The 57,671-nt window shown below is 62.7% G+C and carries 38 protein-coding genes (2 of these 38 only partly in view); 12 read left to right on the top strand and 26 right to left on the bottom strand.

The genetic code is table 11. The features are described from left to right. The 3 genes in view from AC07SI_RS19825 to AC07SI_RS19815 are tightly spaced (each overlapping or abutting the next) and all read left to right on the top strand, a layout consistent with a single transcriptional unit that may run on beyond the window. Nucleotides 1–977, top strand: partial view of an exonuclease SbcCD subunit D C-terminal domain-containing protein gene (locus tag AC07SI_RS19825; RefSeq protein WP_065907877.1) — the 3' portion only. The gene continues 265 nt to the left of window position 1, outside the view; only the last 977 of its 1,242 coding nucleotides appear in the window; its start codon lies beyond the left edge, outside the window; its stop codon occupies nucleotides 975–977. Then, nucleotides 974–4,612, top strand: coding sequence for an SbcC/MukB-like Walker B domain-containing protein (locus AC07SI_RS19820; RefSeq protein ID WP_495006344.1), 3,639 nt, complete (start codon nucleotides 974–976; stop codon nucleotides 4,610–4,612). The genes AC07SI_RS19825 and AC07SI_RS19820 overlap by 4 nt, the downstream gene beginning before the upstream one ends. After that, nucleotides 4,609–5,208, top strand: coding sequence for a glutathione S-transferase (locus AC07SI_RS19815; RefSeq protein WP_495006343.1), 600 nt, complete (start codon nucleotides 4,609–4,611; stop codon nucleotides 5,206–5,208). The genes AC07SI_RS19820 and AC07SI_RS19815 overlap by 4 nt, the downstream gene beginning before the upstream one ends. A gap of 595 nt (nucleotides 5,209–5,803) precedes the next feature. Here AC07SI_RS19815 and AC07SI_RS19810 read toward each other — a convergent pair. The 3 genes from AC07SI_RS19810 to AC07SI_RS19800 form a co-directional block, all read right to left on the bottom strand. After that, nucleotides 5,804–5,983 carry a hypothetical protein gene (locus tag AC07SI_RS19810; RefSeq protein ID WP_065907868.1) on the bottom strand — a complete coding sequence of 60 codons (180 nt, stop codon included), beginning with the start codon at nucleotides 5,981–5,983 and terminating at the stop codon, nucleotides 5,804–5,806. Between the two features lie 156 nt (nucleotides 5,984–6,139). Further along, complete coding sequence (locus AC07SI_RS19805; RefSeq protein ID WP_495006342.1) at nucleotides 6,140–7,315, bottom strand: lactonase family protein; 1,176 nt, start codon at nucleotides 7,313–7,315, stop codon at nucleotides 6,140–6,142. Further along, complete coding sequence (locus AC07SI_RS19800) at nucleotides 7,302–7,592, bottom strand: DUF5629 family protein (protein WP_495006341.1); 291 nt, start codon at nucleotides 7,590–7,592, stop codon at nucleotides 7,302–7,304. Before AC07SI_RS19800 ends, AC07SI_RS19805 begins: the two co-directional genes overlap by 14 nt. Nucleotides 7,593–7,731: 139 nt before the next feature. On the opposite strand from AC07SI_RS19800, the gene AC07SI_RS19795 reads away from it, so the two are divergent. Both AC07SI_RS19795 and AC07SI_RS19790 read left to right on the top strand, forming a co-directional pair. Beyond that, a complete protein-coding gene (locus AC07SI_RS19795) occupies nucleotides 7,732–12,555 on the top strand; it encodes a dermonecrotic toxin domain-containing protein (protein WP_495006340.1) in 4,824 nt (1,607 codons plus the stop codon). Nucleotides 12,556–12,595: 40 nt separating this feature from the next. Continuing rightward, the gene (locus AC07SI_RS19790; RefSeq protein WP_495006339.1) at nucleotides 12,596–17,245 is read left to right on the top strand and encodes a hypothetical protein; all 4,650 of its coding nucleotides are present in this window, start codon (nucleotides 12,596–12,598) and stop codon (nucleotides 17,243–17,245) included. 921 nt (nucleotides 17,246–18,166) lie between these two features. Here the strand turns inward: AC07SI_RS19790 and AC07SI_RS19785 are convergent. Then, entirely contained in the window at nucleotides 18,167–20,542 is a 2,376-nt protein-coding gene (locus AC07SI_RS19785; protein WP_065907861.1) for an efflux RND transporter permease subunit, read from the bottom strand. Between the two features lie 16 nt (nucleotides 20,543–20,558). Then, entirely contained in the window at nucleotides 20,559–21,587 is a 1,029-nt protein-coding gene (locus AC07SI_RS19780) for a WD40/YVTN/BNR-like repeat-containing protein (protein WP_177343960.1), read from the bottom strand. 391 nt (nucleotides 21,588–21,978) lie between these two features. On the opposite strand from AC07SI_RS19780, the gene AC07SI_RS19775 reads away from it, so the two are divergent. Further along, a complete protein-coding gene (locus tag AC07SI_RS19775) occupies nucleotides 21,979–23,094 on the top strand; it encodes a Gfo/Idh/MocA family protein (RefSeq protein WP_495006338.1) in 1,116 nt (371 codons plus the stop codon). Between the two features lie 472 nt (nucleotides 23,095–23,566). Here the strand turns inward: AC07SI_RS19775 and AC07SI_RS19770 are convergent, their stop codons facing one another. From AC07SI_RS19770 to AC07SI_RS19725, 10 genes are all read right to left on the bottom strand, one after another. Continuing rightward, a complete protein-coding gene (locus tag AC07SI_RS19770; protein WP_065907856.1) occupies nucleotides 23,567–25,273 on the bottom strand; it encodes an AMP-binding protein in 1,707 nt (568 codons plus the stop codon). A 31-nt stretch (nucleotides 25,274–25,304) separates the two neighbouring features. After that, a complete protein-coding gene (locus tag AC07SI_RS19765) occupies nucleotides 25,305–26,603 on the bottom strand; it encodes an acetyl-CoA C-acetyltransferase (protein WP_495006337.1) in 1,299 nt (432 codons plus the stop codon). After that, the gene (locus tag AC07SI_RS19760) at nucleotides 26,596–27,486 is read right to left on the bottom strand and encodes a MaoC/PaaZ C-terminal domain-containing protein (protein ID WP_495006336.1); all 891 of its coding nucleotides are present in this window, start codon (nucleotides 27,484–27,486) and stop codon (nucleotides 26,596–26,598) included. Before AC07SI_RS19760 ends, AC07SI_RS19765 begins: the two co-directional genes overlap by 8 nt. A 3-nt stretch (nucleotides 27,487–27,489) precedes the next feature. Continuing rightward, complete coding sequence (locus AC07SI_RS19755; RefSeq protein ID WP_495006335.1) at nucleotides 27,490–28,833, bottom strand: 3-oxoacyl-ACP reductase; 1,344 nt, start codon at nucleotides 28,831–28,833, stop codon at nucleotides 27,490–27,492. A gap of 157 nt (nucleotides 28,834–28,990) precedes the next feature. Further along, on the bottom strand, nucleotides 28,991–31,516 hold the full coding sequence (locus AC07SI_RS19750) for an acyl-CoA dehydrogenase (RefSeq protein WP_495006334.1): 2,526 nt from the start codon (nucleotides 31,514–31,516) through the stop codon (nucleotides 28,991–28,993). 281 nt (nucleotides 31,517–31,797) lie between these two features. After that, the gene (locus AC07SI_RS19745) at nucleotides 31,798–33,237 is read right to left on the bottom strand and encodes an outer membrane protein transport protein (protein ID WP_495006333.1); all 1,440 of its coding nucleotides are present in this window, start codon (nucleotides 33,235–33,237) and stop codon (nucleotides 31,798–31,800) included. Nucleotides 33,238–33,363: 126 nt separating this feature from the next. Then, nucleotides 33,364–33,891, bottom strand: coding sequence for an alkane oxidation protein activator PraB (gene praB, locus AC07SI_RS19740; RefSeq protein WP_495006332.1), 528 nt, complete (start codon nucleotides 33,889–33,891; stop codon nucleotides 33,364–33,366). A 122-nt stretch (nucleotides 33,892–34,013) separates the two neighbouring features. Beyond that, a complete protein-coding gene (gene praA / locus AC07SI_RS19735; protein ID WP_065907845.1) occupies nucleotides 34,014–34,508 on the bottom strand; it encodes an alkane oxidation protein activator PraA in 495 nt (164 codons plus the stop codon). Between the two features lie 117 nt (nucleotides 34,509–34,625). Continuing rightward, nucleotides 34,626–35,906: an alkane 1-monooxygenase gene (locus AC07SI_RS19730; RefSeq protein WP_495006331.1), complete on the bottom strand. Its 1,281-nt coding sequence runs from the start codon at nucleotides 35,904–35,906 to the stop codon at nucleotides 34,626–34,628. Between the two features lie 307 nt (nucleotides 35,907–36,213). Beyond that, nucleotides 36,214–37,212 carry an alpha/beta fold hydrolase gene (locus AC07SI_RS19725; protein WP_106803608.1) on the bottom strand — a complete coding sequence of 333 codons (999 nt, stop codon included), beginning with the start codon at nucleotides 37,210–37,212 and terminating at the stop codon, nucleotides 36,214–36,216. A 274-nt stretch (nucleotides 37,213–37,486) separates the two neighbouring features. Between AC07SI_RS19725 and AC07SI_RS19720 the strand changes: the two genes are divergently transcribed. The 3 genes from AC07SI_RS19720 to AC07SI_RS19710 are packed head-to-tail and all read left to right on the top strand — an operon-like array spanning nucleotide 37,487 to nucleotide 40,761. Continuing rightward, entirely contained in the window at nucleotides 37,487–39,025 is a 1,539-nt protein-coding gene (locus AC07SI_RS19720; RefSeq protein WP_495006330.1) for a flavin-containing monooxygenase, read from the top strand. Beyond that, nucleotides 39,022–39,912 (top strand): SDR family NAD(P)-dependent oxidoreductase, encoded by an 891-nt coding sequence (locus AC07SI_RS19715; protein ID WP_120448833.1) that lies wholly within the window; start codon nucleotides 39,022–39,024, stop codon nucleotides 39,910–39,912. Before AC07SI_RS19720 ends, AC07SI_RS19715 begins: the two co-directional genes overlap by 4 nt. A gap of 15 nt (nucleotides 39,913–39,927) precedes the next feature. After that, nucleotides 39,928–40,761, top strand: coding sequence for a metal-dependent hydrolase (locus AC07SI_RS19710; RefSeq protein WP_495006329.1), 834 nt, complete (start codon nucleotides 39,928–39,930; stop codon nucleotides 40,759–40,761). On the opposite strand, the gene AC07SI_RS19705 is transcribed toward AC07SI_RS19710, so the two are convergent. Continuing rightward, on the bottom strand, nucleotides 40,758–42,833 hold the full coding sequence (locus AC07SI_RS19705; protein ID WP_213553929.1) for an EAL domain-containing protein: 2,076 nt from the start codon (nucleotides 42,831–42,833) through the stop codon (nucleotides 40,758–40,760). The genes AC07SI_RS19710 and AC07SI_RS19705 overlap by 4 nt on opposite strands. A gap of 247 nt (nucleotides 42,834–43,080) precedes the next feature. Between AC07SI_RS19705 and AC07SI_RS19700 the strand changes: the two genes are divergently transcribed. The 3 genes from AC07SI_RS19700 to AC07SI_RS19690 all read left to right on the top strand — a co-directional run bounded on the left by AC07SI_RS19700 (nucleotide 43,081) and on the right by AC07SI_RS19690 (nucleotide 45,105). After that, nucleotides 43,081–44,400, top strand: coding sequence for a serine hydrolase domain-containing protein (locus AC07SI_RS19700; RefSeq protein WP_495006328.1), 1,320 nt, complete (start codon nucleotides 43,081–43,083; stop codon nucleotides 44,398–44,400). Nucleotides 44,401–44,495: 95 nt separating this feature from the next. Continuing rightward, a complete protein-coding gene (locus AC07SI_RS19695) occupies nucleotides 44,496–44,741 on the top strand; it encodes a hypothetical protein (RefSeq protein WP_106803602.1) in 246 nt (81 codons plus the stop codon). Between the two features lie 28 nt (nucleotides 44,742–44,769). Continuing rightward, complete coding sequence (locus tag AC07SI_RS19690; RefSeq protein ID WP_065907827.1) at nucleotides 44,770–45,105, top strand: DUF6388 family protein; 336 nt, start codon at nucleotides 44,770–44,772, stop codon at nucleotides 45,103–45,105. A 1-nt stretch (nucleotide 45,106) separates the two neighbouring features. On the opposite strand, the gene AC07SI_RS19685 is transcribed toward AC07SI_RS19690, so the two are convergent. The 10 genes in view from AC07SI_RS19685 to AC07SI_RS19640 are tightly spaced (at most 41 nt apart) and all read right to left on the bottom strand, a layout consistent with a single transcriptional unit that may run on beyond the window. Further along, nucleotides 45,107–45,949: a serine/threonine-protein kinase gene (locus AC07SI_RS19685; protein WP_495006327.1), complete on the bottom strand. Its 843-nt coding sequence runs from the start codon at nucleotides 45,947–45,949 to the stop codon at nucleotides 45,107–45,109. Further along, nucleotides 45,946–46,659, bottom strand: a complete 714-nt coding sequence (locus AC07SI_RS19680) for a PP2C family protein-serine/threonine phosphatase (protein ID WP_495006326.1) — start codon at nucleotides 46,657–46,659, stop codon at nucleotides 45,946–45,948. Before AC07SI_RS19680 ends, AC07SI_RS19685 begins: the two co-directional genes overlap by 4 nt. Continuing rightward, nucleotides 46,656–50,018, bottom strand: coding sequence for a type VI secretion system membrane subunit TssM (gene tssM / locus AC07SI_RS19675; protein WP_495006325.1), 3,363 nt, complete (start codon nucleotides 50,016–50,018; stop codon nucleotides 46,656–46,658). The genes AC07SI_RS19680 and tssM overlap by 4 nt, the downstream gene beginning before the upstream one ends. A 15-nt stretch (nucleotides 50,019–50,033) precedes the next feature. Further along, nucleotides 50,034–50,897, bottom strand: a complete 864-nt coding sequence (gene icmH, locus AC07SI_RS19670) for a type IVB secretion system protein IcmH/DotU (protein WP_065907813.1) — start codon at nucleotides 50,895–50,897, stop codon at nucleotides 50,034–50,036. A gap of 5 nt (nucleotides 50,898–50,902) precedes the next feature. Continuing rightward, nucleotides 50,903–52,231: a type VI secretion system baseplate subunit TssK gene (tssK, locus tag AC07SI_RS19665; RefSeq protein WP_495006324.1), complete on the bottom strand. Its 1,329-nt coding sequence runs from the start codon at nucleotides 52,229–52,231 to the stop codon at nucleotides 50,903–50,905. Between the two features lies 1 nt (nucleotide 52,232). Beyond that, nucleotides 52,233–52,712: a type VI secretion system lipoprotein TssJ gene (tssJ, locus tag AC07SI_RS19660; protein WP_065907870.1), complete on the bottom strand. Its 480-nt coding sequence runs from the start codon at nucleotides 52,710–52,712 to the stop codon at nucleotides 52,233–52,235. Between the two features lie 5 nt (nucleotides 52,713–52,717). Next, nucleotides 52,718–53,887: a type VI secretion system-associated FHA domain protein TagH gene (tagH, locus tag AC07SI_RS19655; RefSeq protein ID WP_495006323.1), complete on the bottom strand. Its 1,170-nt coding sequence runs from the start codon at nucleotides 53,885–53,887 to the stop codon at nucleotides 52,718–52,720. A 16-nt stretch (nucleotides 53,888–53,903) separates the two neighbouring features. After that, nucleotides 53,904–54,035 carry a type VI secretion protein gene (locus AC07SI_RS19650; RefSeq protein ID WP_495006322.1) on the bottom strand — a complete coding sequence of 44 codons (132 nt, stop codon included), beginning with the start codon at nucleotides 54,033–54,035 and terminating at the stop codon, nucleotides 53,904–53,906. 41 nt (nucleotides 54,036–54,076) lie between these two features. Then, a complete protein-coding gene (locus tag AC07SI_RS19645; protein WP_495006321.1) occupies nucleotides 54,077–55,609 on the bottom strand; it encodes a sigma-54-dependent Fis family transcriptional regulator in 1,533 nt (510 codons plus the stop codon). Then, nucleotides 55,606–57,671: the 3' portion of an AAA family ATPase gene (locus AC07SI_RS19640; protein ID WP_495006320.1), read on the bottom strand. The gene runs 367 nt beyond the window's last position; the window shows 2,066 of its 2,433 coding nt (coding positions 368–2,433); its start codon lies beyond the right edge, outside the window — the gene reads right to left on this strand; the stop codon is at nucleotides 55,606–55,608. Before AC07SI_RS19640 ends, AC07SI_RS19645 begins: the two co-directional genes overlap by 4 nt.

Raw genomic sequence — 57,671 nt, 5'->3', positions numbered from 1 at the left:
GCTCGCGCATCGAACTGCCCGCGCCGTTGATGCGGCGCCTGCGCACTCATGCCCTGGGCCGCGTGTTGTGGCTGGAGGATGGCGAGCTGGATGCCGAACGCCTGCTGATCCCGCTGCCCGGCGCCAACGGCAAGGTCGCCGCCTGGTGCCTGGCGCTGCCGTTTCTGCGCCCGGCGGAAGTCACCGGCGCCCACCTCGGTGACGATTACCTGCGGGGGATTGGCCAGGTGCATGAACGGTTGATCGCGGCGGCCAATGCCAAACGCAAAAAAGGCCAGCCGTTGATAGCCATCAGTCACGCGCACATGGCTGGCGGTTCGGTGTCGGAAGATTCCGAGCGCAGCCTGATCATCGGCAACGCCGAGGCGCTGCCGGCCAGCTTGTTTGATAACAGCGTGAACTATGTGGCCCTCGGCCATTTGCACAAGCCGCAACGGGTCAATGGCGAAGAGCGCATTCGTTATAGCGGATCGCCGATTCCGCTGTCTTTTTCCGAAATCGGCTACAAGCATCAGATTCTCGATGTGACCTTCCAGGGCCAGTGCCTGGTGAGTGTCGAGCCGCTCCTGATCCCGCGTTCGGTCAACCTGCAGCGCCTGGAGGCCGCGCCACTGGCGGACATCCTCAAACAGCTGGCGGACTTGCCCGACATCGACCTGCTCGCCGAAACGCAGCGCCATCCGTGGCTGGAAGTGCGCGTGCGCCTCGACGAACCGCAACCGGACCTGCGCCAGCAAATCGAAACCGCGCTGCAAGGCAAGGCTGTGCGCCTGGTGCGCATCGCCGCCGACTATGCAGGCAAGCGCGGCAGTGACGACACCGACGAAGAGCGCCTGGTCGAACTCGACCAGCTCACGCCCCAGGAGCTGTTCAGCCGCGCCTGGCAGGACAGTTACGGCAGCGAGGTGGATGAACAGACCTTGAAGGATTTCGCCGTGCTGCTCCAGGAAGTGCAACACGCGGGGGAACAGCCATGAAGATTCTTGCCATCCGCCTGAAAAACCTCGCCTCGCTGGCCGGCCCGTTCGAGATCGACTTTACCGCCGAGCCGCTGGCGAGTGCCGGGTTGTTCGCGATCACCGGGCCGACCGGTGCGGGTAAAAGTACCCTGCTCGATGCGCTGTGCCTGGCGCTGTTTGGCGCGGTGCCACGCCTGGGTGATACCGGCCAGGCCAAGATGCCGGACGCCGACACGGATATTTCCATCGGTGACCCGCGCACCCTGGTCCGACGGGGTACCGGCGGCGGCTATGCCGAGGTGGATTTCGTCGGTGTCAATGGCCGTCGTTATCGCGCGCGCTGGGAAGCCAATCGCGCCCGCGACAAGGCCAGCGGCAAGTTGCAGAACAGCCGCCAAAGCCTGATCGACCTCGACAGCGACCAACTGCTGGCCAGCCAGAAAACCGAATACAAAACCCAGCTGGAATTGGCCCTAGGCCTGAATTTCGAGCAGTTCACCCGCGCTGTGTTGCTGGCGCAAAGCGAATTCAGCGCGTTCCTCAAGGCCAATGACAACGAGCGCAGCGAACTGCTGGAAAAGCTCACCGACACCGCGCTCTACACTCAGCTTGGTCGCCGCGCGTTCGACAAGGCCAAGGAAGCCAAGGACGCGCACAAACACCTGCAGGACCAGGCCACCGGTGTGGTGCCCCTGGCCCCCGAGGCCCGCGCCGAACTCGACGAGCAATTCGACGCTGCCCTACAGCAGTTCAAGGCGCAACAGGCGCAACTCAAGCAGCTGGAACTGCAGCACACCTGGCTCAAGGAGCTGCGTGAGTGGCAAGACCGCCAGCTCAGCGCGACCGAGCAATTGCAGCGCGCGCAGGCCGAGTGGGACAGCCTGGGCCCGCAACGCCAGGACCTGAGCCGCCTGGACCAGCTGGCGCCGCAGCGCCATCACTTTGCGCGCCAGGCCGAACTCGACAATCTGCTCACGCCCTTGGCCGCGCAGATTCAGGCGCATCTGGCGCAACAGGCCGAACTGCAGACCCGCCAGAAGCAGGCACTCCAGCAGCAGGCGGCCGCCCACGCCGCGCTGGCCGAGGCCCTCAAGCACCAAGCCGACGCCGCCCCACTGCTGCTGCAAGCCTTCGCCGAACACAACACCCTCGCCCACTTGACCAAGGACCTGGCCAAGCGCACCGAAGACAAACTCCAGCAAGAAACCGCCTGCACCGAAGGCCAGGCGTTGCTCAAGGGCTTGCAGGACAAGCACACCCACGTTGCCGAGCGCCTGCAGCGGCTGGCCGCCGAGCTTGAGCGCAGCGCCGCCCTCGCGCCACTGAGCGATGCCTGGAGCGCCTACCGCGACCGTCTGCAACAGCTGATGCTGATTGGCAATCGCCTGAACAAAGGCCAGGCCGAACTGCCGCAACTGGAACAGCGGGCCACGCGCGCCGCGGAAAAATTCGCCGAGCAACGCGACGCCCTGGACCTGCTGTATCAGGAAGCGGGTGCCGAACCCCATGCCGTGGCCGAGCAGATCCAATTGCTGGCCAGCCTGCTGCAGGACAATCGCAAGCAACAGCGCGCCTTCGAAGACCTCACGCGGTTGTGGGACAGCCAGCAACAGCTGGACCAGCAGGCCAGCGCGCTGACGCAAAAACTCGCGGACGCCCAGCGACAACGCGAACAACTGAACCAGGCCGGCCTGCAAGCCAAGGCCGAGCTGACAGTCGCCGAGCAAACCCTGACGGTGACCAAGCAATTGCTGGAACGCCAGCGCCTGGCCCGCAGTGCCAGCGTCGAGGAGTTGCGCGAGCAGTTGCAGGACGACCAGCCGTGCCCGGTGTGCGGCAGCCATGAGCACCCGTATCACCAGCCCGAAGCCTTGCTGCAAAGCCTCGGTCGGCATGACGACAGCGAAGAGGCGGCGGCGCAGACAGCCGTCGACACGCTCAAGGAAAAACTCACCGAGCTGCGCGGCGAAGTCGGCGGCCTGATTGCCCAGCAAAAGGAATTCCTGCAACAACAGGAGCAGGTGGTCAGCCAACAGCAGGGCCTCAAGCCGAGCCTGGATGCGCATCCGCTGGCGGCCGCGCTGTTCAATCAGGACACGGCCAAGCGCAGCGACTGGCTGACCCAGCAACTCAGCCAACTGACCCAAAACATCGCCCAGGACGAACAGCGCCAAGGCGCCCTGCTCAACCTGCAACAAAACGCCGGGCGCCTGCAGCAACAACTGCAGGCAGCCCAGGATGCCAGCCAGCAGGCTCGCCAGTTGCTGGTGGACCAGCAGCGCGAGCTGTCCAGCGACCGCGAGCGCCTCGACGAAGAACTCAACGCCTTCGCCAGCCTGTTGCCCGCCGACACCCTCGAAGGCTTGCGCCGCGAACCGGCCGCGACGTTCATGCAGTTGGACCAGCAGGTCAGCCAACGCCTGGAGCAACTGGGCCATCAGCGCGATGAACTGGCCGAGCAGCAGGAGCGCCAGCAGGCCATCGAAAAAGAACAAACCCACCAGCAACATCGCCAGCAGCAGCTCGACGCCCTGCTCCAGCAGGTCGCGGAATTGGCCGCACAACGGCAGGCCGCCGAGGAAAAACTCAGCGCCCTGCTCGGCGAGCATTCCAGCGCCGAACACTGGCAGCAGCAACTCGACCAGGCGGTGGCGCAGTCACGCCAGAGCGAAACCGACGCCAACCAGCAACTGCAGGACACGCGCGACGCCTTGATCCAATTGGCCGCCGACCTCAAGGCCCAGCAGGAACGCCAGCAGGCGCTGCAAGCCGAGCAACAGGGTCTCGCCACGCGCCTGCAGGCCTGGCGCGCGCTGCACCCCGAACTGGACGACGAAGGCCTGGCCCGTTTGCTGGCCCTCGACGAGGCGCACATCAACGCGCTGCGCCAACAGTTGCAGCACAGCGAAAAAGCCGTCGAACAGGCCAAGGTCCTGCTGCAGGAACGCGAGCAACGCCTCGCCGAGCACCAGGCCCTGCACAACGGCAACCTGGAGGCCGAACACCTCGACAGCACCCTGGCCGCGCTCAACCAGCAACTGGCCGAGGGCGAGAAACATTGCGCCGAACTGCGTGCGCGCCAGTCCGAAGACCAGCGCCGCCAGGACGCCAACCATGCCCTCGGCGAGCAGATCGCCAGGGCTTATGACGAATGGCAACGCTGGGCCCGCCTGAATGCACTGATCGGCTCGGCCAACGGCGACACCTTCCGCAAGATCGCCCAGACCTACAACCTCGACCTGCTGGTGCACCACGCCAACGTGCAGTTGCGTCAACTGGTGCGTCGCTATCGCCTCAAGCGCGGCGGCAGCATGCTCGGCCTGTTGGTACTGGATACGGAAATGGGTGATGAACTGCGCTCGGTGCATTCACTGTCGGGCGGCGAGACTTTCCTGGTGTCGCTGGCCCTGGCGCTGGGCCTGGCATCGATGGCGTCGAGTACGTTGAAGATCGAGTCGCTGTTTATCGACGAGGGCTTCGGCAGCCTCGACCCCGAATCCCTGCAATTGGCGATGGACGCCCTCGATGGCCTGCAGGCCCAGGGCCGCAAAGTCGCGGTGATCTCCCACGTGCAGGAGATGCACGAACGTATCCCGGTGCAGATCCAGGTCAAGCGCCAGGGCAATGGCTTGAGCACCCTGGAGGTCAAGTGAGCGACGCGCTGCTGTATTCGTTCCGGCGCTGCCCGTATGCCATGCGGGCTCGGCTGGCGTTGCGCTATTGCGGCGTGCCGGTGCAGATCGTCGAGGTGAGCCTCAAGGCCAAGCCGGCCGCGATGCTGGCGCTATCGCCCAAGGGCACGGTGCCGGTGCTGTGCGTCGACGGTCGGGTGATCGAGGAAAGCCTGGAGATCATGCAATGGGCCTTGGCGCAAAATGATCCTGAGGATTGGTTGCTCGGGGGTGACCCGCGGGTACTGGAACTGATTGCCGAGAATGACCAGGTGTTCAAACATCACTTGAATCGATACAAGTATGCCGAACGCTACCCGCAGCAGCCGATGGAACAGTATCGGGCCGAAGGCGAGGTGTTTTTGCAGCAGCTGGAGGGGTTACTGGCGAAAAATGACTACTTGCTGGCCGGGCATTTAAGCCTGGCCGACGTGGCACTGTTACCGTTTGTGCGCCAGTTTGCCCATGTGGATCGCGAGTGGTTTGCCGGTACTCCTTATCACAGGCTGCAAACCTGGTTGCAACGCTTTCTGGAGTCGCCGCTGTTTGCAGCGGTAATGGCAAAACCTTCAGGCTGAGCGCAGATCAAAATGCGGGAGCGGGATTCTTGGGGTGAAAGGGCCTCTCATGGTGGGCAGGCCTCCCATGGTGAAAGGACCTCTTGGAGTGAGCTCGCCTCCCATGGTGAAAGGACCTCTTGGGGTGAGCTGGCCTCTGATGGTGAAAGGACCTCTTGGGGGGTGAGCTCGCCTCTCATGGTGAAAGGACCTCTTGTGGTGAGCTCGCTTCTTGTGGTGAGCGGGCTTGCCCCGCGTTGGGCTGCGCAGCAGCCCCAGGACCCGGCGCCTCGGTGTGTCAGGTCAAACCCGGGCGCTTGCAATGGGGCCGCTTCGCAGCCCAACGCGGGGCAAGCCCGCTCGCCACAATAGATCTGCCAACTCCATAATCACCTGCCAGCACTCCATCACCTGACAAGCACAACCATCACCTGCCAGCACCCAGTCACCTGACAAGCACAACCATCACTTGCCAACACACCATAACCTGCCATCCACACAATCAAATGTGGGAGCTGGCTGGCCTGCGATGCTGACGACTCGGTCCAACTGATTTACCGAGTTGAGTTCATCGCAGGACAGCCAGCTCCCACATTTGATCTGTGTTGCCTGGCAATCAGTGTTGGGTCTTGTGGTCCAGTGCGGCGTAGAAATTGGCGCTTTGTTGCAGGTATTTCTGGGTGTAGGCGCTGGTGCTGGATTTTTTACCGGCAACGTCCACGCTGGCGGCGGCAGGCAAGGCTACGGTGGCGGAAACAGCGGAGGCGGCGATGATGGAGAAGAGGTTCAAGTTCATGTCAGTAACCCTTGTGTTCGTTTGGTTGAGTGGCCGGGGAAGGCCTTGGGACCCAACTTACGCCCGAGGGCTGAACCTTAGAAATGCTTTGAAACAGTAGCCGCTATTAATAGAATTAATACAAGGAGTCAGGCCCCGCCGTGCGGGGCCTGTGGCTTATTGACGCACCAGGAACTTGAGGTCGCTGGGCGCATCGATCGCCAGTTTCTGCACGGTTTTACCCAGCAGGCCGGTCTTGGGGTCACGTTCGACCACCACGATTGCATTGCTTTTCTGGTTGGCCACCAGCAGGAACTTGCCACTTGGGTCCAGACTGAACTCGCGCGGGTGATCGCCTTCAACGGAGCGGCGCTGCAGCTCCTTGAGGTGCGCGGTCGCCGGGTCAATGCTGAACACCAGCAGTTGATTGGCCGTGCCGCGATTGCTCACATAGAGGAACTTGCCATCACTGGACGCATGCAGCGCGGCACCGGCCTTGTCGGACACCGGTTGCCCGGCGGCGTAATCGAGCAGTTGAGTCTGGGTGAGCTTGCCGTCGTGGTAGTCGAACACGGCGATCTGGGCGCTCATCTCGGTGGTCAGCCAGGCGTGCTTGCCATCGGCGCTGAACAGCAAGTGACGCGGACCGCTGCCTGGCGGTAATTGCACGAAGGCTGGATCGGCCGGGGTCAGCGGCAGTTCGTGGTTGGCCTTGGGGTCGTAGTGGTAGACAAAGACCTTGTCCGCCCCCAGATCCTGCACAAACACGTACTTGCCATCCGGCGACGACACCACCGAATGCACATGGTTGGACGCCTGGCGCTCAGGGTTCACGCGGCTGGCCGGGTGCCCGCTCAACTGCACCGGCGCGGACAGCTTGCCACTGGCGTCCACCGGCAGCACGGCCAGGCTGCCACCCGGGTCTTCCAATACCGAATAGTTGGCCACGAACAGGTAACGGCCATCAGCCGCGACGCTGGAATACGTAGGCTCATTGCCCAGGCTTTGCACCTGGTTGACCAGGGTCAACTGATGGTTCTGCGGGTCGATGCTGTAGCTGCTCACACGGCCCACCGGGTCTTTCTGGCCCGGGCCGTTTTCATTCACCACAAACAGATGCTTCTGGTCCTTGGACACCGTCAACCACGAGGGATTGGCTGCCTTGGCCGCGAGCACCGGCTCGCCCTGGAACTGGCCGGTGCGGCTGTCGAACTGCAACCGGTAGATGCCTTGGCTGGTGCCGGCGGTGTAGCTGCCCACGAACAGTTCATAAGTGTCGGCCGGCGCGGCTTGTACCGACATCGCGCCGACACTGCCGGCCATCAGCAGGGGCCAGAATTTACGCATCATCATGCTCGTCTTCCTCGTCGTTATTGTTGCCGGTGAAGGCGGCCATGCACACCAGGCGGTGCTCGCCCGAATCACCGGTGAGGGTCCAACTTTGCAAGGCTTCATCAAAGGTTGCGGCCTGCACTTGCGCCAGGCTGAAGGACCAGCGTTTTTCAACGCGGCCATCCATGCACTTGATCGACAGCTTCTGGTCGTCGAGTTTGAAGTCAAAGGCATGCAGGCCATCGATTTCGAGCATGTCGCTGGTTGCAAGTTCATTAGAGAGGCTGCGGACAGTCATCAGGATCATTCATCAGTGGAAAAAACCTTGATGATAGGCCAATCCGGCGGTGCCGTCGTGTCGCGATAGCGGGCTACCGCACCCGCTGCGCCGTGGCTTGCGATTCTAGGGACTACCCCCTGACAGAATGGACTCGTTTATGCCGCAAGACACACCCGCCACCCCACTGTTGCTACCTCATCGAAGCGACACCCTCGCCCGGGCCGTGGCCCGGCAGTTCACCGGGCGCCCGACGTTGCGCCAGGTGGTCGACCAGCACGTGCACGAACGCCTGCTGGAACAATTCCCCTCACTGGTGCTGGACATGTCCAGCGTCAAGCTGGCCGTCCCCAACCAACGACGCGGCTGGGACCTGCGGCGCTTGAGCGATGTCATCCTCGATTACCTGGGCCACGGCACGCCCCTGAACATGACCGAGGTGATCGACACGCGCCGCTGCTTCCTGTCCCAGCGCCCGCCCTTGCACTTGACCTATGAGGCCGACGGCCCGCGCGAGCCGGACATGGCGGTGATCGAACGGGTGATTGCGGACCTGCCCTTCACCCTGCCCATCGCCTTTCAAGATGCCCTGACCCGCTACTGGAACGGCGCCGCCGACACCGGTGCCAGCCGTTGGCAGTGGCTCGGCGACCTGCTGGCCGACAACCTCAAGAGCACCGCCAGCCTGCTGCCAGCCGGGTTCGCCCAAGACATGCTCTACGCCGTCAGCCGCCAACCCGATCGCCGCGAACGCGAGGGTGTGCGTGCGTACTGCCTGGAGGGCTGCGTGATCCACCAGGGCCGCACCACGCGCCTGCTGAGCAGTGACCTGTTGTTGGTGCAAGGCGACCACGTACTGCTGTGCCAGGCCTCGGGCAACGTTGAAAACTTTGCCTCAGTGGACGCGTTCAACCAGGCCTGGGGTCAACGCCTGGCCGCCGCGTTGCTGGCCGAGAAGATCCAGGTCAAGCACTACGAGCCCGATGGCAACCTCTTCGATATCCAGGCCGCCTTGCTGCTGAACCAGCAGTTGGACGACCTCGACGCCCTCCGTTTGCCGGCCACTGACGGTGTACGCGCCCTGGAGCAACGCTTCGCCGACGCCACCGACCCGGTACCGGCCTTCCTCGCCACCCCGGTCCCCGACCCGACGCACCAGGCGCGTCTCCAGGCGGCGCTGCCGGACTGGCTGCAGGCGGCCAGTGCCGACCAGCGCTTTGCCTATCGCCAGGGGCTGGTGGACCAGGCGCGAGTGCAGCGAGAAAACGCTGGCGCATCGTTCCTCGACGGCGTCGAGAGCCTGCAGGCCTTCACCGTGCGCACCCTGCGCGAGCAGATACGCCGCGATCATCCCGAGTCCAGCGTGGAACCGGAAAACCTGCAACTGACCTTCCATGTCCCGGTAGGCGACCTGCACAGCGGCTACCTGGCGCCGGTGAGCATGAGCCTGACCGAACTGGCCATCCACAACCTCGCCGCTGCGCCGCAGGGCCGCATGAGCGTGCGCGACACTTCGGGTGCCGCCCTGCCCGCCTGGTTCAACGAGGATTATGTGCTCGGGGAAAAGGGCGTAGTCCACAGCACGCCGGGGCTGATTCGCCAGGTGGACATTGGCCGCCATTACCCGGCAAAAATCCGCGAGTGGCTGCTGGGGGACAGCCCTGACATACGCCGGCGCGAAGCCTTGTTTGGCGAGCAACTGAGCGTGCAGCTGCCACGCCAGGCGCTGGAACAGGCGATTCGCCAGGAGCACGGCCTGACCTTCCAGGGTTATCGCTACATCAAGGCCGTGTTGCAGCGCAGCGCACCCGGCCGGGTGGTAGAGGGCCAGGACATCGTGATCCGCCCGCTGGCCTTCGTGCGCACGCCCGACGCGCGGCCGGACAGCGTCGCGAGCATGTTCATCATCGAGCCTCGAGACCAGGGCAATGGCCCGCATCTGCTCTATCGACCGTTGTACCCGGACGCGCTGCACCAGTTCGCGAGTCGCCAGGCATTGTTCGACGCGATTGCCGAGCCTGGCGCCCTGCAAGACAGTGTGCTGGCCTGGCTGCCGGACAAGACGCGGTCGATCTATAGCCACGGCGGCTTTCAGAGCCCGCATATCCTGCGCTTCGGCCAGGGCGACGACACCGTACAGTGGCCCGCACCACCGCCCGCGCAGTTGGCGCAGGACCTCAACGGCGGCGAAGTGCCAGGCTCGCTCGCGCAATCACTGGCGACCGGCAACCTGCTGCAATACCTCTACGGCAGCAATGCCCGGGCCCTGGTGGACCTGGCCGATCGCGACTCGGTGTCGAATGCCGAAAGCCGCTGGGCCGTGCTGCTGGAGGGCGGCTGGTTGCTGTTCAACGCGCTGTTGATGCCGCTGTTGCGCGGCCCGGCGATGGCCGTGGGCTGGATCCTGCAATTGGCGGTCAGCCTCAAGCACGACCTCAGCGGCCTGCAGAGTGATGACGCGGCCGCGCGGGAACTGGCCTGGGTCGATGTGTTGCTCAATATCGGCCTGCTGGTGCTGCACGCGGCCTCGCCCACCGACACCGCGCCACGCCTGCCCACGCGCACGCCGGGCGAGCCGACCTTGCCCCTCGCCGCCCTGCGCCGCCCGGCCTCTGCGCCGTCGGCCCCCACGCTGATCGAGCACGGCCCCATCGGCCTGCCATCCGAACCGGTGGCGGGCGACCAGACCCTGGTGGATTTTATCCATTCCAACGCCCGGGATGCCTCGCGTCGGCGCCTGCTGGACGCCCTGCGCGAACTCAATGTGGCGTGGCCCGTGCCGCCGCCGACGCCCGTAGAGATTGGTCCGCACCGAGGGCTGTACAGCATCGACCGACGCTGGCATGCCTCAGTGGGCGGCTTGCTGTTCGAGGTGAACATCCAAGCCGAAACCGACGCGTTATTTATCGTGCATCCGCAAAAACCTGAGCATCCGGGCTTTGAACTCAAGACCGACGGCCAGGGCCATTGGTCGCTGGACCTGGGGCTGAAACTGCGTGGTGGCGGGCCCAAGAACCGGTTCAAGGCCAAACTGGTGCAGATTGAAGAACAACGCGCACAAGCACACGAGCACGCCAAACGCATTGAGGGCCTTATAGCGGCGGTCAGTCGTGAGCAACTGAGCTTTGTCGACGGGATATTCCCCGCCAAGGCCCTGCTTGAATCACTCGACCAGCAGTTGCTGGTTGCCCACACAGCCCTGCGGGCCGCGCCCGAGAACCCGGTGCTTATCCAGGCGCACGCCGCCACCGCCCGTTCCAGGGCCCGCGCCAAGGTGAGCTTCCAGGTGCTGCTGGAACGCTTCGAACGTACCGCCGGCCCCCAACAGCAGCATCGCCGCGACCTGCTGGAGGCCTACCGGAAAATCAAGGTGGCGGACGGCAAGTTCGACTATGAAGCCAATGCGCAGGAGGTCTACACGAGCATGCTGGCTAGTGATGAGTTACACATCGCCTTCACGGACGCCTTGCACCGCAGCACCTTTTTCTCTGACCAGGGTGAATCCCTGGTTGAACTGGCCGGCAGGCCGGGCGACACAGCAGCCATCCGTTATGTCTATGATCTGGTGCAAACCAACTTTGCCGCCAGCGAGCGCCATTTCAAGGCGGTGCTCGACATCGAGAATGCGCTCGAAACACTCGCGGGTGATCTCAAGAGCGGGCCCGCAGAGCGCTACAAGTACCTCAGTGGAGTGCCTGCCCGACGCTTCTACAACCGCGTAACCGCGACCCTGGAAACCCTCGACCTGCTGGCACTGCTGAGCATCGACCTGACATTCGAACCGCACACCGCCGAGGAATTGTATTTCTTCCAGAACCAGCGACTGCTGCACACCGTCGAGTCCTCAAGGGTGAACACCCACCTTGACCTGCTGGCCACCGAGGGCTTCACCGTCGCCGAACGCAAGGCGGTGCTGCTCAACCTGATTGACCATTACAGCCACCGCCTGCAGGTCTACCGCGCGCTGATGGACATCAATTCCCCGTTGATCATCCCGCGCTATATGCCGCTGCTGATCGAACGCCTCGAAACGGTACGCAGCGCGGCCGAGGCCGACTTGGCCGATGTACTGCGCGAGGATGAGTTCCTGCCGCCGCAAACGGGAGTGTTCAAGCCGCTGAAAATTGCCGTTCCCGGAAAACGCGTGTTCAAGTCCCGGGACAAGGGCGCACTGGTAGGTGAGCTGCAAGCGCCTGACGCAGATACGCCTTTCCCCACCATCATCACTCGCAACCCGATCACTCAACAGCCCAGCGGCCGGTTCATCGAACATCCGGGAGAAGGTTGGGTCGAGATCGTCGACGCGCCGCCGAGCCGCCCGGCGGAAAAGCCTGCTACCCGCTCCCTGGCCAGCTTGCGTACCCAGTCCCAGCAGTTGCTGGAGGAAGTCGGCGCGATCGAGCGCTCCATCAAGTTCCAGAAGAACAAACTCAAGGACCCGCAACGCCGCGACGACCTCAATCCCCGCGACTGGGACGACATGCTCCAGTATCAGGCCCAGCGCATCGAGTCGATTGCCGATGAGATCCAGCGGCAGCACCAGGAGCCACAGACGGTCGAGCGCTTGCGCACACGTGCCGGCGAATTGCGCACCCAGGGCCGGCAACACTGCATCGAAGGGCTCAAGGCCCAGCGGCCCCGCCAGGCAAATATCGACTACCTGCGCATCCACGCCGCCGTGGATATCGGCCTGGTCCATGGCCCGCAACGCACCGCGGCCGGCGACTACGTGACCGAGTTTGCGGTACGCGAGAAAAACGCGCTCACGGTGCTCTGGTACGCACACTTTCACTACGCGCGTGCCGGTGTGCCGGCGGCTGAGTACACCAAGGCCCATCTCAAGCGTCCCGAACACCGCTTTATCACCTTCAAGGACTTGCTCGCCCAGGCCGGAAACGACAACCGCGCCATCGTGCGTGATGTGTACAACCCGATCACCCCGCCACTCGACCAACGCCTGTTCCTGAGCCTGCTCCCTGCCTAGAACCCGCCATGAATGGCATCGAATTGCCAAAAGGATGTGTATGCAATCCCCTGACTCTATCGCGCACGCCGTCAGCGCGCGCTTCGCTGATCGCCCGACGCTGGAAAGCGTGATTCGCCAGCAACTCGCCACCGCCCTTGGCGAGCGGTACCCGACCCTGACGCTGGACCTGAGCCGCACGCGGCTGGCCAGGCCGCAACGCCGCAGTTGGCTGCTGCAACCGTTTATGCCGGTGGTGCATGACGCCCTGGCCAGCGGCGTGCCGCTGGACTTCAAGGATGTCGGCAGCCTGGCCTGGTACCTCTCCGACGAGCCGCCCAAGCGCCTGAAACTGCCGGGATTGACCCCGGAAAAACTCGATATGCAGGTCATCGCCACGCTGATTGGCGAGATCCCCCAGACCTTGAGCATCGCACTGCAAAACGCCCTCGCCGCCTATTGGGATGCCGGCCACTGGCGCTGGCTGGCCGACGTGTTGAAGGACACCCTGCGCGTCGCCGCCCTGCGCCAGGCCGAGCTGGATCAAACGGCCCGCGAGACCCTCGACCAGGTGTTGACCAACCCTGAGCGCGAGGACCGTCTCACCCTCCATGGCGACCGTGCGGTGTACGCCTACGGGCTGCAAGCCACCCTCAAGGATGCGGCGCGCAGCGTCAGCCTGCTCGGCCCGGACCTGTTGCTGGCCCGCGCGCTGAATGGCAAGACGTCGGTGCTGCTGTGCAGCCCGCAGACGGGTATCGAGACGTTCGCCAGCGTGGATGTGCTGATCCAGGCCGTGGGCCAACGCCTGGGGCGTCAGTACCAGGTCGAGGATATCCTGCTGCAACGCTACGAAATCGACGGCGATCTCTTCGAGCACCAGGCGTCGTTGATCCTCAATCACCAACTCGAAGACCTCGGCAACCTGAGCCTGCCGACCGGCCAGCCCTTCAGGGTGTGGCAGACGCTGTATAACGACATCACTGACCCTGGGCGATTCTTCCGCGACGCGCCGGCCGCGCCTGCCCTGGCAACCTTGCGCACCCACTTGCCGGCCTGGCTGCAAAGCGCCAGCGCCGACGACCAGGCCGCTTACCGCCGCTACACCCTGGCACTGGCCACCGCCAAACAGCGCGCGGCGGGCCGTACCGTGCTCAGCGATATCGACGACATCCGCACCTACACCGTCAACGCGCTGTTGCAAGCGCTGCAAGGGGATGCCGTGACCTTTGCCAATCACGCGCCGACGCCGCCGTCGGTCGCGGCCCTGCACCCCGACGACCTGCTGCTGACCTTCTCCGTGGCCGCCGGCTACCCAGGCACCGCCGGGATCATCCGCCACGAACGCGTGAGCCTGACCGAGCTGGCGATCGACAACCTGTCCAGCCGTCCCAGCGCCAGCGTGACCCTCGCCAACCGGCAAGGCCTGCCCTTGCCGGCGTGGCTGACCGCCGACTACCTGATGGGCACCGGCGGCCTGGTGGAACGCGTAGACATTGGCCAGCACTACCCACGCCTGCTCGAAACCCGGTTACTCGGCGACAGTCCCGAGGCACGCCAGCGCGAAGCGCTGTTCGCCGCGCAGCAAGCCGTGCAACTGCCGCTGCTGGCACTGGAATTGAGCCTGAAACAGCAAGCCGGGCTGAGCCCCCAGGGTGCGCGCCTGGTCGCCGCCGTGATGGAGCCGGCAGCCGCCGACCAGCAGGTCGATCAGAATCCGGTGGTGATCCGTCACCTGGCGCTGCTGCAAATGCCCGGCGCCCAGCCGGACCCGGTCAGCGCCATGTACCTGATCGAAGCCCGCGACACCGCCCTCGGTCCTCATGTGCTGTACCGACCGCTGTACGCCGAAGCCTTGCAGGAATTTGCCAGCCGCGAGGCGTTGTTTGAAGCCATCGCCGAACCTGGGCCCTTGCAGGACAGCGTGTTGACCTGGCTGAGTGACACGGCCCGGCCGATTTACGCCAATGGCGGGTTTCGCGAGCCCCACTACGTACGCTTCGGCCAGGGCGATGAGTTCTCGACCCTGGGCACACCGACACCGGCGACGTTGTCCGCTGATGGCATCAACGACGAACTGCAGCAATGCCTGGTGACCGGACGCCTGATGACCTACCTGTTCAGCGATCATGCGAGGGCGCTGGTGCAACAAGCCGACCGCGCGTCGGTGTCCAACAGCGAAAGCCGCTGGCAGGTGCTGCGCGAAGGCAGCAGCCTGTTGTTCGGCAACCTGCTGCTGCCCCTGCTGCGCGGGCCGGCCATGCTCACCGGCTGGCTGTTGGGGCTGATGGCCAGCCTGGGTCAGGACATTCCGGCGCTGGCCGCCACGGACCCGCACGCACGGGAGCTGGCCACTGTCGACCTGCTGCTCAACCTCGGGCTGCTGTTGCTGGAGGCCGCTCCCGTGGTGGTGCCGACACCGGCACCGCTGGCAGTCGGCCTCAGGGCGCAGGCGCTGCCCTCGGCCCTCACCCCGTGGGTCGCGGAGCAATGGCCGCAACCAGCCGCACCGAGCATTCGTGAAGGCGCCGTCCTGCTGGCCGGGGCGCTGGCGCAGAAACACAGCACGGTGCTGGATTTCGGCTTTGCGCAGGCACGCCAGCGCCTGACCCCGGCCCAGCGCAGCCGTCTCGCGACGTTCAAGGCGCCGCGGCCGTCGCCCCTGCCCCAACCAGTATTGAACGGGCCGCGACGCGGGCTCTATGGGGTCGAAAACCGGTGGTATGCGCTAGCCAACGGCGAGTGGTTGCAGGTCAGCCTGGAGCCGCAGGGCGAAACCCGTGTGGTGATGCCGGGCGATGCCGAAGTGTATGGCCCTTACCTGCGCAGCGATGCACACGGCGTGTGGTCGGTGGACACGCGCCTGCACCTGCGCGGCGGCATGCCAACCAAGCGGATTGCCGCCGATCGCCAACGGCGTGCGCAGCGCATCCGCGAGCTGCAGGACAACTATGAACGGTTCGTCCAGGGCCAGGCGGACCAGCAAAAGCGAATCGATATTATCCTGGGGGTCATGACCCGCACCGCCGAAGACCCACGCTTCAGCGAAGCGCAAGCGGCTGACAGCCGCCAGCGATTCGACACGGCCCTGCAAGAGCAGACCCGGGACTACCAGCAGCAACTGGACAGCCTGAAAGAGCGCAACGAATTGAACATCCCCCTGCCGCCGCATTCCGTCGCAGGCCTGTTGGAAAACATGGTCAACAATGCGCGCAAGCATGTGGTGGTGGCCGAGAAGGATCGTGGCGCGCTGTATCGCTCCCACGCTCACTTCATGGCCAAAGCGCCGCGCCTGGCCGAGGCCGTGCTCGGCGACTTCGCCGCGTATCAACAGTTTGTGCGCAGCCTGATTGCCATCAATGAACGCTCGATCCACTGGCTTGAACTGCGTGATCGCTACCTCGACGAACTGTTCAAGCTAGGCGACGACGGCAGCGACCACTACCGCCGCCTGACGCTGGATCGCCCTCAGGAAATCAGTGCGTTGGCGGTCAAGGATCTGCTGATGCGCAATTTCGAGCTGATGACCCATAAACACCCAGGGCACCCCTTGGTCACCGTCATGATCGATATCCTTGAGCCGCTGCAGGAGCACTTGCGCACCCACAGCGAGCTGAACGAGCTTGAGGTGACAGCCGAGGAACGCATCAATGTGCTCGAAAGCCTGGTGGAGCATTACGGCCGCGGCCTGGACTCCTTGCAAGGGGTCGGCATCGTGAATATCGACGAACTGGACGGTGAGTATTTCGCCAAGCTGGTCAAGCTGGTTGAGGGGTTGTACCAGGAAGCCGCCAAGCAGCTCGCCAGTGAAATCAAACCCGCTGCCCAACCCGCTCCGCGCCCGAGCCGACGCCCGCCGATAGTCGCCGGCAAAGTGCAGAAAAAAGTTATTCGCACGGCGAAAAAAGGCACGTTTATCGGCGAGGTCAAACCCGTGGGTACCCTGGAAACTGTCGAGCTTCGTTCGCAGCTCACCGGTGAAGTGTTTGGCACCTATTCACAGCGGGGCGAGCAATGGATCGAATTCAAGGACGCGACGCCACCGCGCTCGCCAGGCGTGCCGCGCAGTTTGAGCCTGGTCAAGGGCGAGGCTCGCAAACTGTTGGGCATGCTCGAGGAACACCTGCAGCGCGGCGAGCAGTACAAGAAAGTCTCGCGACACCCGCAGGAAGTCCAGGAGGTGCTGCTGCACGAGTCGGTGCGCTACGACAAGCTGGCGACCGAACTGCATCTGGCGATCCAGGCCCAACCCGCGGAGGCCCGAGCACCGGCCGACCTGGCCCTGGAAAATGACATGCGCCAGGCGGCGGTACGCCTGAATGAGCGTGGCCAGGCGCTGCGCATTCAACTGAGCCTGGAACTGCCGCCGACGCACGGTAATCTGGAGTATCTGATCGAACAGAAGCGCGCGCACATGGCGCTACTCGGAGAGCGCATTCAACTTCGCGGCGAGCGTCGGGATTTTGTGCAGGAATACGCCGTCAACGACGCGGGAGGCTATCCCTTGTGGTACGCCCATTTCCACTACCCGGCGGCCGATACACCCAAGGCCCACTACACCGCCGCCCACCTGAAAACCCGTGAGCAACGCAAGGTGAGTTACTACTCGCAACTGGCCCGCGCGCAAAGCCCGCAGGCAGTGGTGGACGTGCACCGCGGCTTGCTGGGGAAGGCGTTGGCCGAGCGCTGGTTCCTGCCGCTCGCGCCTTGAGGGAAAAGGCTGGCGAGCGGGCCTTCTGTGATGAGCAATCCCCTTGTGATGAGCAGGACTGTTGTGATGAGCAGTCCTCTTGTGATGGGCAGGACTGTTGTGATGAGCAGTCCTCTTGTGATGGGCAGGACTGCTGTGATGAGCAGTCCTCTTGTGATGGGCAGGACTGTAGTGGTGAGCAGGGCTGTTGTGGTGAGCGGGCTTGCCCCGCGTTGGGGTGCGCAGCGCCCCCACTACATCCGCCGCGTTGTTCCAGGCAAACCGCAGTGTGTGGAAAAGGGGCTGCTGCGCAGCCCAACGCGGGGCAAGCCCGCTCACCACAAGAAGCCCGCTAGCCACAACAATCCCACTTTCCACATAAAGCCTGCTAGCCATAACCAATCCCACTCTCCGCTCGCGCCTTGAGGGGAAACGCTGGCGAGCAGGCCTCCTGTGATGAGCAGGACTGTTGTGATGAGCAGTCCTCTTGTGATGAACAGAACCGTTGTGATGGGCAGGGCTGTTGTGGCGAGCGGGCTTGCCCCGCGTTGGGGTGCGCAGCGCCCCCACTCCATCCGCCGCGTTGTTTCAGGCAAACCGCAGTGTGTGGGAAAGGGGCTGCTACGCAGCCCAACGCGGGCAAGCCCGCTCACCACAAGGAGCCCGCTAGCCACAACCATCCCACTTTTCACATGAAGCCCACCAGCCACAACCAATCCCACTCTCCACATGAAGCCCGCTAGCCACAACCAATCCCACTTTTCACATGAAGCCCACCAGCCACAACCAATCCCACTCTCCACATGAAGCCCACTAGCCACAACCAATCCCACTCTCCACAAGAAGCCCGCTAGCCACAACCAATCCCACTCTCCACATGAAGCCCGCTAGCCACAACCAATCCCACTCTCCACATGAAGCCTGCTAGCCCCAAGTCCTGCCTCAATGGGCAAACAGCGAGTTGCCCTTCTGCCCTGCGAGCTTCTCGGGCTTGATCAGGAAGCGCGCCAGTGCTGGCAGGAGCCACAGCGCACCGAACATGTTCCACAGCAGCATGAAGGTCAGCATCAGGCCCATGTCGGCCTGGAACTTGATCGCCGAGAAGATCCAGGTGCACACGCCAATCGCCAGGCACAGGCCGGTGAACAACACGGCTTTACCGGTCGACTTGAGCGTCTGGTAATAGGCTTCCTGCAACGGCAACCCTGCACGCAGGAAACTTTCCAGGCGGCTGTAGATGTAGATGCCGTAGTCCACGCCAATCCCCACGCCCAACGCTACCACCGGTAAGGTCGCGACCTTGACGCCGATACCCATGAACGCCATCAGCGCGTTGCCCAGCACCGAGGTCAGCACCAGCGGCAGCACGATGCACAGGGTCGCCGCCCAGGAACGGAAGGTGATCATGCACATGGTCGCCACGCACAGGTAGACCAGGATCAGGATGGTCAGCTCGGCCTCCTTGATCACCTCGTTGGTGGCGGCCTCGATCCCGGCGTTACCGGCAGCGAGCAGGAATTCCAGCCCGTCCTTGTTGTTCTCCTTGGCGAAGTCCTGCACCGCATGCACGGCGCGATCGAGGGTCGCGGCCTTGTGGTCGTTGAGGAACACCAGCACCGGGGCGAGCGAGCAATTGTTGTTGTACAGGCCATCGGCACGGGCGATGGAGTTATTGAGCACGTCGGGGTTGCGCGACAGGGTTTCCCATTTCAGGTTGCCCTCGTTCATGCCCTTGATCATCTGCTTGGACACGGTCACCAGCGAGATCGCCGATTGCACGCCTTCGGTGTTCTGCATCTTCCACATCAACTGGTCGATGGGATCCATGGCTTCGTAGCGCGAGCAGCCTTCGGCCTTGGTCTTGACCATCACCACCAGCACGTCGGAGCTGGTGGAGTAATTGTTGATGATGAAGTTGTTGTCCTTGTTGTAGCGCGAGTCCGGACGCAGTTCCGGGGCGCCCTGGTCCAGGTCGCCGATCTTCAGGTTCTGGCTGTACCACAGGCCGCCACCGAAGGCGATCAGCGCCAGTACGATGGACACCGGCGCGACCTTGGCGCTGGCGAAATTCGACAGCAGGCGCCAGAACGGGTGATCGCGGTTGGCGTCCTTTTTGCTCTTGGCAATCGCGCGTTTGCTGATGCCGACATAGGAGATCGCCACCGGCAACAGGATCAGGTTGGTGAACACGATCACCGCCACGCCGATGGAGGCGCCGATGGCCAGTTCGCGGATCACGCCGATGTCGATGATCAGCAGCGTGATGAAGCCCACCGCGTCGGCGAGAATCGCGATCATGCCCGGCAGGAACAGTTGCCGGAAGGTGCGGCGTGCGGCCGTCAGCGCGTTGTCGGCCTCACTGGACTGCAGGGCGATACCGTTGATCTTCTGCACGCCATGGGAAATCCCGATGGCGAAAATCAGGAACGGCACCAGCATCGAATACGGGTCGAGGCCGAAACCGAAAAAGTGCATCAGCCCCAGTTGCCAGACCACCGCCACCAGCGTCGTGCTGAGCACCGCGATGGTACTGCGCAGGCAGTTGGTGAACCACAGCAGCAGGATCAGCGTGATGACAAAGGCCACGCCGAAGAACAGCACCACCATGATCAACCCGTCGATCAGGTCACCGACCTTCTTGGCGAAGCCGACGATGTGGATCTGCACGTTGGGGTTCTGTTCCTGGAACTTGGTGCGGATCTTGTCCTCAAGCTCGTGGGAAAACTTCTGGTAGTCCAGGGCCAGCAGCTTGCCCTGGTCCTGCGGGTCCGGGTAGGACTCCAGCAGCGGAATGTCGACAATGCTCGACTTGAAATCGTTGGCCACCAGGCGCCCGACCTGGCCGGACTTGAGCACGTTGTTGCGCAGTTGGTCGAGGCTTTCCGGCGAGCCGTTGTAGCTCTGCGGGATCACTTCACCGCCGGCAAAACCTTCTTCGGTCACTTCGGTCCAGCGTACGCTGGGGCTCCACAGCGACTTGAGGCCCGAGCGGTCGACGCCGGAGATGTAGAACACCTCGTCGTTGATCTGCCGCAGGGTCTCCATGTACTCCTTGGTGAAGATGTCACCGTCCTTGGCCTCCACCGAGATGCGCACGGTATTGCCCAGGTTGGCCAGGTCGTTGCGGTGCTCCATCATTTTTTCGATGAAGGGGTGCTTGAGGGGGATCATCTTTTCAAAGCTGGTGGACGGGCGGATCAGCGTCGCCTGCCAGAACAGGAAAATACTCACCAGCAGGCAGATCACGATCACTGCCGGACGGTTGTTGAAGATCAGGCGCTCAAGAAAGGTCGCTTTATCGTTGTGATGACTGCTCATTCTTTCCCCGCCTTTTTTATTGTTTTGCCAGTTCAGCGCCAGTCGCAGTGGCAACACGCACGCCACCCTGCCCGGCCAGAATCAAGTTGCCATTGCCTGCTGCCGTCACCGACGAGAGGGAAATGCGGTCCGGGCGATTGAACACGCTGAAGGTCTGGCCGTCGTCATGACTGACCACCACGCTGCCGCCATTGCCGACCACCACCAGCGATCCGTCGTCGAGCAAGGTCGCCCCCGACAGGCCAAACTCCAGCGCACCGCGTGCCGCCGGCAGTTCAACCTGCTCCCAGGTACTGCCGAAATCGGTAGAGCGGTAGAGATTGCCGCGCAGGCCGTAGGCCAACAGGGTCTGCGGCTGCGCTGTGCTGATCACGCCAAACAGCGAGCCCTCGTAGGGGCCTTCGAGCTTTTCCCAGGTCTGGCCGTCGTCGCTGGAGCGGAACATGCTGCCCTGCTCGCCGACGATAAACAGGCCGGCGTCCTTGATGTGCGCAATGGCGTTGAGGTGGAACTGGTCTTCGTTGTCGAGGCGATCGCTGACGTCTGCCCAGGTCTTGCCGCCGTCGTCGGTCGCGATCAGCGCACCGTAGGCGCCCACGGCCAGGCCGTGCTCGGCATCCTTGAACCACACGTCGAGCAATGGTGCTTCGCGCTTGAGGTCCTGGTATTGCTGGGTCCAGGTCGCGCCGCCGTCTGCACTGGCGAGGATCTGTGCATCATGGCCGACTGCCCAGCCGTGCTTGTCATCGACGAAAAACACCGCCGTGAGCAGCTGCCGGGTAGGCACTTTGGCTTGGGTCCAGGTACTGCCCTGGTCATCGGAATAGAGGATATGCCCGCGATCACCGACGGCCACCAGGCGCTTGCCGGCATGGACGACATCGATCATCAGGCCTTTGGCGGCCTTGGGGGATTCAATCGCAAAAGTGGTATCGCTGGCGGCCTGGACGACAGTCGGCAACGCGACTGCCCCAAACAGCGAGAGCGCTGCGGCCAGCAACGCAACCTTGCGTGCGGCGCGTGGGCGGCAAACAACCCAACCCATGACAGGCTCACTCATAGACCTTTCTCCCGATTTATTATTGTTAGGTCGTCTTGCCTTCCTGGCGCCTGAAACCTGCAATCTAGAGCGCCTGAAGGAAGCAGGGGCCATCCTATCGGGCTTTCGAATCGTCTGACAATCGGCGCTACGTTATCTTTTGTTAACTGGCGGCGTTTGGCCACGTGCTGAATATGGCGCCATCAGTCGCACTGATTGATCGTTTACCGCTGCCGAGGCGTGAGGAGTGACGCGGAGCGTCAAGGACTGCATTCCCACGCAGAGCGTGGGAACGATCAACCACCCGCTCAATGAATTTTTATTCCATATCTTGAATTATGAGAATTTTTATTCCATTAATAGCTACCTGAAAACAATAAACCAAAGGACCACGGCTATGCGTGAACTCGGAATCGGCTTGATCGGCACAGGCTTCATGGGCCGCGCCCATGCCCTGGCATTCAATAACGCCCGGGCGGTATTTGACCTGCCGGTACACCTCAAGCTGGCCGCGCTGGCCGATGCCGATACCGAGCGCGCCCAGCGCTGCGCCAAGGCCTGGGGTTTCGCCCAGGCCCACGGCGACTGGCAGGCGCTGATCGATGATCCTGCCGTCGATGTCGTGGCCATCACCACCCCCAACCACCTGCATTACCCCATGGCCATGGCCGCAATTGCGGCCGGCAAGGCGGTGTACTGCGAAAAACCGCTGGCCGTCAGCCTCGAACAGGCCGACGCCATGCGCCGCGCCGCCCGTGCGGCCGGGGTGGTGACGCGGGTCGGCTACAACTATCAGCACAACCCGATGATCGGCCTGGCTCGGCGGATGATTGCCAACGGCGATCTCGGCGAAATCATCAGCTTCCAGGGCGAGTTCAGCGAAGACTTCATGGCCGACCCGGCGTCGCCGTGGTCATGGCGCTGCGAAGTGGCGCATGCCGGCGGCGCGCTGGCGGACCTGGGCAGCCACTTGCTGTCGATGGCGCACTATCTGGTGGGCGATGTGGCCAGCGTGTGCGCCGACACCCAGACCGTCCACGCCCAGCGCCCTGCGGTACACGGCAGCGATGAGCGCAAAGCCATCGCGGTGGACGACCAGGTGCATGCCCTGCTGCGCTTCGCCAATGGCGCGCGCGGCACGGTGAGCAGCAGTTGGCTCAAGCATGGCTACAAGAACCACCTGAGTTTCGAGATCAGCGGCACCCTGGGCACCTTGGCCTTCGACCAGGAGCGCTTGAACGAACTGCGCCTGTGCCGTGCCGGCCAGGACGGTTTCCAGCGCCTGCTGGCAGGCCCCGCCCTGCCCGGCTACGCAGCGTTCAGCCCGGCGGCCGGGCACCAATTGGGTTACAACGAACTGAAGACGCTGGAAGTCCAGGAGTTAATCATGGCCGTGGCGGGCCAGGGGGCGGACGGCACCGACTTTGACGCCGCGTGGGCAGTGGAGCGGCTGGCCACCGCGATTCGCGTCGCTGCCCGTGAGGAACGCTGGGTAACAGTGGACACGGTTTGAACATTGGAATACACCCCAAATGTGGGAGCGGGCTTGCTCGCGAAGGCGCTGGATCAGTTACCCTATTCATTGACTGACACACCGCTTTCGCGAGCAAGCCCGCTCCCACACTTTGATCACTGTTCGGACTTGGAATCCGGAGTGCTGCACTAACAGTTTCACCGACGGCACAACCCGGTTCCAACCTTGGATTGCAAGCTAAATGTGGGAGCGGGCTTGCTCGCGAAGGCGCTGGATCAGTCACCCTATTCATTGACTGAAACACCGCTTTCGCGGGCAAGCCCGCTCCCACAGTTTTGACCGTTGTTCGGCTTGGGATTCGCGGTGCTACGCCCACATTTCTACCAACGACACAACCCGGTTCCAACCTTGGAATACACCCCAAATGTGGGAGCTGGCTTGCCTGCGATAGCGGTATATCTGTCACGCTCGCCATCGCGGGCAAGCCAGCTCCTACTGGGGGGCCGGACCTTCAGCTCCGCAAGGCGCGGCGCAGGACTTTGCCGACGGTGGTTTTCGGCAATTCCGTGGTTCGGAATTCCACATACTTCGGCATCTTGTAGCCCGTCAGGTATTCACGGCAATGGGCGAGGATCTGTTCCTGGGTCAGGTTCGGGTCCTTGCGCACCACGATGATCTTGACCTTCTCGCCGGTCACGCCATCTTCCACGCCAATCGCCGCGACTTCCCCGACGCCGGGGTGCAAGGCCACCACGTCCTCGATTTCATTCGGGTACACGTTGAAGCCCGAGACCAGGATCATGTCTTTCTTGCGGTCCACCAGGCGGATATAACCGCGCTCATCCATCACCCCGATATCACCGGTCGACAGCCAGCCTTCGGCATCCAGCACCTCGGCGGTTTCCTTCGGCCGCTGCCAGTAACCCTGCATCACCTGCGGGCCGCGCACTTGCAGTTCGCCCTGCTCGCCGAGTTCGGCCAGCTCGCCGTCTTCGCGAACAAACCGCACCCAGGTCGACGGCAACGGCACGCCAATGCTACCGGTGAAGTCCATCTCGCGCATGCGGGCGATGTTGATCGGGCTGATGCTCACCACCGGCGAACACTCGGTCAGGCCGTAGCCTTCGATGATCGGCAGCCCGGTGACTTCCTTCCAGCGCTTGGCCACTGCCGTGTGCGTGGCCATGCCACCGGCGATCACCATGCGCAGGTCGGAAAAGTCCCGCGCGCAGAACTCCGGGTTTTCCAGCAAGCCATTGAACAGCGTATTGACCCCGGCAATCCCGTTGAAGCGCTCCTTGCGCAGGATCATCTGCACGCGCTTCACATCCCGCGGGTTGGCGATGAGGATGTTGCGCCCGCCGAGGCACATGAACATCAGGCAGTTCACCGTCAGCGAAAAGATGTGGTACAGCGGCAGCAGGGTGACGTTGGTTTCCTGCTTGTCCTGGTCCAGTTGATCGCCGACCCAGGCCTTGGCCTGCAGCAGGTTGGCAATGATATTGCGGTGGCTGAGCATCACGCCCTTGGCGTCGCCCGTGGTGCCGCCGGTGTATTGCAGGAACGCCAGGTCATCAAGGTGCATGCCCACCGGAAAATGGTTCAGCCCCCGGCCCTGCTTGAGCACCTGATTGAAACGCACCGCGCCGCGCAGGTTGAACGTGGGCACCTGCTTTTGCACGCGGCGCAGGATGAAGTTCATCGCCGCGCCCTTGAGCGTACCGAGCAAATCGCCGATGGCCGCCACCACCACGCGCTTGACGCTGCTGCCGCCGATGACTTTTTCCAGGGTGTGGGCGAAGTTTTCGAAGATCACCACGGTTTCGGCGCCGCTGTCCTTGAGCAAATGCTTGAGCTCATGGGAGGTGTACAGCGGGTTGACGTTGACCACCACCGCGCCGGCCAGGATCGTGCCCAACAGGCAGATCGGGTACTGCAAGCAGTTGGGCATCATCAGCGCCACGCGGTCGCCCGGCTGTACGCCCTGGCCTTGCAGCCAGGCGGCAAAGGCAATGCCTTGCACGTGCCAGTCGGCGTAGGTCATTTCGGTGCCGATGCTGACGTAGGCAACCCGCTCGCGAAACTTCTCCAGATGCTCCACGAACACCTCGCGCAACGACGGGTAGTCCTCGATAGCGGCATCGATGTCTGCCGGTACGCCGGGCAGGTAAGCGTTCAACCAGATCCGTTCGGTTTGTTCCTGGCTTACAGCGTTCATGGCAGTCTCCTTGTTGTTGTTTTTGATAGAGCTACTTTTCGACGATGGCAGTAATGCCCAACCCGCCCGCCGCGCAGATCGAAATCAGGCCGCGGCCGCCACCCCGCTCATGGATGGCCTTGGCCAGCGCCGCCAACTGCCGGCCACCGGTGGCGGCAAACGGGTGACCACAGCCCAGCGAGCCGCCGTTGACGTTCATTTTGCTGCGTTCGATCGGGCCGAGCGGAGTCTCCAAGCCTAGCCGCTCGCGGCAATAATCGGCGTCCTCCCAAGCCTTGAGCGTGCACAGCACCTGGGCGGCGAAGGCTTCGTGGATCTCGAAGAAGTCGAAGTCGGCAAAGCTCAGCCCTTCGCGCTTGAGCATGCGCGGCACTGCATAGGCCGGAGCCATCAGCAGGCCTTCGGTGCCGTCGACAAAATTCACCGCCGCCGTTTCGCCAGTGCGCAGGTAGGCCAGCACCGGCCAGCCATTGGTCGCTGCCCACTCTTCACTGGCCAGCAACACCACCGAGGCGCCATCGGTGAGCGGCGTGGAGTTGCCCGCCGTGAGCGTGCCGTTCTGCCGGTCATAGGCCGGGGACAGGCCGGCGAGCTTCTCCAGGCTCGCGTCGGCACGCAGGTTATTGTCGCGGGCCAGGCCGCGATGGGGGCTGATCAAGTCGTCGAAAAAGCCGCGTTTATAGGCAGCGTCCAGACGCTGGTGGCTGGTCAGGGTCAGTTCGTCCTGCGCCAGGCGCTTGATCTGCCAGCGCTTGGCCATTTCTTCGCAGTGCTCGCCCATCGACAAGCCCGTGCGCGGCTCGCCGTTACGGGGGAGCAGCGGCTTGAACAACATCGACGGGCGCACTTTCAGCAATGCCTTGAGCTTGTCGCCCATGCCCTTGGCGCGATTGGCCGCCAGCAGCGTGTGGCGCAGGGATTCGTTGATGCCGATGGGCGCATCGGAGGTGGTGTCGGCGCCGCCGGCGATGCCCACTTCGATCTGGCCCAGGGCAATCTTATTCGCCACCAGCAGCGCCGCTTCCAGGCCGGTGCCGCAGGCTTGTTGCACGTCGTAGGCCGGGGTTTGCGGCGACAGCGTGGTGGACAGCAACGACTCGCGCGCCAGGTTGAAATCGCGCGAATGCTTGATCACCGCGCCGGCGGCGAACTCGCCCAGGCGCTGGCCGTGCAGGTTGTAGCGGTCGACCAGGCCTTGCAGCGCTGCCACCAGCAAATCCTGGTTGCTGTCATGGGCGTACACGGTGTTGGAGCGGGCAAACGGAATGCGGTTGCCGCCGATGATCGCCACGCGGCGGGTCGGAGCCGGGTTGAAGCTGTAGTCACTCATCTAAGGCTTTCCAAATAAAGAGCCCACGCATATGGGGTTTGTCGCCGGCGGCATTGCGCACCTCGAATGCACGGCGCGGGCCGGTCACGGGGTGGCTCCACAGGGCGACCTGGCCGGGCAGGTAGATCGGCAGTTTGAAATCGCAATGGGCTTCGGCCTGGTCCAGGCCTCCAGGTGGCTGCTGGGCGGCGAGCGCTCGGCCAAGGGTCCACATGCCATGGGCGATGGCGCGGCGAAAACCGAAGATTTTCGCGCCGATCACCGAGGTGTGGATCGGGTTGAAATCCCCCGACACCTTGGCGAAACGTCGGCCCAGGTCGGCCGGCAATACCCAGCGTTGCGTGCGCAAAAGGCCCTCTTCCGGCAACTCCAGCGACTCGCCCCACGGCTCGCCGAGCGGGTTCTTCACGTCGCGGCGCAGGTACAGGCTGTCGCTTTCCCACACCAGCGCATCGGCACTGTAGGCACGGGTGGCGATGCTCAATGCCTGGCCCTTGGGGTGCGCGACCCAGCGCTCGGCGTACACCTCGATGCGCAACGCCTGGCCTGGGTGCAACCGCTGGTGCTGCCGAATGCGGTTGGCCAGGTGCACCATGCCGCTGGCCGGGTACGGGAAGCTCGGCCGGGTCAACAGCATCAGATGCAACGGGAACGCCAACACATGCGGGTAGGACAACGGCACCCCCTGCTCGTGACGAAAGCCACACGCACGGCCATAGCCGGCAATGCCGGTGGCGCTCAGCTCCACCGCCGAGCGCACCAGGCGCTCCTTGGGCAGCACCGGCACACCGTCGAGCTTGGGCTTGCGCAGGGCGCGCACGCCATCCAGCAGCAGGCGGGTGCGCGAGGGTGGCGGGTCGATGATCTGCGTCACGTAGTCCATGGCTCAGGCTCCCAGCAGGCTTTGCCCGCACACGCGTACGACCTGGCCATTGACGGCGCCGGATGCCGGGTGTGCCAGCCAGGCGATGGTCTCGGCCACATCGATCGGCTGGCCGCCCTGGGACATCGAGTTCATGCGCCGCCCCGCTTCGCGAATCATCAACGGGATTTTTGCGGTCATCTGGGTTTCGATAAACCCCGGCGCCACGGCATTCACCGTCACCTGTTGCGCCGCTGCCTGCCGGGCCAGGCCTTGCACCAGGCCAATCACGCCGGCCTTGGAGGTCGCGTAGTTGCTCTGCCCGAGGTTGCCGGCGATGCCGGAAATCGACGACACGCACACGATGCGCCCACCAGCGTTCAGGCCCTGATGGTCGAGCAGCGCCTGGCTCAGTTGCAACGGCGCTTCGAGGTTGACCGCCAGCACACTGCGCCAGGCTGCCTCAGTCATCTTCGCGATGGTCTTGTCGCGGGTGATCCCGGCGTTGTGCACCACCACATCGAAGGCGCCGTATTGGCTGATATGCGTATGCAACAACGCGGTGGCATCGGCAGCGGTGATATCCAGCGGCAGGGCCGAGCCGCCGACACTGCTGGCGGCTTGCTGCAGCGCGTCGTGGGCCTGGGGCACGTCCACGCAGACCACATGGGCACCGTCACGCGCCAGCACTTGGGCGATGGCCAGGCCAATGCCACGCGACGCGCCCGTGACCAGCGCGCGGCGGCCGGCGAAGGGCTTGTCCCAATTGACCGTGACGTGACCGTCCACCGGGGCTTCCAGGCGCACCACTTGCCCGGACACATAGGCCGACCGGCGCGACAGGAAGAACCGCAGGCTGCTGTCCAGCGCCTCCTCCGCCCCCGGCGCCACGTACAGCAACTGCACGGTGATGGCCCGGCGCAACTCCTTGGCCAATGAGCGCACCAAGCCTTCGAGGGCGCGCTGCGCGATGGCCTGGGGCAAGTCGGCGCAATGTTCCGGCGCCGTGCCGAGCACCACCACGCGACCGTGCTGGCCGAGGCGCTTGGCGTTGGCGTGGAAGAAGACATACAGCTCGTCGAGTTGCTGCAGGTCGGTCACGCCGCTGGCATCGAACACCGCGCCCTGCACTTTCACCGTGGACGGCGCCTTGAGCGTGGCCGCAGTGGCGGTGACCGTGTCGGTGTCGCCGAAAATGCGCTGCACTTCGCCGGCCAGGCGCCCTGCCCCGGCCAGGATCACCGGGTTGGCGAGGCCTTGCTGGCCGCTGCGATGGCGTTGCAACGGCAAGGGTTGGGGCAAACCGATGGCCCCGGCCAGGCGGCGGCCCCAAGGAGAACTGACGAACGCTAGATAGCTGTCACTCATAGATAGATCCACTCACAACACATTCCTGCCTTGTAAACCCGGTCAATGTGGGAGCTGGCTTGCCTGCGATGGCAGCGGCCCGGCTTGACTGATAGACCGAGTCGCCTGCATCGCAGGCAAGCCAGCTCCCACACTGAGCGTGTTCATTCAGTACCACTCAATTGACCGAGGCGTTTTCACCCTGGCTGGACTTGCGCTTTGCCGGCGGTTCCAGCGTTTGCTTGCGCTGTTGCAACGCCTCCAGCAAGCCGAAGTCCTGCGGGAAATCGTCCACCTGGATGCCGTGATCGGCGTATTCCACGTAGCGCCCCAGCAAGCTGTCTTCGTCGTCGCTGATCAGGTCCAGCGCCCGCGCCTTGACGCGCCAGGCGGTGAAGGCCGTGGCCGAGATCGGCATCGGCTCGATCAGCCCCTGCTTGACCGCAGGCTTGAGGCGAGCATCGATCAGCTCGACTTGCGGCAACAGGCGGAAACCGAGTTCGCCGTAGGCCAGCTTGTCAATTTCCGGACGCGGGATGTAGGAATTGGCCAGCAGACGGTCGCGGGTTTCGCCGGGGGTCTGCACCACATCGGCCACCTGGGCCAGCAGGCGATCCGAGGGTTTGTGCAGGGGAATGCCGAACGGGAAACTCAAGCTCCGCACCACTGCGGCGGCGGCTTTCGACGGGTAGTTGTCGAGCACTTCGGCCAGCGCTTCATGGCCGCGCAACAACGCGTCCTGCGCCGCCCAATGCACCAGCGGCAAATCCGCCTGGGGCCGACCGTCGTCCTCGAAGCGCTTGAGTACGCAGGACAGGATGTACAGCTGCGAGAGAATATCGCCCAGGCGCCCGGTAATACTTTCCTTGCGCTTGAGGGCACCGCCCAGCACGCCCATGGAAATATCCGAAATCAGCGCCAGCACCACCGACAGGCGATTAGCCTGGCGATAGTAGGACGCCAACGCCGGGTCGGTCTTGGCCGGGGCGGAAATCAGCCGCCCGCCCGTCAGGGAATGCACCGCTGCACGCACGGTATTGGCCAACACAAAACTGATATGGCCGAACATCGCGCTGTCGAAATCTTCCAGGGCCTTGCGCCGGTCCGGGTGGCGCGCCGCTTCCATCTCGCGGAACACATAAGGATGGCAGCGGATAAGGCCCTGGCCAAAGATGATCAGGCAGCGCGTCATGATGTTCGCGCCTTCCACCGTGATGGCGATGGGGCTCTGCTGGTAGGCGCGCGCCAGGAAGTTATTGGGCCCCATGCAGATGCCCTTGCCGGCGACGATGTCCATGCCGTCGTTGACGATAATCCGCGCCCGTTCGGTGACGTGGTACTTGGCGATGGCCGAGATCACCGACGGTTTCTCACCGGCGTCCAGGGACGCCACCGAGACCTTGCGCACCGCATCGCAGGCATACAAGTGCCCGGCCATGCGCGCCAGCGGCGCCTGCACGCCTTCGAACTTGCCGATGGGCAGGCCGAACTGCTTGCGCATCGCCGCGTAGGCCGTGGTGCCGCGCACCGCGACCTTGCCCAGACCGACGTTGGCCGATGGCAGGGAAATCGCGCGGCCGGCGGCCAGGCATTCCATCAGCATGCGCCAGCCATTGCCGACTTGTTCTCGACCACCAATTACCCACTCCAGCGGAATGAAAACATCCTTGCCGGTGGTAGGACCGTTCTGGAACACCGCGTTGAGCGGCCAGTGGCGACGGCCACTGTTGACGCCTGGGTGCGACGTCGGGATCAGCGCGCAGGTGATCCCCAGCGAGCCGGGCTGGCCGAGCAAGCCTTCCGGGTCTTCGGCGCGAAACGCCAGGCCAAGCACCGTGGCGATCGGGCCCAGGGTGATGTAGCGCTTGTCCCAGGTCACGCGAAACCCCAGGACTTCCTCGCCTTCATGCGTGCCTTTGCAGACGATGCCCAGGTCGGGAATCGCCCCGGCGTCCGAGCCCGCATACGGGCTGGTCAGCGCAAAGCACGGGATGTCTTCACCCCGCGCCAGGCGCGGCAAGTAGTAGTTGCGCTGGGCATCGGTGCCGTAGTGCAACAGCAACTCGGCCGGGCCGAGGGAGTTGGGCACCATCACCGAGATCGCCGCCGCCGAGCAGCGCGTCGACAGCTTCATCACCACCTGCGAATGCGCATAGTGGGAGAAGCCTTTGCCACCGTACTGCTTGGGAATGATCATGCCGAGGAAGCCGGCGTCCTTGGTGTACTGCCAGCCTTCGGGCGACATGTCCTGCCAGACCTGGGTGGTTTCCCAGTCGTTGGCGATGTCACAGAGGGTTTCCACCTCATTGTCGAGGAAGGCTTGCTCCTCCGCGCTCAGGCTGGCCGGCGCAGCTTGCAGCAGGCGCTGCCAGTTGGGCTTGCCGCTGAACAGCTCGGCGTCCCACCACACGGTGCCGGACTCGATGGCCGCGCGTTCGGTGTCGGACATCGCCGGCATGATCGTACGAAACAGGCCGAGGGCCTTGCTGGTCAACAACGTGCGGCGTAGCGGTTTGAGGGTCATCAGCAACGCCGGTAACACCACCAGCACCGCAGCGACGGTGGCGCCGAACGCCGCCACCACGTTGAACAGGTAACCAATCGCCAACCAGACCAGGCCAGCGCCCAACCACAGGGTGGCAGCGGCTTGTCGATACGCCAGGGCAATCGCAGCTGCGAAACCCACCAATAACCAGATAACCATGGGATACCTCGACTCGATTCAGGGCGTGGTTTACGTGCGGAAGGTCGGATTGACCTGCAGCGTAAAGCCACACTACAAACTTGGAAAGCTAAATTCAAATTTTGTTTTGAAATTTTTATTTAATGCTTGGGCGAAAAAATTGGCGGCTGAATGGGTCAGCCTGATGGGTTGATGGGATCAGAAAATCGGAACGGGTCGCGTGGGCAACCCGTCGATGCGTCATCCATATGCAGCACAACAGAAAGATGCGCTAACTGCTGGCAAATATGAATGTGGCCGGATCAAAACTCGTAAGTTGCAGATACGCTAACCACATCACCACGCGCCTCTGACTTGCCATCGAGGCTGGCCCCTCCAAGGCGATCCACGTTTTTAGTCCTCAGCTTGACGGTCTCTACGAATTGATGGGAATAAGCACCGTCGACGCTCAAGCCTGGTATTGCGCGGACTTTGTAGCCCAAGCCCAGGGACACGAACGTGCGGTCACCGTCCGGAATACGCGGGTCACGGGTGGCGTCCGGCGTAGGCGTCTGGTCAAAAGAAACACCGCCACGCACGGTAAAGTCGTCAGTCAGTTTGTAGTCGGTGCCGTACGAGAATTGCCATGCATCTTTGTAGCGATAGGGAATCGAAACGATGGTGCTGCCTTCGGACTTGAGGGTCAGCGCTTTGAACGATGACCAATCCGTCCAGGTGGCGCTGAAGCCAACACCCCAACGATCATTGAATTGATGTACCCAATCGAAGGATGCGGTAGCCGGGATATCCAATTGGGTAGAGGCCTTGGCTCCATCGGGGTAGAGGTGCAGGCCTGGGTAGGCCATTTCCACCAGGGTTTTACCGTCCAGAACAGGCGTGGTCATGAGCAACCGAGATTGTTCGTCGGCGTAGATGTTGTATTTACCCTCTAACTTATTCTTTATTTTCGCGTGGTAATTCAGGCCCAGCGTGTCCTGACTGGTCGGCTTCCAGGCGATACCGGCGAACCAGCCCAGCGATGTATTGTCGACTTTGACGCGCATCAACGAAAAGCCCTGACCCGCAGCAAAGGGCGTAAAACCGAAGTCCGCAGACTGTGCCGCTGCGGCATACAAGTCGACGTTCTGGCTTACAAAACCAGAGGTGTGCTGAAGAATTGCACCGCCCCCAACGGAGAATTCGTCTGTGACTTTAAACGACAGCGAGCCAGTCAGTGCAACCGTCTCGATCTTCGTATCAACCGCGAAGTCCCTGCCTTTCCAATCATTGTCGTAGCTTGTCCTCGCCCCCATCGGGACGACCTGACTCAGGCCGAAGTTCAGGCGATCATTAATTGGCATGACCATGAAGCCGGTAGGCACCCATGCCTCAAAACCCGCCTGGCCCCCATCTCCCGTTCTAGTGTTGTAGATCGGATTGAAGTCGGGATCCAAAACCGTGGCCGACGTAGGCCGACCAGAGTAGTCGTACGCGTTACCCTTATATTTGATATCGATATTTGCGTAGTTGAGCGTGAACTGGGAAATGTTCTTGTCGATAAATGCCATGGCAGCGGGGTTGTTATAGGCCGATGACGGGTCGTTCTTGAACAACGAACCACCACCAAATGCGCGCCCCCAGCCGGCGGCGTTTGTCGTCGGCGTCATGAACGCTCCCGCCTGGGCCGAACCGGCAGCCACCATGAATCCGCTGAGCAATGCCAGGCTCAGGAATGTTTGTGCCTGTTGTTTCTTATTATTCATGCTCCACTCCTTATTGTTTTTATACCGCCCCAGCGGGTAAATACCGATGGTTTGTCGCAACAGATGCCTCTTGCGAGGCACCTGTCTTTGCCGTGGGTGATCAGCCCAGAGTGCTCTACGGGACGATTAAGGAACGATCTGCAGCAGCGGCGATGTGGTCACCGTTACACTCAGGCTTTGAAGGGTGCAGGACGAACCGAGAGGCTGGCTTGTCGGGCTGGTGGTCAACACGCCAGTGCTGTTGTTGTAGGCCACCGTAACGGTCGATGGACCGCAGTTGGACGCTGGATACAACACGGTGGCAGGAATGGTGTAACCGACGTTGGTGACATTCCCGCCGCCTGAAGTACCACTCAGGGATGTAGCCGTCAGTGTCCATGGCACACCCGTGATTTGAGGCAGCTTGCACAGGTTGTTGCTACCCGACACGGTGACCTTGGTGATACTCGCAATTCCCACATCGTTTACAGAACCATCAAACTTCACGTCACACGTAATGGGCAACTGAAAAGAAGAGGGTGACTTCACAGTAAGTGAACCGGACGCGGAAAAATTACTGCTGATCGGAGCGATACTCACAGCATTGGCCATCGAAGCAGCACCCATGCAAACAGCCAAAGCAGACAACGACACGAGGGTTTTCAAACTTTTCATTGTTTTTCCTCACATGTTATGGCGAGTCATTTCGCCAGGGGTAATGGCCATGAACGAGAGGTCACGGTGAAACTGCAGAACTTCCCTTTCCAGCCAAATTTCAATTCAATTACCGCAGCACGTTATTCAACAACTTTGAAGTTCGGCGGCATCTTGATCGACACCGTCTTGATCTTGCAGTCTTCGCCAATCGGTACATTGGCCGCCTCCAACTTGCCGGTGGCGTTATCCCAGGTGCCATCGGCGGTAGAAGGCCCGCACTTGCCGCCCAGGCCGAAGGCGTGGACATCTACGCTGATCTTCGACATGGAGCCACTCTTGGTGTCTTTGGCAATCAACACCCAGGGCAAGTTGGTGGCTTCGACACGGCTGCACTTGAGGCCGCCATCGAATTCAACTTTCTCGACATCCACCGATGACCCATCGGCCGCAACTTTGCCGGCCACCTTGATGGTGCAATCGGCGCTGATCAGCGCGCCCTTGGAAAAACTGATCGGGCCTTGGGCGGTAAAGGCACTGCCGGCCGGTTCGATACGGGCGGCCTGGGCCTGGTGATAGGCGATAAGCCCCAGCGCGGCTAATACGATGTGGGTGGTGAACTTGGCAGGTGATTGCATGGTGTACGTCCTTCCCTTTAATTATTTTTGTTCGGGTCAAAGCACTTTCTCTGGGCGATAAAATCCTGCGCGGCAATCAGGCCCCGAGCACACAACGAAACTAAGTGTTACTTCAGATCAAAACGGCTTGGCACTGCCGCTGTACTTTTCCAGGTACTTCAAACGCTGTGAAGGTTGAAGATTGGTCAGGGTGATATCCCCGGCATAGTGATTAAGGACTCGATGGTCCATGCGTCGTCGCCACAAGTAAGGCACATACGCCCAGACAATCATGCTCGCGTAGCCATAAGGCAGTTGTGGTGATTCATCAAAGTGGCGCAACGACTGGTAACTGCGTGTCGGGTTGGCATGGTGATCAGAGTGCCGCTGAAGTTGGAACAGGAAGATATTGGTGACAATACGGTTACTGTTCCAGGAGTGCCGAGGCGAACAACGTTCATACCGGCCATTGGGCAACTTCTGGCGTTTAAGGCCGTAGTGTTCCACGTAGTTCACCACTTCCAGCAGCGAGAAGCCGTAGATGCCCTGGATAATCAGGAAGGGAATCACCGCCGCCCCGAGCCAGTAGATCATCGCCCCCCACAACACCACGCTGTACATCCAGGCACTGAGTACAGCGTTCTTCCAGTGCCAGGCCGGCAGGCCGAGTTTGCGCAGGCGCTCGCGCTCCAGGTTCCAGGCCGAGCGTGCGCTGAACCACACCGAGCGCGGCAGGAAGGCCCAGAAGCTTTCACCCAGTCGCGAACTGGCCGGGTCTTCCGGTGTGGCGACACGCACGTGATGGCCACGGTTGTGTTCGGTGTAGAAGTGCCCGTAGAAGGTCGGCGCCAGGGTGACCTTGGCGAGAAACACTTCCAGCGCGTTGGGCTTGTGCCCCAGTTCATGGGCGGTGTTGATCGCAATGCCGGTGGCGGCGCCGGTCGACATCGCCATGCCGAGGTAGGTGAACCAACTCGGCTCGCCATGCAGCTGAGTGCGTGCGGTGATGTAGTGGGCAGCCTGCGCCAGCCAGCTGGTCGGCTCCAGGTTCGCGGCGGCCTGTACCAGGCCACCCTGGATGATCCACTCGATACCGCCGGCAGCCAGCCAGCCGGTGACTACCACCGACGAAATCACAAACAGCACGCCGGTGTAGACGATCCAGCGGTAATAGCTCTGGGACTCCAGGCCGCTGACGGCTGATTCGGGCGGATTGCTGACGTCTTCACCGAGCAGGCCGTCGATCAGGGGGATCAGGCCGAAGATCACCAGCACGCCGACCCACCACAGTTGCTGGATACCGGTGGTGATCGCCAGGGCGCCAGACAACAGCGGAGTGGCCAGCGGCATGATCCCAAGCCACCACAGGTGACGCTTGCCGTCGGTCCATACGCTTGGGGCTGCCAGTGTCTGATTCATGGCAGCCTCCGGATGAGACGGGTTGGCAGGGTTACAAAAAACAGGTTCAGGGAGCGATGGATGCTCCGGGAATTCAACCATGCGATAAAAGACGTTTTTTTCATTTTTATTCGCTCTTAGGCATTTCAAAAATCATTTCAAAATAAATATTGAAATATTTTTTTTAAATAAATAGCGCGGAATCGATAGGTCGTCAACTACTTTTTCGAGGCCTTTTTTACGTGACTGAGCAGTCTCTTTTTCAGCCGTTTGGTCAGGTCTCTAGAGCAGGCATTCCGGACTTTCGAACCCGCAACGTAAGGCATGACTATTTGCTCGCCAACGCAAAGGACGGCTGCAGAATCGTCGCGGTTTCGCCGGGTCGCATGCGCTTGGCCAGGTGCTGCACCGCTTCGACCACGCGCGCCGTGGCAGTGATCGGCAGCATATGGCCGCGCCCCTCCACCACCTGCATCTTCAAGCCCGGCACCTTGTCGGCGAGTGCCTGGCCGTGCTGGCGAAAGTCCAGCACCTTGTCCCGGGCCCCGTAGATCAGGCTGATGGGCAGCGTCAACTGCGGGTAGCGCTTGACCATGCCTGGCAGGTAATCATTGACCAGCGCAATCTCGCTGGAGGCGGCGTAGAAGTTGTCCGGGCGCATGCCCAGCAGCCCGCCGCCACGGGTGGCGAAATCCTCCGGGGCCGGGTCCGGCGCGAACACGCCCTTGACCACTGCACGGCGGGTCAGCAGGCCCATCGGCACGGTCAGGGTGTGCGACACCCAGCGACGCAGCCAGGCAGGGCGTACTGCCAGCGACCAGAACACCAGCGGCAAGGTCGGTTGGGGATGGGTCAGCGGCGCGACCAGGACCAGGCCCGATACGGCGTCGGGATGGTCGAGGGCCAGGGCCAGGGAAATCGCCCCGCCGAGGGAATGTCCCAGCACCAGGGGCTTATCCAGGCCCAGCGTGTTGATAAACGCCGCGACTTGTCGCGCCTGGGCCGGCAGGTCGGCAGCAGTGCCGGCATGACGGGTGGAATAACCTGACCCAGGACGATCGAGGGTGATCACCCGGAACTGCTCCCGCAACTGCCCGGACAAGGCATAGGTCAGGTTGCGACTGCTGCCCATCAGCCCGTGAATCATCACCAGCGGCGGGCCTTTACCCTCTTCTACATAATGAAAGCGCTCGCCGTTGACCTCCACGAAGCGCCCGTTGATCGGAACAGCGGCTTCAATACGCCGTGTCATCCAGGCACTGACGCCCCACAACAGCGCGCTCACGCCGATAAACACCGCCGCAGCAATCATCCATTCGACAGCCATAGCTCGGTCCTCTGCTTCCCTGCTGCCGGGAACCTGACCGGAATTGATCAGGCCTCGGCCTATCGTCCAACCCTGGACCTAAACTACGTGCAGACCCTGCTCGTCCGTCGGACAAGTCGCACATGAGGAGCCAGTGACTAGCGTAGGCGATATTTTCAGGTAGATTATTTAAAATCTTTTTTAAAATAAATAATTCAATTTTCCTTTGCAATGGTGTTCTATCTAAAAGACAAAACAAAAAAGGAGCACATCCGATGCCTACGAGGGCCTGCCTATGAATGCCCACAGTGATTTGATCGATATCGCCATCATCGGCTCAGGCTTTGCCGGCCTGTGCATGGCCATCAAGCTCAAGGAAGCCGGCTTCACCGACTTCTTTATCGCCGAGCAGGCCGAGACCCTTGGCGGCACCTGGCGAGACAACCACTACCCAGGCTGCGCCTGTGATGTGCAGTCGCACGTGTATTCGTTTTCGTTTGCGCCCAACCCGGACTGGACGCGGCAATTCGCGCCCCAAGCGGAAATCCGTGCTTACCTCGAACGCTGCGCCACGCGCTTCGAGCTCAAGCCCTACCTGCGCTTCGGCATGGGCCTGACACGCGCGGTCTTCGATGAACAGGAGCAACGCTGGCAACTGAGCTTCAATGGTGGTCGCCAGGTGAGTGCGCGGGTGCTGGTGTCGGGGATGGGCGGCTTGTCGCGCCCGGCATTGCCGGATATTCCAGGGCTGGAGAACTTCAAGGGCAAGCGCTTTCATTCCCAGCAGTGGGACCACGACTACTCGCTGAAAGGCAAGCGCGTGGCGGTGATCGGCACCGGCGCCAGTGCCATTCAGTTTGTGCCGCAGATCGCGCCACAGGTGGCTCACCTGGACCTGTTCCAGCGCACGCCGCCGTGGATCATGCCCAAGCCTGACCGCGCAATTACCCCGTCCGAACGCTGGCTGTTCAAGCACCTGCCCTTCACCCAGCGCCTGGTGCGCGGTGCGTTTTACTGGGCCCTGGAAGGCCGCGTGGTCGGCTTTGCGCTGCATCCGCGGCTGATGAAAATGGTGCAGAAAATCGCCCTGCGCCACCTGCACAAACAAGTCGCCCGCCCTTCCCTGCGCAAGACGTTGACGCCTGACTACACCATCGGCTGCAAGCGCGTGCTGATCTCCAATGACTACTACCCGGCGTTGTCGCGCAGCAATGTCGAGGTGGTGACCGACGCCGTGGCACGCATCGAAGCGGACGGCGTGATCACTGCCGACGGCATCAAGCACCCGGCGGATTGCCTGATTTTCGGCACCGGCTTCCAGGCCACCGATCCCCTGCCCCGCGACTGCATCATTGGGCGTAACGGCGTAGACCTGATGGACACCTGGCACGACGGCGCCCACGCCTACAAAGGCACCACCGTGCCGGGCTATCCCAACCTGTTCCTGATTGTCGGGCCCAATACCGGCCTGGGACACAACTCGATGATCCTGATGATCGAGGCCCAGGTCACTTACATCCTCGACGCGCTTCGGCAGATGCAACGCCATCGCATCGCCAGTGTGGACGTCAAGCTGGCGGTGGAAAGCGCCTACAACCAGCAACTGCAGGACAAGCTCAAGCGCACCATCTGGAACACCGGCGGATGCCGCAGCTGGTACCTCGACCCGCGCACCGGCAAGAACACCACCTTGTGGCCGGGTTCGACCTGGCGCTTCAAGCAGGTGACCCGCCAGTTTGCGCTCAAGGACTACGTGGCCAGCCTGGTGCCGATCAATGCGCCGGAGCGTGCCGTCCAAGCGCCTCACTCCACTGCAGAAGGGAGCCTGTCATGAAGACCTTCAATGGCCGCGTGGCGGCAATTACTGGCGCCGCGTCCGGCATGGGCCGCGCCCTGGCCTTGGCCCTCGCACGGGAAGGCTGCCACCTGGCGCTGTCGGACAAGAACAGCCAAGGGCTGGAACAGACGCTGGAGATGATCAAGGCCTCGACCCTCTCACCCGTGCACATCACCCTGCAGGTACTGGATGTTGCCGACCGCCAGGCCATGCAGGATTGGGCCGCGCGCTGTGTGGCCGAACACGGCCAGGTCAACCTGGTGTTCAACAATGCCGGGGTGGCCTTGTCGAGTACTGTCGAGGGCGTCGACTACACCGACCTGGAGTGGATCGTCGGCATCAATTTCTGGGGCGTGGTCCATGGCACCAAGGCGTTCCTGCCGTATTTGAAAGCGTCCGGCGAGGGCCACGTGATCAACACGTCCAGCGTGTTCGGCCTGTTCGCGCAGCCCGGCATGAGCGGCTACAACGCCACCAAGTTTGCGGTGCGCGGCTTTACCGAGTCCCTGCGCCAGGAGCTCGACCTGCAGCGCTGCGGCGTCTCGGCCACCTGCGTGCACCCGGGCGGCATTCGCACCGATATCTGCCGCAGCAGCCGAATCGACGCGAACATGACCGGCTTTCTGATCCACAGCGAACAGCAGGCCCGCGCCGACTTCGAAAAGCTCTTCATCACTGACGCCGACCAGGCCGCCAAGGTGATCCTGCACGGCGTGCGCAAAAACAAACGCCGCGTGCTGATTGGCCGCGACGCGTACTTTCTCGACCTGCTCGCCCGCTGCCTGCCGGCGGCGTACCAGGCGTTGGTAGTGTTCGCCAGCCGGCGCATGGCGCCCAAGCCGCGCACGCCAGTGTTTGAAACCAACGACGAGCCCAGACTCTGAACAGGAGCACGCACCATGTTGCCGATCCGTCGCGATATTCATTTCGACCTGCCTGCCGAGCGCATCACCAACTGGCACGAACAGGGCCCGTTCATCACGCATTTCTTCAACGCCCTGTCGCTGCTGTTTCCCCAGGGCGAGCTGTTTTTCATGGACAGCGTGCGCCATTACCGCCAGCGCATCGATGATCCGCACCTGAAGAAAGAGATCCAGGGATTTATCGGCCAGGAGGCCATGCACAGCCGTGAACACGTGGCCTACAACGACTTGTTGCAAGCAGCGGGCCTGCCCGCCCACACCCTGGACCGGCGCCTGAAATTCATTCTCGACCTGCAAAAGAAACACTTCGCGCCGTCGTTCAACCTGGCGATCACCATCGCGCTTGAACACTACACGGCGATGCTCGCGGAAATCCTGCTGAGCGACCCGTCACGCTTTGGCGACTCGCTCAAGGGCTACCAACAGATGTGGTACTGGCACGCGCTGGAAGAAACCGAGCACAAGGCCGTGGCCTTCGATGTGTGGAACCGCGTGATCAAGCCCGGCCCCAAACGCTACCTGCTGCGCACCGGCACCATGCTGACCACCACGGTGTTCTTCTGGCTGGTGGTGCTGGATTTCCACGTGCGCCTGCTGATTGCCGACCGCCAGTCCGTCGGATTCCTCAAGGGGTTCTGGCGCATGCTGAAGTTTCTCTACGGACCCAAGGGGGTTTTCCCACGGATGCTGGTGCCGTGGCTGCACTACTTCAAACCCGGCTTCCATCCCTGGGACCACGACAACCGCGCGCGCCTGGCGGCGATCGACGGCCTGGTCGAGGACATCGAACAGACCCGGCGCAGTTATTAAACCTTCGCCAGGTCCGCGCGCTCGCGTACAAAGCCTTGCAACTGATCGCCGGGCAGCGCCTTGCTGAAATACCAGCCCTGGATAATCAATTCGGTGCCGCCGTTCAGGAAAGCCAACTGCTCGGCGGTTTCCACCCCCTCCACCACCACGCCCAGGTTCAGCGCCTCGCAAAAGCGCAGCATGCCGGTCATCACCTGGGCGCCCTTGGGATCGTGCTGGGCGACCACGAAGCTGCGGTCGATCTTGATAAAGTCCACCGGGAACTGGTGCAGGTAGCTCAACGCCGAAAACCCGGTGCCAAAGTCGTCGATGTACACCTTGGCGCCAATGGCCTGCAGCTTCTGGATGATCTGGCGGGTAGCCTGAATGTCCGAGACCAGCGCGTCTTCGGTGATCTCCACCGAGACCTGGCCATGGGCCTGGGCCAGGATCTCCACCAGACGCTCGCCATAGGCGGCGTCGGTCAGGGTGGCGCTGGAAATATTGATGGTCATCGGCAACCCGAAGCCCAGTTTCTGCCACTTCTGGTATTGGCGCACCGCCTGCGACGCCACCCACATATCCACGTCCGGCATCAGCCGCGCCTGGGCCAGCCATTGCAGGAACTCCCACGGCGAATGCACGGTGCCCTGGGCGTCGCGCGCGCGCATCAACGCCTCGCAACCGGTGCACAGCCCGGTCCGGGTCGAGACCTGGGGCTGGAATTCGAGGTAGAACTCATAGTCGCTGATCTGCTGGATATGGCTCAACTCGCTGGCCTGGCGCGCCAGGGTCCGGTGGGACGCCAATACCGGGTCCAGTTCGCGCAGCCGGCCTTTTTCCTCCAGGCCACGGAAGGTCATGTCCAGGGACTTGAGGTAGACCGTGCCGCCTTCGGTGGCCTGGCGATGAATCGCCCGGACATACGGCGCGTACACCAGCGTGCCCAAGCCCAGCAGCGCGATTTGCAGCGCGACGGCCGCGACATCGCCGTGGGTGCTGAGGTAGGCGTTGAGCAGCACCGGTGCGGTGAACGGCACGCTCGCCACAGCCGGCGACACCCAACCCATTTGCACCACCGTCAGCGCCACCGTCGCATTCAGCGCGGGCACAATCAGAAAGGGTATGAACAGGCGTGGGTTGAGAATGATCGGCAAGCCGAACAGCAGCACCTCGCTGACGTTGAACAGCGACAGCGGCACACTCGCCATCGCCACCAGACGCATGGACTGGCTCTTGGAAAACAGCAGGATCGCCACCAGCAGGCACAACGCGCCACCGGAGCCGCCGATAAACGCAAAACAGCCCAGCAAGCCACCATTCAGCACATACTTGATCGGCTCGCCCGCCGCCAACGCCGCACCGTTGAGGGTCACTGCCTGATCGAGCACATTGAAAAGCGGCTGCATGGCGTACACGCCGTGAATCCCGAAAAACCACAACAGCGAGTTCATCAGGGTCACGAATAAACCACTGCCGTAGGGCGACTCCAGCGCATCCAGCACTTGCGGCCCCTGGATCTGCGCGACGTAAGGGACCTGCAACAACAAGGACAGCACCAGCACCAGCGCCAAGGCCGTGATCGCTCCGGGCAGCACCATGTTGATCGTGCCCCTGAGGTTGTGCCCGACCAGGTCTTCATTGACCAGGCGTGTCCAGCGGTACCGGTGCAGCCAGGCAATGGCCGGCACATTGAGCAGCGGCGAGGCGATGGCGATAAACAGCACGAACGTCGCCGAGGCCCGGGGGTATTCGCGCAGGATAAACGTCGCCACCACCACATGGGCGAGGCACAGGAATGCCACCGGCAATTGGGGCAGCCGATGCTGGATCGCCAACATGTAGCCGATGGACGCACCGACCAGCAGCGGAATCACCGAACTGATCTGGTTGTGCAGCGCGGCCAGGAACGCCACCACTTGCGGGTCGAAGCCCAGCACACGGGCGAACTCGGACAGGATCAGAAAAGCTGCCGAGACCAGCAGGCACGGCAGGATCCACAACAACCCTTCGCGGATCGCGCGCAGCGACTCGGTACTGGCCAAGGCGGCCAGACGTTGGGTAAAGAAAAGTTTGAACAGCGTTTGCGCCATGACCCGTCCCTCTGCCCATCGCACCCTGCCCGTGGTTGGCAGGCCGGAAAACCCTGCGTAACGCTACACGTCCTGATGCCGGGAGCGAAAGGCTTTTGCCGCGGCACACGCAACATTCCCCGTTCACGCTGTCCGTTGGCGCTTGTCGGGTACGGTCAGTTAGCCCATCCTTTGCCGTGTCATTCTCGAACGGACTCGAGCCCAGGCCTTGCTCCGTGTGTCTTACCCTCCATCAAGGTGCCTGTTGATGCGACAAATCCTGCCCCTCATGACCGGCGCGCTGCTGGGTCTTTCAACCACCGTGGCCAACGCTGCCGAAGCCAGCTTTCCTGACGCCCAAGCCAGTGACCCGGCCCGCCTCCAGTGGATGGTCGGGGCTCCGCCACCGCCGGAGCGTACCCTGCGATTTGAAGATGGCAGCTATTTTCGCTTCCCGGCCATGCGCTGGAGCGTGGCGAACTTTCGTCAATTGATGCCCACGATCAATGTGTCCCGTGGGCTCGGTGCGAGCACGGCGTTGCCCCGGCGTCTCGACCCGCGCATGGACGAACTGCGCGTCGTACCCAATGGCGCCAGCCAAGCGTTGACCTGGCGCCAGAGCCTGGATGCCACCTACACTGATGGCATTGTTGTACTGCACCGCGGGGCCGTGGTGTACGAGCGCTATTTCGGCGTGTTGAAAGAAGACGGGCAACATGCGGCAATGTCCGTGACCAAATCGGTGATCGGTACACTGGGCGCCATGCTCGTCGCCGAGGGCACCCTCGATGCGCAGGCAAAGGTCGCGACTTATGTGCCCGAACTGGCGAACTCCGCGTTCGGCAGTGCCACGCTGGAGCAGGTGCTGAACATGACTACGGCGCTGGACTACAGCGAAGACTATGCCGACCCCACGGCAGAGGTCTGGGCCCATGCCCAGGCCGGCAATCCGCTGCCCAAGCCCAAGGACTACGTCGGACCGCGCAGCTACTTCGAGTTTCTGCAAACCGTCAGGCAGCGCGGCGAACATGGACAGGCGTTCGGCTACAAGACCGTCAACACCGACGTGCTCGGTTGGGTGATCGCGCGTGCCACCGGCCGCAACGTTGCCCAACTGCTCAGCGAACGCATCTGGAGCCGCCTGGGCAGTGAACAGGATGCCTATTTCACCGTCGACTCCATCGGCACACCGTTCGCCGGTGGTGGCTTGAACGCCGGGCTGCGCGACATGGCGCGCTTTGGCGAGATGCTGCGTAACAACGGGCGCTACAACGGCGAGCAAATCGTGCCCGAGGCGGTGCTGAAAACCATTCGCCAGGGCGGCGACAAACAGGCTTTTGCCCAGGCAGGCTATAGTCAATTGAAAGGCTGGAGCTACCGCGCCATGTGGTGGGTCACCCACAACCCGGATGGCGCCTTCATGGCGCGCGGGGTCCATGGCCAGAGTATCTATATCGATCCTGCGGCCGAGATGGTGATTGTGCGGTTCGCCTCCCATCCGATCGCGGCCAATGCGGCCAATGACGCCGTCACGTTGCCGGCGTACGAGGCCATGGCGCGTTATCTGTTGGCACGGCCGGGGGCTTGATCTGCGCCAGTTCAGGGCTGCGGAGTCAGCGCTACACTCGACGTGCTGTTCCTCCCGAAGGAGCGGGAGCCCGACATCAAGGAGGTTCGCTCATCATGCAAGACAAACTTTTGCGTCCGTTACTGTTCAACGCCGTGCTTTGGCTGTGCGGGATCACACTATTGTTCACGGTCAGGGACATCATCGGACGGTTCAACGCCCCTATCGACGATGGCTTGCTGGACCTTGCCCTGGTGCTGGCCGCCTACGTGCTACTGTTTTTGCTGGAACCGATACGTTGCCGGATCAGCCGCCATATGCGAAAACACCTACAGCGCCGAGCCCGTCGTCACACGCACTAAACACTACCAGCCCCACAGGAGTACACCTTTGTCACCACCCGGCGATAACCACCAGCTTGCGCTGGACAGATTCTTGAACGAACACCCGGACGTGGCCATGCAACTGGACACCCTCAACCCCTTGGCCGCCCAGGCCAAGGGCGAAACCCTGGCACAGTACCGAGCCGAACGGCTGCATGAAGCGTTCGAAGCAGAAGCCGAAAAACAAGGCCTGTTCGCTTGGGAGCTGACCCTCAAACTCACCAGCGACTCCAGCGAGGTCTTTGAAGCCCAGCGCCGCGAAGTGCACAAGGAGGTCGCGCAAATGGCCGGGCTGAGTTGGCACGAGTACTGCCAATTGCATGACTTTCCACCGGAGCCTTGAACTAGAGGAACCAGCGCCGCCGAGGGCCAGCCAGCGCCTCGCGCAACTCGGCGATGCTCACGTTCCGCTGCTCCGGGTCTGCCGCCAGGGCTGAACGCAGCGCCGGCCAACAGTGCCTGGGCAAACGTCGTGGCCGTGGCAGCTGCTGATCAAGCTGGCGCCCGCCGGGGCGCTGCCCCTGGGCCAAGTCATACAGCACACACGCAGCGCCATACAGATCGGTACGGGCCGACAGTGCGCCACCGGCCATCAGTTCCGGCGCCGCATACGCCGGTGTCCAGGCGTTCAAGCGGCCCCGGCTCAAGCCCGGCAGCCCCGCCGCTTCCTGCGATTCGGCGTAACCCAGGCCGAAATCGAACAAGCGCAGCCCCTGCTCTCCCAGCATGATATTGGCGGGTTTCACATCGCCATGCAGGATGCCTTGCCGATGGCTGCAGGCGAGCGCGTCGAGCAGTTGCAAGGCCAGGGGCTGCAGCTCATGCCACGGCAATCCTTGCAAGCAGCCCTTGAGCACACGATCCAGGGTCATGCCCTGCATCAGCTCCATGGTAAAGAATGCCAGCTGATGGACCGTATCGACCTCGAAAGCGAACGCCCGCACCACGTGGTCATGCCGCACGCTGCGGGTCAGGGCGAATTCGCTGTAGAGCAACACATGGGCATCGGAAGACGCGGACAATGTCTCGCCCAACACCTTCAGCGCGATGCCGGCGCTGGGCTCGCCAAACGCCTCATGCAGCAGGTCGCGGGCACGATAGACCACGCCCATGCCCCCACTGCCGAGTATGCGCTCCAGTTGATAACGCCCCGCCAGCAGATTCGGCAAGGCTGCAGCGACGCTCATGGCTGGATCACCACAGCGGTGAGGTCATCCCGCGCCGGCCCGCGCAACACGTCGCTGAACAAGCGCTCCACCACTTGCCAGGGTGCGTCCAGGCTCATGGCGCTGCCGAGTTGACCATGGCTGAGCCCTTGGTAGAGCCCATCGCTGCACAACAAAAACACGTCGCCTGGGCGCGTGCGCAGTTCCAGGACCTCCAGGCTCAGCGGTCGGCGCGCGCCAATCGCACGGGTCAAGGCCCTGGCGCTCGGATGGGCCTGGGCCTGTTCCAGGCTCAGTTGCTGCGTGTCCATCAACTGCTGTTGCAGCGAGTGGTCACGCGACAATTGGTACAGGCGCTGCCCACGCCACAGGTAGCAGCGGCTGTCCCCGGCCCAGATGCAGGCCGCACGGCTGGTTTCAAGCAGCAAGGCGACCACCGTACTGCCAACGATGCCCGGTTGCGCAAGCGCCTGGCCCAGATGACTGTCGAGGCCGCGCAGGCAAACCCGGATCGCATCGATGCGTTGCTCGAAAGAGCCACCCTCAGGCAACGCCGCCAGGCTACTGATCACCCGCTGGCTGGCCACGTCCCCCGACTGGTGGCCGCCCATTCCATCCGCCACCGCCCAACAACCGGCCTGCGGTGCATCGAGAAACGCGTCCTCGTTGCGCGGGCGCGCCTTGCCTTGCAGGGTACGCCCGGCGCTGCGCCAGGCCGGTCGTTGGCTCACAATTGCTCCGGCAAGCGGAAGGTGCGCCAGGCCGCCATCTGGAACGGGCTGGGATTGCGCTGGCTGGTCAGCAGGTAATTGGCGCGCAGGCCGGCAAGGTCGGCCTTGATGATCTGCGCTTCCCTGCCGCTGGCCGGCTCACTCTGCATCAGATCGAACAGGCGAAACAGCGACCAGTCCCCGTTGTTCTTTTCAATCCCCAGTGGCCGTTGCGCACCGCGCTCCAGCACCAGGCTGCTGCGCCGATTGTCCGCCTCGCCAGGCCAATGAAAGGCCATCGGCACGATCGGACCATGACGGTATTCCAACTGCTGCTCACCCACCTGCAGGATCGCCCGGCTCACCGCCTGGTCCAGGCTATAGGGCGCCAGGGTGAATCGAACCGCCCACTCCCCCTGCTCCTCGGTGAAAAAACCCTGGCGAATGACCTGGGCCTTGTTGAGTTGTTCCAGCAGTGAACGCGACATCGGCAGGCTGCGCCCATCCACGCTTCGCAAGCGAAAACGCGCGCCCTCGACGCTGACGAAAGGCCGCAGGTAGCCCTCATGGAAGCGCGCCATTGCCCCCCGCGGTTTGAAAAACTCCTGGAAATCGCCCAAGGCAACATCACTGCCGGCATGCGCATTGAACGGGTATCGACGCTGGATCGCCTTGGCGTAAAAAGCGTAAACCTCACTGTGGTAACGCTGGTTCACGTGCCGATACGCGTCATCGAGCAGGTGACGCCAGGTCTGGTCAGCAATGCCTTCGACCCAGCCCTTGAGCGGCAACGGCAGGCGCGTAGCGGCATCGTGCAGGTTGCTCAACAGCGGCTGCTGCCCCTCCATGCGTTGCTTGACCAGTTTGAACGCGGCCTGCTCCGGCGAGCTTTCCCGGTTCAGCGCCGACAGTTGCAGGTGTAATTCATCGAGCAGGCGCAATGCCTGTGTGAGCTTGGCGCCTGGATTTTGCGTTTCATCAAGCAGTTGATGCAAAGGCTCGAAGCGACGCTGTAGCGCGCGCCGGGCGGCATCGGGGACGACCTGCGCGAGCAAGGCGCCAGGCACTGCCACACCTGCTGCGCCCGCCTGCTGGCCGATCGCCTCAAGCCGTTCATGGATCGGCAACAGCTGAGTGTTTTCACGGACCTGCTGCAACAGCTGGACCCATGCAGACTGGGCTGATGTGAGGCTTGCAAGCTGGTCGGCCATTTGCCTCAGGTCGTCGCTTTCCTGCAGCCGGATGCGGCTGAGGGCCTGGCTCCAGGCATCGGCATACTCACTGAAGTAGCGCTGCTCCAACGCCAGCATCAAGCTGCGCAAATCCATGGGACTGAGGTCGGTGCCCTCTCCGAGCACCCAGTTGTCCTGGGCGATTGCATTCACCAGCCGGGGGCCCTGCTTCTCGAAATACTGCAGGTATCTCTTGGTGTAGAAGCCGGGGATGGGCGGCTCCAGTGGGGAGAACACCGGACTCTCGGCCAACCGGTAAGGTTCGAGGTTGCTGGCCTGCTCGCGCAATGTCCGGTAGACCACGTCTGCCAGCGACTCACCGCGCAATATCTGCCGCGCCTCGGCCACGAGCGCCTCGTTCACGGGCACTGCGAACGGTTGCTCCAGCAACCGCGCAAAGTGCTCATTCAACCGCGTCTGCACTGACATATCCCCGGCATAACGCGCAGACCACAGGCCAGCCAGATGCTCGGTCAACCAGCGGGTGTCGCGCCGCTCGCGCAGATTGAGCATCAGGTAGGCGCGCAGGGTCTCCAGCAATCGTTCACGCTCGCCAAGGCTGTTCTGCAACTGCTCCTCCAGCAGGCGGCTCACCTGCGGCAGCAGTTGCTGAAGCAGGGTTTGCTCATAAGCGTTGGCCAACACCGGCCGACTCACCTGCCCCTGGTACAACCCGGCCCGATCCACCCAGCGCACCTCTGCCAACGGTGCAAACACCCGCGTCGCCGCCAGGCGATTGTCCAGCAGCGCCAGCAATACCAGGGTCTCGTCTGCACCGGGTGGCGTGGGTGGCGCAGGCTTGAGCAGCTCCGGCAGTTGCGCCAGGCGTTGATGGTTGAACGAATAACTGTGCCCCCACAACACCGCCGCAGCGCCGAGGACCAACGCTGCCGTCAACGCCAGCAATCCTTGGCGTCGTCGCAGACGATGCCGTTCCGGAGCCTGCAGCCCGGCAAGGTCGGCCCCGGCAAAAATCACGCGGTTGAACAGGGCTTGGACAAAATGCGCGCGCACCTCGCTCGTCTTCGCACAGGTCAGGTAGAACCCATGCAACCCATTGATACGCTGGTAGCGATGAGCGGAAAACGCCGCCTCGACGAACAGGCACAAGCGCTCGCCGAGACGGGCAGCCTGCCGTGGGAAATCGAGAATCAGGCCACGTCGCTCGAGGTTTCGCTCCTGGTGCAAACGCGGGATCAACTCCGCCCCAAGGCGTTGCAACAGTGCCTCGAACGCGGCTCTCACCTGGGCGATCTCCACGCCGGCCCCGTCGGTCTCCAGGCGCCCGCCGAAGACGTCCTCCGGGCCGTCGCCTTGCACCACATCAAAGAATTCGGCAAAGCCCGCCAACCGGTCGGCCTGGGTCAACACCAGGTAAACCGGCACATCCACGTGCAAACTTTGCTGGATGTCCTGCAGGCGGCTATGCACATGACGCGCCTGCATTTCCAGATCATGCTCATTGCTGCCCAGCAACGTGTCCACCGACAACGTCACCACCACGCCATTGAGCGGCCGCGCCCTGCGCCGTGCCTTCAGCAGACCCAGCAATGTCGACCATCCGGCCGCATCCACTGAAGGGTCAGGCTGAGTCAGGTAGCGTCCGGCAGTCTCCACCAGCACCGCTTCGTCGGCGAAATACCAATCACAGCAGGAGGTTGTCCCCAGAGGGGCGGGCCCGGTTCGATCAAGCGGACCTTGCAGACCACTGGCGGCCAGCAAGTGAGTCTTGCCGCTGCCCTGTTGCCCGATCAGCAAATACCAGGGCAACTCGCTGCGCCAACGCTCGCTGCGCTCACCGTAGCGGCGGGTGCTTTTCAGTGTCTGCAGCGCCTCCTTGAAGCGTCCGCGCACCTGCTGGCGTTCATTGCTGATCAGCCCTTGGTGCTGATGCTTCGCCTGGTGCGCCGGCTGGTTGAGCCGCGCCGACCGGCGCGCATCCACCAACACCATTGCCAGCCCCCACAGCAGGAACAAGCCACTGATGGTCAGCAGGCGCGCCGTCGCACTGTGCCAGAAACGATAGTCATCGACGGCCAGCAATGGCCCGAAGCACCACACCAGCAGTGCGCCGGCGAACACCAGCAACAGGCTCCAGACCCAGATTTTGCGCAGCACCCTGCCCGCGCCCTTGAAGAATGCGTTCATTCCTTGCTCCCAGCGTTACAAGGGCGTTCGAGCCTGAGCCGACGCCAACAGTTGAAGAGGTTGCAGGACCGTCATGCGTTCCTTGCCCAGTACCCAGGCAAAACCCAGGTACATCGCCAGCACAGCGGCCAACCCTACGGCCACGACCGCAGGGGTAGAGAGCATGCGTATTCGAGAATGGCGGCCCTGCGCTGCACCGGACGGTGCCGCCATCGAGGGACGATCACCCCGCACATGCTTGATCTGTCGGTACAAGGCATCCCTCACCGAATCGAGCTGGGCCCCGCCTCGCTCCATGACACGGTATTTGCCTTCAAAGCCGATCGACAGGCAGAGGTACATCAACTCCAGCATCGCCACGTGCTTGAAAGGATCACGCGACAGCCGCTCAAGCAGCTGGAAAAATTTCTCGCCACCAAACGTTTCATTGTGAAAGCGACTCAACAGGCTTATCCGCGGCCACTCACTGCGACTGCCCCACGCCGTGGTGACCACCGCCTCGTCAATCACACTGCACAACACATAACGCGCCGACATCACCTGGCCCGCCTCGCCGCCCTGTTGCAAGGCATGCGCTTCAAACATCGCCACGCCGGATGACAGCCGCTCATTGAGGGCCTGCAGGTTTTCACGCCCGGCGCTGGCCTTGAGCTGTACCACTTGCGACAGCAGTTCCCACGCCGCCGCCAACAACGCATTGGGGCCCATATTGAAGCGCTGGGCCTCCTGCAGGCGGGCGGTGTAGATCATCCGGTCTTCCAGTTGCTCGAAGCGCGGTGGCGAGGGAGCGTCCGTCAACGGCCCCTGCGCCGGTCCTACCCCGTCGCGATCAAGCAGCACGGTTTTCTCATCCTGCGCGTATTCACTTTCCCTGTTCATGGCAGTCAGTTCCTGATGGCCCAGAAGTTGAGTTCCAGCTCGGCGAACTCGCCGCTGGCATGGAAGGCAAAACCACCCGACTGCTCCAACTGCGTGATGTCACGGGCACTGAGTTCGAGCATGAAATAGGTCTTGTTGGCGTGAAACGGAATCTGTCGCGGCGCCACCGGCAGTGGCTTGACCTTGATACCGGCGAGATGCAGGTTGACCAGTTCGCGGATGCGCTCCACGGGGCCGATCTTCAGGTGGGCGGGCAGTCGATGGCGCAGCTCTTGCGCATCACACTGCGCGGCTGCCGCCAGGATAAACGTCGCCGTCCCGAGTAACTTGAGATCACTCACCGGGCAGACCAGCACCCCGTACTGGCGCGGTTGCAACACCAGCTCAATGGCATGCTGTTCGAGCACCGACGACAGCACGGCGCGCAAGCCGACCATCAAGCCGCGAAAGCTCGCACCCTGGTCGGCGTGCCGGTAATGCACGTCCCATTGCGCACGCTTGCTATCGGTCGCAAACGTCGATAGCTCGCCGAGAATCGACAGCAACTCGCGGTACACCGCCTCTGGACGAACCTGGGTCTGGCCCAGGTAGTGACGCACAATCAATTCGGCGCGATTGATCAGTTGCAGCATCAGAAAGTCGCCGACCTGTGCGCCTGCGGAGGTGCCATTACCCTGGACGCGCGCAGCGATCGCGTCGCCACGGCTTGCAAGGAGACTGATCACCTCCTTGACGCACGACGACACATAGCCGGCCTCCTGGAGATAGATGAACGTCGGGACGAAATCCGTGTCCAGCCGTACCCCGCCTTCGCGGGTCGAATCCAGCAACTGGGCGACCTGCAGTTTCACGTAGCACGGGTCGCTGGCCTGCTCTCCCAGGATCAGGCGCAGGTCCGGGCGTGCACAGTTGATCTGGCAGCGCGAGTCGACGCCGGCGTTGGAATCGCCAATCTCGGTTTCACAGGCCACATAGCGCGCCAGCACATCGACTTGCTCAGGGTTGCGCACTTCAATCTGATTCAAGGTCACCAAGGGCAAGGCCAGGTACACGGCTTGCGGGCCAGCGTCGGCGGGCACCTGCAACACCAGGGGTTGCATCGCGCCGCTCAGCTCGAACAGGCTGCCGTCCGGCAATACACCGCTGGCCTGGTTGACCACCACCTTACCCAGATTGAGGTACTGCAAGTCGACTTCCAGCGTGAGGAACCCCCAGGCATCACCGGCCAGTAGCCGTGTGCGGTTGAGCTGCTGATGGTAGTAGCGATCGTTGTGCTGCAAATGCTGGGGCTTGAGCAGCATGCCTTCGCGCCAGATAACGTTATGCACCTGCATTTCAATCCTCCTGCCTGTCGGTGTGCGGGACGGCGAAACGAATACCGGTCTGGTCCAGCACCAGGTCGGCACGCGTCAGGTGCGCTGGCATGACCGGCAACACCAGCCGCCATTGCACATGGGGCAAATCACGATAGGCCGCCAGGACGCCGACGTAACGACTGTGCGGCCCAACGCCAAGCTTGAGCGCCAACCGCTCCCCGGGCCGCAGTGTCAGTTCTTCGCTGCTGACCCAGTCTTTGGGCAGGGACTGTTCGGCCCGGCCATACAGGCTGAAAAAGTCGGCATGCTCGAATGCCACGGGATGCCGCAGCTCGAGCAAATGCACGACCACCGGCGAAGGACGGCCATGAAGATCGGGGTTGACCTCGTCGCTGGCCGTCAACGTCAGGTCCAGCTTGGTCAGGGTCGAAAAAGGCGACACGCTGCTGCAACCGACCAACAGGCCCAGCGCTACCACCATTGATGCAAATCGATACATGAACATCATCCCGGGTACGCCGCGTGCAGGGTGGAGATCAGGCGCACCTGCTCCGTGTAGGCTTTGGAAAAATCAATGCGCAATAGCGGCTCCTCCGGACAGGCCTCGTCGCTCAACCGACGGTAGTGGCGTTGGTAAGCGCGCCAGTGCGCGCCATCGGTGAGCAAACGGCGCGGCTTACCCTCGCGTTCGAAACACAACAGCAGATGGCCTGGCGCAAAGCGCGCGAATGCGCTGCGCACGGCGGTACGGCAAGCCACGACCAGGGCCAGTTGATGCACTTGCAATTCCTGCCACGCCTGGACGACCGACCGCTCGGCCTGGCATTGGCGCGGATCGCCACCACCCAACAGCGACGCGAGGGCCGTCTGGGGATCGCCGCAGTCTTTCAAGGGGTTCTGACGCATCACCGGAGTGCAGCCATCCAGGCCCATCTCGGTGTACAGCTCGTCGCGGGTTCGCAGGCCTTGCTGCAAACCATCGATGGTTTGCCTGAGCAACCCGGCAACCTTGATCGCCAGGGCTTCGCGCCCGGGAATATCGAGCATATCCACCTGCATGCCCAACGCCTCGCCGAACTGCGCCCAGAAGGTCTCTGTGGTTGCCGGGGCAATCCTGTCGGGTTGTGGCGACTCAATCTCCTTGACCGGCTCAGCCCACTGAGGCACGACCAGGTGGTCATGGTCCACAGCCCGGTGATCCATCGAGTGACCGACCGCGTCTGTGCACGTGTCCAACGCGGTTAGCTCTGGCGATGATTCGCCACCGCGTTGTTCACGCTCCAGCGCTTGGAGCGGGTCCAACCCCAGGAACGCATCGTCGGGAATGGGTTGCCCCTGGACGCCTGGATGGCGCTGATGTCCGATCAGCCGGGCTCGAATCTGCGTCGCGCCCAGTTGGTACACATCGCCTTCGTTGATCAACCGCGCCTGCCCCTTGCAGAGCCGCTCCACGCTGCCGGACACACCGATACCGTTGCTGCTGATATCGGTGAGGAAGTAGCCACCATCACGGTAGCTGACCAGGCCATGGTGACTGGAGATCAAACGCGCGGTGTCCGGAATGATCCAGTCACACGCCTTGCCACGACCGATCACGCCGCCGATGCCGTCAAACGTTTTGCGCGCCGGCAACTCACCCCTCGCGGCTTCACACACTTCAAGCACTAATTGCATTGCAGGACCTCCCTGTTCAATGGCCGCGACGGGCCGCCTGGGGATCACCCAACGGACGATAGTCAGCATCATCAAAGACATAATTGGCGTTGCAGCCACCCAGCAAACACAACACAAGCACCACGGCTTGCCACAAACGAAAAGGCATCAGGTTCCTCCCAGGGAAATCAGGTATGCGCACGCACTCATTCAGCCCTCCTCGCGGGCATCGCCCATGGGAATCTTCAGGCGGGCCAGCCGATAGAGCAGCGTGCGGCGCGCGACGCCCAGCTCGCGAGCGGTACGCGTGCGATTGCCACGGTTCTTGTGCAGGCAGTCGATCAGGAATACGCGCTCCACCCTCTCCAGGCGTTGGCGCAACGTGGTGTCGACGGGCTCATCAGTGGGCACCGCTGACAAGGACAGGTGCTCCGGCAGGATCACGCCGTCGTCACAGAGCAGCACCGCGCGCTCCACCAGGCATTTAAGTTCGCGCACATTGCCGGGAAAACCATGCCTGGAGAGCTGATCCAGCGCAGCACTCGACCACTCCACGGGCGCGTGCCCCAGGGCAGTGCAGGCCTGTTGCGTGAAATCACGCGCCAGCAGCAGTACATCGCCATCGCGTTCACGCAGGGCCGGCAGTTCAATGGGAAATTGCGCCAGCCGGTAGTACAGGTCTTCGCGAAAGGTCCCTTGTGCGACCATCGCAGCGAGGTCTCGATGGGTCGCGGCAATGATGCGTACATCGACTTTATGCGCCGCTGTGGACCCCAATGGGCGAATTTCACCTTCCTGCAATACCCGCAACAGTTTGGCCTGCAGCGACAGCGGCATATCGCCGATCTCGTCCAGAAGCAAAGTGCCGCCGTGCGCCGTATCAAACAGCCCAGCGTGGTTGCGTTCGGCGCCTGTGAAGGCGCCCTTGCGGTAACCGAACAGTTCGCTTTCCAGCAGGCCTTCCGGAACGGCCGCGCAGTTTTGCACCACAAAAGCCTTGCTGCTGCGCGGCCCGGCGGCATGGATGGCGCGTGCCACCACCTCTTTGCCGGTACCGGTTTCGCCGCGCAGCAGCACCGTGTATGGGGTCCCCATCACCTTGGCGATCAGTCGACAGGTGGCATCCATGGCCGCGCTGTTGCCGATCAAGCCCAACGCCGCGCGAGGAACGGGCGCACAGTCCTGCGGCTGCGCGACACCTTGCGCAGTGCGCATCCGTCGCAGCAACGCCAGTTGCATCAAGGCAAAGCTCGCCAGATGGCCGAGGGAAACGCTGTAGTCCTGCAACGGTTTCGAGTGTTGGCTCGCACACAGCAATACGCCCGCGAGGGTCTTCTGCCGGTTGAACAGCGGCACGCACAACAATGAATGCCAAGGCGTCGCCATCGCGGGCAAGAACCCGGTGTCGTAGACGCTGGTCGGCAGGTCATCAATGCAAAGGCCCTTTCGCTGACTGAGCACATGCTGCAGCACTTGCTCACCCTGGGAGTCCGCGTTTAAAACCGGCTCGGCGGCCGGCAGTGCCGCAGGCAAATGCTCGGCAATCAGGCGCAGTCCGCCGGTTGTCTCGTCGCGCCAATACAATTGGCTGAGTTCGCACTGACTCAGTTGCGCGGCCGCCTCGACACACAGACCCGCCAACGTCGTCTCGTCGCCATCGATGCCCAGGCGCGCGAACCACGCCAGCAGCGCTTCGGCGTAAGCCACGGGATGGGTCAGCGGGTTCAAGCGGTCATCCGTCATTGGCTGAACTCGCAGCTGGGCTCGCCACGGCTGCCCAGGCCGGCATGCACCCGCGACAGGGGCTCGCCACTGGCCATGGCCTCCAGCAACCGATCCACCACCTGTGGCAGCAAGTGGATCTCGATCCATTGATCGATATACCGGGCACCGCTATCACCATGGGTACACCGCTCAGCCATGTGCGCCACCAGCTCAGGCGTGTAGCTGAAGGCGAGCTTGCGCAGTTGCAGCCTTTGCCCGAGGCGCTCCAACTTGAGCCGGGCCATTTCATGCAGCAGCTCACCGGTGAGCGGGTAGTACGGCACCACCCGCATCCGCGCCAGCAATGCAGGCTTGAAGTGGGCACGCAGCAGCGGTTCAAGCGCGTCTTGCAACACCTGCACATCCGGGCGCCGGCCATCCGCGCACAAGTCGCCGACGGCCTCACTGCCGAGGTTGGAGGTCATCAGGAACAACGTGTTGCGAAAATCCACCTCCCGCCCTTCGCCGTCATTGGCCAGCCCCTTGTCGAAAATCTGATAGAACAGGTTCAACACGTCCGGGTCGGCTTTCTCCACCTCATCGAGCAGCACCACTGAATACGGACGTTGACGCACGGCTTGCGTGAGCACCCCGCCCTCGCCATAGCCGATATAGCCAGGTGGTGCGCCAATCAGCCGCGACAGCGCATGTTTTTCCTGATACTCGGTCATGTTGAGGGTAGTGACGAAACGCTCGCCGCCGTACAGCAGGTCACCAAGGGCCAAGGCCGTCTCGGTCTTGCCCACGCCACTCGGGCCCACCAGCAGGAACACCCCGACGGGTGCGTCGACCTTGTTGAGCCCGGCGGCCACCGCGCGCAGGTTGCGATCAAGGGCCTGTACGGCTTGCTCCTGGCCAAGGAGGCGCGAACGCAACGCGTCGGCAAACCCCATAACCCGCTCATTGGTCTCAAGGGCCAGCTGTTCAACGGGGATGCCGGTCCAGGCGCTGATGACCTGCGCGACCAGGCGCGGGCACACGTGTTGCGCAGACGCTTGCCGCTCCAGCCACTGTTGCTCCAGCGGCTGCCGCTCACATTCCACTGCCGTCATGCGCAGGTTCAACGCCTGCAAGGCCTGTTCATCGACGACAAGCCCGGTGTCCCTGTCACGGCTCAACGCCTGGTGTTGCAGCGCACCTGCCGCCTGTTCGGCATACAGGCGTTGCAACACTTCGGGCGCGCTGTCCCGGCTGGTGCGCAGGCGTGCACAGGCGGTGTCCAGCACATCCACCGCCTTGTCCGGCAACTGACGCCCTGCCAGGTAACGGGCGCTCAACTGTGCAGCCGCAACGACGGCATCGTCACGAACGTAGACCCCATGGCTGCGCTCATACACCGGCACCAATCCGCGCAGGATCGAAACCGCCTGGTCGACACTCGGCTCACCGATGAGCACGGGCTGAAAACGCCGAGCCAGCGCTGGATCCTTTTCAAAGTACTGTTTGTATTCCCTCCACGTGGTCGCGGCGATGGTGCGCAACTCGCCACGCGCCAGGGCCGGCTTGAGCAGATTGGCCGCGTCCGAGGACCCGGCCTGGGCGCCCGCCCCGACCAACGTATGAGCCTCGTCGATAAACAGGATCACCGGTTGCGCCGACGCGTTGATCTCATCGATCACACCCTTGAGGCGCCGTTCGAACTCACCCTTGATACTGGCACCGGCCTGGAGCAAGCCCAGGTCCAGCGTCAGCACTCGTACACCCTTGAGAGGTTCGGGCACCTGCGAGCTGACCACACGCAAGGCGAGGCCCTCGACAACTGCGGTTTTCCCCACCCCGGCTTCGCCGACAAGAATCGGGTTGTTCTTGCGCCGGCGCACAAGGATGTCGATCAGTTGCCTGATCTCGGCATCGCGACACAACACCGGGTCGATACGCCCGTCCTGGGCCTGCCGCGTCAAGTCGTGGGTAAAGCGTTCCAGCAAGGATTCGCCATTCGGTGCGCAGGGACGCCGAGGTGCCTGGGCCATCAGAAAATCCTGCACACGCCGCGTGTCCAATCGGCTCAGCACCGCCTGATAGCCACTGCCTGCGTGCTCCA

It is taken from the genome of Pseudomonas sp. GW821-FHT05D12, from assembly GCF_059419825.1.
Note: the sequence above shows the minus strand (reverse complement) of the source record. Positions and strands in the feature narration are given on the sequence as shown.

Coding starts and splice junctions, on each gene's coding strand:
- praA (WP_065907845.1), bottom strand. CDS start 34,508: ATGCAATCACCTGCCAAGTTCACCACCCACATCGTATTAGCCGCGCTG.
- AC07SI_RS19745 (WP_495006333.1), bottom strand. CDS start 33,237: ATGAATAATAAGAAACAACAGGCACAAACATTCCTGAGCCTGGCATTG.
- AC07SI_RS19820 (WP_495006344.1), top strand. CDS start 974: ATGAAGATTCTTGCCATCCGCCTGAAAAACCTCGCCTCGCTGGCCGGC.
- AC07SI_RS19720 (WP_495006330.1), top strand. CDS start 37,487: ATGAATGCCCACAGTGATTTGATCGATATCGCCATCATCGGCTCAGGC.
- AC07SI_RS19695 (WP_106803602.1), top strand. CDS start 44,496: ATGCAAGACAAACTTTTGCGTCCGTTACTGTTCAACGCCGTGCTTTGG.
- AC07SI_RS19750 (WP_495006334.1), bottom strand. CDS start 31,516: ATGGTTATCTGGTTATTGGTGGGTTTCGCAGCTGCGATTGCCCTGGCG.
- AC07SI_RS19795 (WP_495006340.1), top strand. CDS start 7,732: ATGCCGCAAGACACACCCGCCACCCCACTGTTGCTACCTCATCGAAGC.
- AC07SI_RS19800 (WP_495006341.1), bottom strand. CDS start 7,592: ATGACTGTCCGCAGCCTCTCTAATGAACTTGCAACCAGCGACATGCTC.
- AC07SI_RS19715 (WP_120448833.1), top strand. CDS start 39,022: ATGAAGACCTTCAATGGCCGCGTGGCGGCAATTACTGGCGCCGCGTCC.
- AC07SI_RS19725 (WP_106803608.1), bottom strand. CDS start 37,212: ATGGCTGTCGAATGGATGATTGCTGCGGCGGTGTTTATCGGCGTGAGC.
- icmH (WP_065907813.1), bottom strand. CDS start 50,897: ATGAACAGGGAAAGTGAATACGCGCAGGATGAGAAAACCGTGCTGCTT.
- AC07SI_RS19810 (WP_065907868.1), bottom strand. CDS start 5,983: ATGAACTTGAACCTCTTCTCCATCATCGCCGCCTCCGCTGTTTCCGCC.
- AC07SI_RS19790 (WP_495006339.1), top strand. CDS start 12,596: ATGCAATCCCCTGACTCTATCGCGCACGCCGTCAGCGCGCGCTTCGCT.
- praB (WP_495006332.1), bottom strand. CDS start 33,891: ATGAAAAGTTTGAAAACCCTCGTGTCGTTGTCTGCTTTGGCTGTTTGC.
- AC07SI_RS19785 (WP_065907861.1), bottom strand. CDS start 20,542: ATGAGCAGTCATCACAACGATAAAGCGACCTTTCTTGAGCGCCTGATC.
- AC07SI_RS19645 (WP_495006321.1), bottom strand. CDS start 55,609: ATGACGGATGACCGCTTGAACCCGCTGACCCATCCCGTGGCTTACGCC.
- AC07SI_RS19775 (WP_495006338.1), top strand. CDS start 21,979: ATGCGTGAACTCGGAATCGGCTTGATCGGCACAGGCTTCATGGGCCGC.
- AC07SI_RS19755 (WP_495006335.1), bottom strand. CDS start 28,833: ATGAGTGACAGCTATCTAGCGTTCGTCAGTTCTCCTTGGGGCCGCCGC.
- tagH (WP_495006323.1), bottom strand. CDS start 53,887: ATGCAATTAGTGCTTGAAGTGTGTGAAGCCGCGAGGGGTGAGTTGCCG.
- AC07SI_RS19760 (WP_495006336.1), bottom strand. CDS start 27,486: ATGGACTACGTGACGCAGATCATCGACCCGCCACCCTCGCGCACCCGC.
- AC07SI_RS19685 (WP_495006327.1), bottom strand. CDS start 45,949: ATGAGCGTCGCTGCAGCCTTGCCGAATCTGCTGGCGGGGCGTTATCAA.
- AC07SI_RS19705 (WP_213553929.1), bottom strand. CDS start 42,833: ATGGCGCAAACGCTGTTCAAACTTTTCTTTACCCAACGTCTGGCCGCC.
- AC07SI_RS19770 (WP_065907856.1), bottom strand. CDS start 25,273: ATGAACGCTGTAAGCCAGGAACAAACCGAACGGATCTGGTTGAACGCT.
- AC07SI_RS19650 (WP_495006322.1), bottom strand. CDS start 54,035: ATGCCTTTTCGTTTGTGGCAAGCCGTGGTGCTTGTGTTGTGTTTGCTG.
- AC07SI_RS19710 (WP_495006329.1), top strand. CDS start 39,928: ATGTTGCCGATCCGTCGCGATATTCATTTCGACCTGCCTGCCGAGCGC.
- AC07SI_RS19780 (WP_177343960.1), bottom strand. CDS start 21,587: ATGGGTTGGGTTGTTTGCCGCCCACGCGCCGCACGCAAGGTTGCGTTG.
- tssJ (WP_065907870.1), bottom strand. CDS start 52,712: ATGTATCGATTTGCATCAATGGTGGTAGCGCTGGGCCTGTTGGTCGGT.
- tssM (WP_495006325.1), bottom strand. CDS start 50,018: ATGAACGCATTCTTCAAGGGCGCGGGCAGGGTGCTGCGCAAAATCTGG.
- tssK (WP_495006324.1), bottom strand. CDS start 52,231: ATGCAGGTGCATAACGTTATCTGGCGCGAAGGCATGCTGCTCAAGCCC.
- AC07SI_RS19700 (WP_495006328.1), top strand. CDS start 43,081: ATGCGACAAATCCTGCCCCTCATGACCGGCGCGCTGCTGGGTCTTTCA.
- AC07SI_RS19765 (WP_495006337.1), bottom strand. CDS start 26,603: ATGAGTGACTACAGCTTCAACCCGGCTCCGACCCGCCGCGTGGCGATC.
- AC07SI_RS19805 (WP_495006342.1), bottom strand. CDS start 7,315: ATGATGATGCGTAAATTCTGGCCCCTGCTGATGGCCGGCAGTGTCGGC.
- AC07SI_RS19730 (WP_495006331.1), bottom strand. CDS start 35,906: ATGAATCAGACACTGGCAGCCCCAAGCGTATGGACCGACGGCAAGCGT.